Source organism: Fretibacterium sp. (assembly GCF_057312375.1).
This window is the reverse complement of record NZ_DBHLDX010000003.1, coordinates 1-57,671: the sequence shown is the minus strand read 5'-3', so window position 1 is coordinate 57,671 and position 57,671 is coordinate 1. Positions and strand designations below refer to the sequence as shown.

General features: G+C 65.0%; 44 protein-coding genes and 1 tRNA gene (1 of these 45 running past the window's edge). 11 read left to right on the top strand and 34 right to left on the bottom strand.

The genetic code is table 11. The annotated features are described in order from the left end of the window. Nucleotides 1–200, bottom strand: partial view of a phosphatidylserine decarboxylase family protein gene (locus ACO41U_RS01245; protein ID WP_485941149.1) — the 5' portion only. The gene continues 421 nt to the left of window position 1, outside the view; 200 of the gene's 621 nt are visible here — the first part of the coding sequence; it begins with the start codon at nucleotides 198–200; its stop codon lies off the left edge, out of view. Between the two features lie 10 nt (nucleotides 201–210). Continuing rightward, on the bottom strand, nucleotides 211–2,736 hold the full coding sequence (gene gyrA, locus ACO41U_RS01240) for a DNA gyrase subunit A (protein WP_298779767.1): 2,526 nt from the start codon (nucleotides 2,734–2,736) through the stop codon (nucleotides 211–213). 364 nt (nucleotides 2,737–3,100) lie between these two features. On the opposite strand from gyrA, the gene ACO41U_RS01235 reads away from it, so the two are divergent. Then, nucleotides 3,101–4,135 carry a serine hydrolase domain-containing protein gene (locus ACO41U_RS01235; RefSeq protein WP_485941148.1) on the top strand — a complete coding sequence of 345 codons (1,035 nt, stop codon included), beginning with the start codon at nucleotides 3,101–3,103 and terminating at the stop codon, nucleotides 4,133–4,135. Nucleotides 4,136–4,187: 52 nt separating this feature from the next. On the opposite strand, the gene ACO41U_RS01230 is transcribed toward ACO41U_RS01235, so the two are convergent. From ACO41U_RS01230 to ACO41U_RS01220, 3 genes are all read right to left on the bottom strand, one after another. Continuing rightward, nucleotides 4,188–4,553 carry a response regulator transcription factor gene (locus ACO41U_RS01230; RefSeq protein WP_485941147.1) on the bottom strand — a complete coding sequence of 122 codons (366 nt, stop codon included), beginning with the start codon at nucleotides 4,551–4,553 and terminating at the stop codon, nucleotides 4,188–4,190. A 292-nt stretch (nucleotides 4,554–4,845) separates the two neighbouring features. Continuing rightward, complete coding sequence (locus tag ACO41U_RS01225) at nucleotides 4,846–6,432, bottom strand: helix-turn-helix transcriptional regulator (RefSeq protein WP_485941146.1); 1,587 nt, start codon at nucleotides 6,430–6,432, stop codon at nucleotides 4,846–4,848. Then, entirely contained in the window at nucleotides 6,404–7,801 is a 1,398-nt protein-coding gene (locus ACO41U_RS01220) for an ABC transporter substrate-binding protein (RefSeq protein WP_485941145.1), read from the bottom strand. Before ACO41U_RS01220 ends, ACO41U_RS01225 begins: the two co-directional genes overlap by 29 nt. A gap of 133 nt (nucleotides 7,802–7,934) precedes the next feature. Here ACO41U_RS01220 and ACO41U_RS01215 point away from each other — a divergent pair, with 133 nt between their 5' ends. Continuing rightward, nucleotides 7,935–8,948 carry a cache domain-containing protein gene (locus ACO41U_RS01215; protein ID WP_485941144.1) on the top strand — a complete coding sequence of 338 codons (1,014 nt, stop codon included), beginning with the start codon at nucleotides 7,935–7,937 and terminating at the stop codon, nucleotides 8,946–8,948. 78 nt (nucleotides 8,949–9,026) lie between these two features. On the opposite strand, the gene ACO41U_RS01210 is transcribed toward ACO41U_RS01215, so the two are convergent. Next, nucleotides 9,027–9,272 (bottom strand): hypothetical protein, encoded by a 246-nt coding sequence (locus tag ACO41U_RS01210; protein ID WP_485941143.1) that lies wholly within the window; start codon nucleotides 9,270–9,272, stop codon nucleotides 9,027–9,029. A 304-nt stretch (nucleotides 9,273–9,576) separates the two neighbouring features. Between ACO41U_RS01210 and ACO41U_RS01205 the strand changes: the two genes are divergently transcribed. The 3 genes from ACO41U_RS01205 to amrB all read left to right on the top strand — a co-directional run bounded on the left by ACO41U_RS01205 (nucleotide 9,577) and on the right by amrB (nucleotide 15,488). Further along, on the top strand, nucleotides 9,577–12,006 hold the full coding sequence (locus tag ACO41U_RS01205; RefSeq protein ID WP_485941142.1) for a DUF3160 domain-containing protein: 2,430 nt from the start codon (nucleotides 9,577–9,579) through the stop codon (nucleotides 12,004–12,006). A gap of 118 nt (nucleotides 12,007–12,124) precedes the next feature. Next, nucleotides 12,125–14,701: a DUF3160 domain-containing protein gene (locus ACO41U_RS01200; protein WP_485941141.1), complete on the top strand. Its 2,577-nt coding sequence runs from the start codon at nucleotides 12,125–12,127 to the stop codon at nucleotides 14,699–14,701. Next, entirely contained in the window at nucleotides 14,694–15,488 is a 795-nt protein-coding gene (gene amrB, locus ACO41U_RS01195; RefSeq protein ID WP_298779746.1) for an AmmeMemoRadiSam system protein B, read from the top strand. The genes ACO41U_RS01200 and amrB overlap by 8 nt, the downstream gene beginning before the upstream one ends. On the opposite strand, the gene citX is transcribed toward amrB, so the two are convergent. Next, complete coding sequence (citX, locus tag ACO41U_RS01190) at nucleotides 15,466–16,743, bottom strand: citrate lyase holo-[acyl-carrier protein] synthase (RefSeq protein ID WP_485941140.1); 1,278 nt, start codon at nucleotides 16,741–16,743, stop codon at nucleotides 15,466–15,468. The two genes, amrB and citX, sit on opposite strands and share 23 nt — an antisense overlap. Nucleotides 16,744–16,969: 226 nt before the next feature. On the opposite strand from citX, the gene citC reads away from it, so the two are divergent. Beyond that, entirely contained in the window at nucleotides 16,970–17,965 is a 996-nt protein-coding gene (gene citC, locus ACO41U_RS01185; RefSeq protein ID WP_485941139.1) for a [citrate (pro-3S)-lyase] ligase, read from the top strand. Between the two features lie 79 nt (nucleotides 17,966–18,044). On the opposite strand, the gene ACO41U_RS01180 is transcribed toward citC, so the two are convergent. The 5 genes from ACO41U_RS01180 to ACO41U_RS01160 form a co-directional block, all read right to left on the bottom strand. Then, nucleotides 18,045–19,352, bottom strand: coding sequence for a Na+/H+ antiporter family protein (locus tag ACO41U_RS01180; protein WP_485941138.1), 1,308 nt, complete (start codon nucleotides 19,350–19,352; stop codon nucleotides 18,045–18,047). A 128-nt stretch (nucleotides 19,353–19,480) separates the two neighbouring features. Beyond that, nucleotides 19,481–20,308 carry a histidine racemase CntK family protein gene (locus tag ACO41U_RS01175; RefSeq protein WP_485941137.1) on the bottom strand — a complete coding sequence of 276 codons (828 nt, stop codon included), beginning with the start codon at nucleotides 20,306–20,308 and terminating at the stop codon, nucleotides 19,481–19,483. 5 nt (nucleotides 20,309–20,313) lie between these two features. Next, nucleotides 20,314–21,882, bottom strand: a complete 1,569-nt coding sequence (gene hutH / locus ACO41U_RS01170; RefSeq protein ID WP_485941136.1) for a histidine ammonia-lyase — start codon at nucleotides 21,880–21,882, stop codon at nucleotides 20,314–20,316. A gap of 314 nt (nucleotides 21,883–22,196) precedes the next feature. Next, nucleotides 22,197–23,567 carry a tRNA uridine-5-carboxymethylaminomethyl(34) synthesis GTPase MnmE gene (gene mnmE / locus ACO41U_RS01165; protein ID WP_485941135.1) on the bottom strand — a complete coding sequence of 457 codons (1,371 nt, stop codon included), beginning with the start codon at nucleotides 23,565–23,567 and terminating at the stop codon, nucleotides 22,197–22,199. Beyond that, nucleotides 23,551–24,888 (bottom strand): tRNA nucleotidyltransferase/poly(A) polymerase family protein, encoded by a 1,338-nt coding sequence (locus ACO41U_RS01160; RefSeq protein WP_298779728.1) that lies wholly within the window; start codon nucleotides 24,886–24,888, stop codon nucleotides 23,551–23,553. The genes mnmE and ACO41U_RS01160 overlap by 17 nt, the downstream gene beginning before the upstream one ends. A gap of 245 nt (nucleotides 24,889–25,133) precedes the next feature. Between ACO41U_RS01160 and ACO41U_RS01155 the strand changes: the two genes are divergently transcribed. After that, a complete protein-coding gene (locus tag ACO41U_RS01155) occupies nucleotides 25,134–25,739 on the top strand; it encodes a M20/M25/M40 family metallo-hydrolase (protein WP_485941134.1) in 606 nt (201 codons plus the stop codon). 106 nt (nucleotides 25,740–25,845) lie between these two features. Further along, complete coding sequence (locus ACO41U_RS01150) at nucleotides 25,846–26,571, top strand: B3/B4 domain-containing protein (RefSeq protein ID WP_485941133.1); 726 nt, start codon at nucleotides 25,846–25,848, stop codon at nucleotides 26,569–26,571. A gap of 69 nt (nucleotides 26,572–26,640) precedes the next feature. On the opposite strand, the gene ACO41U_RS01145 is transcribed toward ACO41U_RS01150, so the two are convergent. The 13 genes from ACO41U_RS01145 to ACO41U_RS01085 form a co-directional block, all read right to left on the bottom strand. Further along, the gene (locus ACO41U_RS01145) at nucleotides 26,641–27,723 is read right to left on the bottom strand and encodes a M24 family metallopeptidase (protein WP_485941132.1); all 1,083 of its coding nucleotides are present in this window, start codon (nucleotides 27,721–27,723) and stop codon (nucleotides 26,641–26,643) included. 62 nt (nucleotides 27,724–27,785) lie between these two features. Beyond that, on the bottom strand, nucleotides 27,786–28,469 hold the full coding sequence (locus ACO41U_RS01140) for an ABC transporter ATP-binding protein (protein ID WP_485941131.1): 684 nt from the start codon (nucleotides 28,467–28,469) through the stop codon (nucleotides 27,786–27,788). A gap of 2 nt (nucleotides 28,470–28,471) precedes the next feature. Beyond that, entirely contained in the window at nucleotides 28,472–29,692 is a 1,221-nt protein-coding gene (locus tag ACO41U_RS01135) for an ABC transporter permease (protein WP_485941130.1), read from the bottom strand. Nucleotide 29,693: 1 nt separating this feature from the next. After that, nucleotides 29,694–30,101, bottom strand: a complete 408-nt coding sequence (locus ACO41U_RS01130; protein ID WP_485941129.1) for a DUF4418 family protein — start codon at nucleotides 30,099–30,101, stop codon at nucleotides 29,694–29,696. Next, nucleotides 30,098–30,511: an FMN-binding protein gene (locus tag ACO41U_RS01125; protein WP_485941128.1), complete on the bottom strand. Its 414-nt coding sequence runs from the start codon at nucleotides 30,509–30,511 to the stop codon at nucleotides 30,098–30,100. Before ACO41U_RS01125 ends, ACO41U_RS01130 begins: the two co-directional genes overlap by 4 nt. Before the next feature lie 55 nt (nucleotides 30,512–30,566). Continuing rightward, the gene (locus ACO41U_RS01120) at nucleotides 30,567–31,283 is read right to left on the bottom strand and encodes an ABC transporter ATP-binding protein (RefSeq protein ID WP_485941127.1); all 717 of its coding nucleotides are present in this window, start codon (nucleotides 31,281–31,283) and stop codon (nucleotides 30,567–30,569) included. Between the two features lies 1 nt (nucleotide 31,284). Then, complete coding sequence (locus ACO41U_RS01115; RefSeq protein ID WP_485941126.1) at nucleotides 31,285–32,526, bottom strand: ABC transporter permease; 1,242 nt, start codon at nucleotides 32,524–32,526, stop codon at nucleotides 31,285–31,287. Between the two features lie 50 nt (nucleotides 32,527–32,576). Beyond that, entirely contained in the window at nucleotides 32,577–33,863 is a 1,287-nt protein-coding gene (locus ACO41U_RS01110) for an ABC transporter permease (RefSeq protein ID WP_298778143.1), read from the bottom strand. Nucleotides 33,864–33,968: 105 nt separating this feature from the next. Further along, a complete protein-coding gene (locus tag ACO41U_RS01105; RefSeq protein ID WP_298778140.1) occupies nucleotides 33,969–35,210 on the bottom strand; it encodes a Fe-S-containing protein in 1,242 nt (413 codons plus the stop codon). A 170-nt stretch (nucleotides 35,211–35,380) separates the two neighbouring features. Next, entirely contained in the window at nucleotides 35,381–35,974 is a 594-nt protein-coding gene (locus tag ACO41U_RS01100) for an iron transporter (protein WP_298778138.1), read from the bottom strand. Between the two features lie 85 nt (nucleotides 35,975–36,059). Next, nucleotides 36,060–37,481, bottom strand: coding sequence for an FTR1 family iron permease (locus ACO41U_RS01095; protein WP_485941125.1), 1,422 nt, complete (start codon nucleotides 37,479–37,481; stop codon nucleotides 36,060–36,062). Between the two features lie 514 nt (nucleotides 37,482–37,995). Further along, entirely contained in the window at nucleotides 37,996–39,048 is a 1,053-nt protein-coding gene (locus tag ACO41U_RS01090; protein WP_485941124.1) for a YeiH family protein, read from the bottom strand. 69 nt (nucleotides 39,049–39,117) lie between these two features. Next, nucleotides 39,118–40,284 carry a glycoside hydrolase family 3 protein gene (locus ACO41U_RS01085; RefSeq protein WP_485941123.1) on the bottom strand — a complete coding sequence of 389 codons (1,167 nt, stop codon included), beginning with the start codon at nucleotides 40,282–40,284 and terminating at the stop codon, nucleotides 39,118–39,120. 460 nt (nucleotides 40,285–40,744) lie between these two features. Between ACO41U_RS01085 and ACO41U_RS01080 the strand changes: the two genes are divergently transcribed. Both ACO41U_RS01080 and ACO41U_RS01075 read left to right on the top strand, forming a co-directional pair. Beyond that, complete coding sequence (locus ACO41U_RS01080; protein WP_485941122.1) at nucleotides 40,745–42,469, top strand: site-specific DNA-methyltransferase; 1,725 nt, start codon at nucleotides 40,745–40,747, stop codon at nucleotides 42,467–42,469. Between the two features lie 15 nt (nucleotides 42,470–42,484). Next, the gene (locus ACO41U_RS01075) at nucleotides 42,485–45,205 is read left to right on the top strand and encodes a DEAD/DEAH box helicase (RefSeq protein WP_485941121.1); all 2,721 of its coding nucleotides are present in this window, start codon (nucleotides 42,485–42,487) and stop codon (nucleotides 45,203–45,205) included. Between the two features lie 61 nt (nucleotides 45,206–45,266). Here ACO41U_RS01075 and ACO41U_RS01070 read toward each other — a convergent pair whose 3' ends face one another. Continuing rightward, on the bottom strand, nucleotides 45,267–46,373 hold the full coding sequence (locus ACO41U_RS01070; protein ID WP_485941120.1) for a slipin family protein: 1,107 nt from the start codon (nucleotides 46,371–46,373) through the stop codon (nucleotides 45,267–45,269). A gap of 307 nt (nucleotides 46,374–46,680) precedes the next feature. Then, nucleotides 46,681–46,743 (bottom strand) — tRNA-OTHER (locus tag ACO41U_RS01065). A 256-nt stretch (nucleotides 46,744–46,999) separates the two neighbouring features. Between ACO41U_RS01065 and ACO41U_RS01060 the strand changes: the two genes are divergently transcribed. Beyond that, a complete protein-coding gene (locus tag ACO41U_RS01060) occupies nucleotides 47,000–49,312 on the top strand; it encodes a WYL domain-containing transcriptional factor (protein WP_485941119.1) in 2,313 nt (770 codons plus the stop codon). Between the two features lie 93 nt (nucleotides 49,313–49,405). Here the strand turns inward: ACO41U_RS01060 and ACO41U_RS01055 are convergent, their stop codons facing one another. From ACO41U_RS01055 to ACO41U_RS01025, 7 genes are all read right to left on the bottom strand, one after another. Then, nucleotides 49,406–49,774 carry a DUF1667 domain-containing protein gene (locus ACO41U_RS01055; RefSeq protein WP_485941118.1) on the bottom strand — a complete coding sequence of 123 codons (369 nt, stop codon included), beginning with the start codon at nucleotides 49,772–49,774 and terminating at the stop codon, nucleotides 49,406–49,408. Between the two features lie 42 nt (nucleotides 49,775–49,816). Continuing rightward, nucleotides 49,817–51,067: an NAD(P)/FAD-dependent oxidoreductase gene (locus ACO41U_RS01050; RefSeq protein WP_485941117.1), complete on the bottom strand. Its 1,251-nt coding sequence runs from the start codon at nucleotides 51,065–51,067 to the stop codon at nucleotides 49,817–49,819. Then, a complete protein-coding gene (locus ACO41U_RS01045; RefSeq protein WP_485941116.1) occupies nucleotides 51,064–52,557 on the bottom strand; it encodes an NAD(P)/FAD-dependent oxidoreductase in 1,494 nt (497 codons plus the stop codon). Before ACO41U_RS01045 ends, ACO41U_RS01050 begins: the two co-directional genes overlap by 4 nt. A gap of 133 nt (nucleotides 52,558–52,690) precedes the next feature. After that, nucleotides 52,691–54,223 carry a glycerol kinase GlpK gene (gene glpK / locus ACO41U_RS01040; RefSeq protein WP_485941115.1) on the bottom strand — a complete coding sequence of 511 codons (1,533 nt, stop codon included), beginning with the start codon at nucleotides 54,221–54,223 and terminating at the stop codon, nucleotides 52,691–52,693. 112 nt (nucleotides 54,224–54,335) lie between these two features. Continuing rightward, the gene (locus tag ACO41U_RS01035; RefSeq protein ID WP_485941114.1) at nucleotides 54,336–55,070 is read right to left on the bottom strand and encodes an MIP/aquaporin family protein; all 735 of its coding nucleotides are present in this window, start codon (nucleotides 55,068–55,070) and stop codon (nucleotides 54,336–54,338) included. Between the two features lie 403 nt (nucleotides 55,071–55,473). After that, the gene (gene glpK / locus ACO41U_RS01030) at nucleotides 55,474–56,970 is read right to left on the bottom strand and encodes a glycerol kinase GlpK (RefSeq protein WP_485941113.1); all 1,497 of its coding nucleotides are present in this window, start codon (nucleotides 56,968–56,970) and stop codon (nucleotides 55,474–55,476) included. Nucleotides 56,971–57,102: 132 nt separating this feature from the next. Continuing rightward, nucleotides 57,103–57,671: amino acid permease (locus ACO41U_RS01025; protein WP_485941112.1), on the bottom strand; the 569-nt coding region annotated here is incomplete at its 5' end.

Below are 57,671 nucleotides of genomic sequence, written 5' to 3'. Positions count from 1 at the left end.
TCCACGACGCGCCCGTCCGCCGGGGAGAAAAAGGCGTTTCCCTGGTCTGGCGTGCTGCGGTCCGGGTCCCGGAAGAACCAAAGGACGAAGAGCGCAAACGCCCCCATCACCGCCCCCAGGGCGAAGGAGAAAGGGGCGGCAAGCGCCGTCAGCAGAACGGAGGCCGCGATCGTGAAGAACCCATCTTTGGCAAACCTCATGGCAAACTCCTTACGCCAGGTCAGGGGCTTCAAAGGGCAGGCTGCCCGCCTCGCTGCCGTCCGGCTCGTCGGACCGGAGCGCGTCCGCGCGCACGATGCTGCAGTCCGCCACCAGGTCCCCCTCGTCGAGGCGAACCGTAATGTCCCCCGTAGCGGCACGGCTGAGCAGCCGTATCTCCTGAACCGCTACCCGGATCATGCGTCCGCGGACGGTGACGGCGAGCATCTCGTCCTGCTCGTGCACCGCGTGGCAGGCCACGAGGCGCCCCGTCTTCTCCGATATCTTCATCGCCAGCATCCCACCCGTGGCCCGGTGGTGCGGCGTGAACTCGTCAAAGCGCGTGCGCTTCCCCACTCCCCGCTCGCTCAACAGCATGACGTCCTCATCGTCACCCACCACGTCGCAGCTGATGATGTGGTCGTCCCCCGCAAGGTTCATGGCGCGGACGCCTCTTGCGCTGCGGCCCATGGGCCGGAACTCCTCCTCCGGGACGCGCAGGGCCTTCGCCCCCGCCGTCATCAGCAGGAGGTCGTCCTTGCCACGGGTCAGGCGCACCTGGGCGATCTCATCCCCCTCGTCCAGGGTGATGACGCGGCGGGGCCGGTTGGAGTCCATGAGCTCGGCAAAGGGGACGCGTTTCGCGATGGCGCACCGCGTGAGGAAGAAGGCGTACCGCCACTTCTCCCCTCCCGTTTCCTCGCTGGCCAGCGTCACCACCGTTTCCCCGTCCTCCAGGGGCAGGAGGGAGGCGATCTGCCGGCCCTTCCCTCCCGATCGGGTTTCCGGAATGGCGAAGCCCCTTAGCGACATGACCCTGCCCCGGTTCGTAAAGAAGTAGATGTCGCGGTGGGTGTGGGTGACGCAGACCAGGGCGGCGCTGTCGTCCTCTCGCACCGCTGCTCCCTTACGCCCCTTGCCGCCGCGCCCCTGCAGCGCGTAGGACTCCAGGTCTTGACGCCTCAGCAGGCCGTCCTTCGAGAGGACCACGACGATGTCGCTCTCCGGGATCAATTGCTCATCCGGCGTCTCCAGGTAGCTGTCCAGGATCTCCGTCCTCCGCTCGTCCCCGAAGCGCTTCCCCAGGTCCGCCAGCTCGTCCCGGATCACCCCGTCCAACGTCCGGGGGTCCCCCAGAATCCTCTCGTAGGACGCGATGTCCGCCTGAAGCTGGCGCATCTCCTCCTCCAGCTTCTCGCGCTGCAAGCCCGTGAGGCGGCGCAGGCGCATGTCCAAAATCGCCTGAGCCTGGAGCTGGGAGAAGCCGAACCGGTCGATCAGTCCCTGCTCCGCCACGTCGTCGTTCGCGGCCTCCCGGATGAGGCGGATCACCTCGTCGATCCGGTCCACCGCCCTCAAGAGCCCCTCGACGATGTGGGCCCGCGCCGAGGCCTTGTTCAGCCGGAACTGGGTCCTGCGGCGCACCACGTCGCGCCGGTAGCTCAGGAAGAGCCCCAGGATGCTCGCCAGGGGCAGGAGCCTGGGGGTCTGTCGGTCCAGGGCCAGATTGATGACGCCGAACGTCGTCTGGAGCTGCGTGCGCTTGTAGAGCTGGCGCATCACGAGGTCCGGGTTGGCGTCCCGGTTCAGCTCCAGGACGATCCGCATCCCCTCCCGGTTCGACTCGTCGCGGATGTCCTGAATCCCGTCGACGACCTTGTCCTGGGCCGCCTTCACCATCGTTTCGATCAGCGTGGTCTTGTTCACTGCGTAGGGGATCTCGGTGACGATGACGTTCACCTTGCCGCGCCTGCCGTCCTCCACGTGCATCCGGCCGCGGACGATGACCTTGCCGCGACCCGTCCTGTAGGCGTCGTAGATGCCCTGCCGTCCCAATATCTGGCCTCCCGTGGGGAAGTCTGGCCCCGGCAGCCGCTCCATGAGGTCCGCCAAGCTGGCCTCCTCCGGATTGATCCCCTCCTTGAGGAGCCAACAGAGGACATCCGTCACCTCCCGCAGGTTGTGAGGCGGGATGTTCGTCGCCATGCCGACGGCGATGCCCGTGCTCCCGTTTACCAGAAGGTTGGGCAGGACGGAGGGAAGGGAGAGGGGCTCCTTGAGGGACTCGTCGAAGTTCGGCCCCCACTCCACGGTGTCCTCGTCGATGTCCGCCAGCATCAGCTCGCCCAGCTCGTGAAGCCGGGCCTCCGTGTAGCGCATGGCTGCGGCCCGGTCCCCGTCCACGGACCCGAAGTTGCCCTGTCCGTCCACCAGGCAGTACCGCAGGCTCCAGTCCTGCGCCAGGCGCACCATGGTGTCGTAGATGGAGCTGTCGCCATGGGGATGGTACTTACCCATCGTTTCTCCGACGATGCGGGCGGACTTTTTATAGGCGGAATTGTGGCGGAGCCCCAACTCGGACATCGCGTAGAGCACCCTGCGCTGCACCGGCTTCAGCCCGTCGCGCACGTCCGGCAGGGCCCGGCCGACGATGACGCTCATCGCGTAGTTGAGGTAGCTGTCCTTGATCTCCCCCACCAATGGCAGGGGAAGGATCCGTTCCCCTGCCAGCGGCCCCTCGATCTTCTCTTCCGACATAAAATCAATGACCTCCCAAAAGCTCTCCAGCACAGCCCGGAACGTCGGGCCGACGCACGTTCGCTCATACGTTCACGATAGCCTTACGGTCTATTTTAACACGAGGAACGGATAAAAAACGGCATTGGACGCCATTCATGCCATTCTTGCACAGAAACGCCGCACCGCTTCTGCTAAAATACAGAACGTGGCCGATGGCGTCAACGAAGGGCCCTGACGGGCGTCGAGGGGCCTCTCGACGCTGCAGGGAGGGTGCGCCCAAGGGTTCTGCACATGGCCTGTCGGGTCCGCCTGAGCGCAGGCGGACCGCTACCAAAGGGCTTGTTCGCGTCAAATTCGTATGAAATGGGGGTTTCTCTCAAAAATGAAGGATATGAAGCAGGACGTTCGCGCTCTTCTCGAGTCTTACAGGGCGCGCGGAAGCTTCACCAAGGCCGTCTGCGCCGTTTCGAAAAACGGCAAAACGGTCCTTGAGCTCTCCATGGGCTGTGGCCTGGAAACGTTCTTTGACCTGGGCTCCGTCACCGAGCTCTACACCACGACGGCCATCCTGCACCAGGAAGCGCTGGCCCGCCTTGCCCTGGAGGAGCGGCTCGATAAGCTTCTGCCCTTCGCCCCCCTGGGCCCCGCCACGCGCTCGCGCTTTGAGCGGCTCACCGTCCGGGACCTTCTCGCCCACGCTTCGGGCATCCCGGCCTGGTACCCCTTCTACGCCCGGCAGGGAAGCTTCTGGGACGTCCTGGAGCACGTCCTGTCCGTGGAGCCCGCCGCCCAGGGGCCCCTCCACAGCGACATCAACTTTATGATCCTGGGGGAGGTCGTCCGCGCTAAATGTGCGGGCCTCAAGGAGTCCTTGACGGACCTCAACGCGGCGATCGGCGCCTCATCGACCTATGGACCGGTGGATGCGGGCATCTGCGCCGAAACGGAGAATGGGAACCGGGCTGAGGCGCAGCGGTGTGCCGACATGGGGCTCCCCTTCGAGGGCTTCCGCCCCACGGACCGCCCCATCGTCGGCACGGCCAATGACGGCAACGCCTTCTACTTCTTCAAGGGCGTGGCAGGGCACGCCGGCATCTTCGCCTCCGCCCGTGCCCTGCTGAAGCTGGGACGCATCTACCTGGACGGCGGCTCCGCCGGCGACAAGGAGTGGCTTCGGCACAAGGCCGTGGAGGAGTCCTTCAGAGACCACGGCGGCGGCTGGGGCCTGGGCTGGAGCCTATCCGACGTCTTTCCGAAGGGCGTGGGGAACGCGAGCCTCTCCGGCCCCTCCCTCTGGCTCGTCCCGGACCTGGGGATCGCAGCGGCGCTGCTCGTCAACCCTCTGACGGCGGACCCCATTCCGGACCTGTCGGACCTGCGCCGCGAGCTGCACGCCATGCTGCTGCAGTCCCTGTAGCGGGGCGTGCGACCCAAGTGTGTGGGGGTTCAGCGCATCCTCACACAGAATATCAAATCAGGGCCGCCGGCTGAAGGCCCCGCCTGGCGCGGAACTCCGCCAGGCTGACGACCTTTGCGGGCCGCCGGAGCCATCCCTTGCGCTCCGCTTCCGAGGTCAGAGCCGCAAGGAGGCCGGGGATCTCCCGGCGGGTCCTGATCCCCAGCTTGCGGTTTATGTTGCGGATGTGGTATTTCAGCGTGTTTTCCGTGATGAAGATCGTCGAACAGATCTCTTTGGCGCTCCTCGACTCCGCCAGCATGACCGCCACGCGACGCTCCTGCCGCGTCAGGTCCATCCCCTCGAAGTACGCCGTCAACGCCATCAGAAGAAGGTCGTCACGGCTCCAGCTCATCAGATCCCTCTTGAACGCCGTCATGTAGAAACAGCCTCCTCTCGATCTTCCGGCCGCCCCTTCCGCAGGGACCGCCCATCCGAGGACGCCGGGCCCCCGCGCCCTCAAAACTTCAGCATGACAGAAGGATACCGCGAAGTCAGGGCACGCGTCATCACCCCCCCGCAGGATTTGCGGCGAGAGCTCCAAAGAGGACAGCAGGTCAATAATTGAACGAAAATTCAGTGTTAAAGAGGGTTGATCTTCGACTCACCCCAAAGGATGAGCCGAAAAATCTAGGTCTCAAGGCTCTGCCGCAGTGCACCTCAAGGCTGGGTCAGGCGGTTGGGGTCGGCGGTCCGGTCCGCCGGCGCGCCTTCAGGATGCCGATGTACAGGGTAAGGAGTTCGCGTTGGGAGGAAACGCCCATCTTGGCGAAGATGTTTCGGTTGTGGGTCTTCACCGTGTTGGGGCTGATGTTGAGGGCGGACGCCACGTCCCCCGCGGAACAGCCCTGAAGGCAGAGGTCGAAGACGGCGCGCTCCGCGGGGGAAAGGGTCGCCGCGCGCTCGTTGAAGGTTCGTTCCTCTGCACCCATCACTCCGGCCGTCCTCCGGGCGTCGTCCGGATGGGCGTTCAAGAGCTCGGCGAGTTCGTCCAGCTCCTGAGGGTTCGCCGTCATCAAGCCGTCTGAGGCCCAACCCGACAGGACGGGGCGCAGGTACAGCCGGCTGAGGCAGAGCGAGAGGAGGACCCCCACCCCCGCCGCGATGGCGAAGGGCAGGGCCAGCCGGAGGGCTCGGGCGCGGCTCGCCGCATCGTAGCTCTCCTTCGGCACCAGGAGGGCAAAGGCAAAGTCCCTGGCGCCCTCCGGCAGGTTCGTAGGCTGCACCCTCAAGATCCGATGGGCCCCCACCAGGCCGCTGCCGTCCTCGGCCTGATACACCGTCAGCCCCTCCCGGCTCGCCGTGCGGAGGATATTTCCCACCCCCGCGCCACCCGGCCCCTCATCGACGAAGTAACGCCACGACACGAGGCCTCCGGACAGGTCCAGCCCCGTCTCGTCTATAGGGACCAGTGCACAAAAGGCGCCCTCGTAGATGTTGGAGGCGGGGACGTTGGTCCTTTTGAAGTACAGGTCCGTGAGGTCGAAGCCGCAGACGCCGAACGCGTTCCCCTGGGAATCGACGAGGGGCGCTGCACACAGCATGGCACGCCGCGCCGTGCCCCGGACGGGCGCCGCCGGGAACCACAGGCAGACGTGTTCCGCTTCCTCCGGGGTTTCCTCCGCCCGCGATTGGGGAAGGGAGAAGTAGTCCGCGCCCTGGACGTCGAACTCCATGCCCCACTCCTTCTCCATGGCGAATCCGCGGTCCAGGGCGATCCCCGCGGGGCCCCGCAGCAGCTGGTATTGAAGGGCGGACCCGTTGACGAAGTCCGGGGCCCAGTTGACGAGGTAGAGCCCCGATCGGGAGGTCACGGCCTCCTGAAGGCGCAGGCTGGCCGTGGCGTTCAGGATCATGAAGGCCCCCGTGGCGCGGGAGCGCTGCAGCGAGAGCATCAGGAGGTCGAACTGCGACGCCAGAAGCGGTTCCAACAGCTCCGGCCGGCGCATCAGCCCATCCGGAGAGAGGTCCCGCGCAGATAGGAACTGCTCCGCACCCCGCGAGATCATCCGGCTGAGCTGCAGGGCCATGGCCGAGAGCTCCCCCAGCCGGCGCTCCGTTCCGGCGGCCAGGCGGTTCAGCTCGTTGTCGAAGGCCAGGCGTCCCCGCCGGTCCCCCAGGCTGACGCCCCCCGTCAGGAGGAGGGCCATAAAGACGACGGCGGCCACCGTCAACGCGATCGCGGCGAAGAAGGCGTAGAGCTTCAGCCGCAGCGCGCGCCTGAGGGCGTCACCGGGTTCGGTCGAGGAACTGTTCATAGGCCCCTCTCGACGCCATGTTCCAGGCGTCCTCATCGCTCATCCCGGCGTCCAGGGCGTCCCGATAGCGTTGGCGGGACTCCGACGCGACGTCCCACAGGGCCCGCTCGTAGCGGATCTCGAGCTCCCCGTAGTTCGGCAGGGGGATCTGGGGGACGAAGGCGTACTCGCGCTGCATGACCCCGATCGTTTCGATGTAGCTCTTCCAGATACCGCGGGCTCCTTCGCGCCACTCCGCCTCGGCCCGCTCCGCCGCCTCCCGCGTCACGGGGAGGTAGCCCGTGCCGTAGACGTAGCGGAGGTTCTCGTCCGGGGACGTCAGCCACTTCAGGAAGAGGACGGCCGCAGCCTCCCGCGCGGGCGTGCTGCGCAGGAGCGTGAAGCCTCCAGATCGGAGGATGGCGGCCTTCTTCCCCCCCTCCAGCACGGGGAAGGGCAGGATGTCGAAGCTCACGGGCTCCGAGGTGTTGTCCCGGTAGATCACCCGGTCGGGCACGAAGGTGATGCCCGCCGTAGCGCTGGTCCAACACAGGAGCAGCCCCGTCTTGGCCAGGTCCGTTCCGTAGCCCTTGTAGATGGCCGCGTAGCCCCGCGCCCTCGGCTCAAAGAGCAGCTGAAACACGCGCTGATAGGTCGGCGACTCGGTGTTGAGTCCGTCGTCCACGAAGGGGTTCTCCCCCATTTGAGCGAAGGCGGCCTGAAGCAGGTTGAAGGGGTTGTCCACCATGAAGAACATCGCCCCGTCGTGCCGGACGTTCGGCGTCTTGTCGTCCGTCCAACGGTAGTAGCGCTCGGCCGCGTGGAACAGCCCTTCGAGGGTCCCCAGCTCCGACAACTGCGCGCCCGTGTCCTGCGCGAAGCGGTTCCATAGCGTGCGATTCAGGATCAGGCCCTCCGACCCGCGGCCGATGGGAAAGGAGTAGAGCTTCCCGCCGTGGATGCGCCCCGCTTCGATGAAGGAGGGGACGTATCGGGCCAGCTCCTCCTGGGAGAAGTAGTCGTCAAAGGGGACCACCCGTCCCTTCTCGATCAGGGGCAGGACGGACTTGGGATAGGCCACGACGATGTCCGGAGGCTCCGGGGCTCCCGGCGCGTCCTCTGCGATGGACGTCAGGTTCTCGTGGATGATCTCGGCCTTGGCGATGTTCGTGACGAGGATGGCGACGCCGTGCTTCCGCCCCGTCGATCGGTTGAAGCGGTCCACGGCCACGGTCAGCGCGTCCTCCACGTGTCCCGTTGGGTTGTGCCATATCGTGAGCACGATGGGGTCGCGTCCAGTGCTCCGCCAGCACAGGAAGCCCAGAGCCAGAGCCGCCGCAGCGCAAAGGGCCGCTATAGCCAGGCCGCCGCGAGAACGAAACAGGACCACGAGCAAACACCTCCCTCTGCGTCCGCCGACAGGAGGACGATGGTTTATTATACAACGTCCGGCAGCGGTGCATCGGGTGTAGAATTAAAAGAGGTTCGTGCCCGTCAGGCACGGGGAAGGGAGATTCGCACCGATGGAGAAACGCAGCTTTTTCGTCCGCAGAGTCCTTTGTCTTCTCTGTCTTGCAGCCGCGGCGGGGGTCCTGGGCTACCGCGCGGTCCTGCGCTTCGCCCCGGACAAGCTGCGCGAGGAGGTCCGCTCCGAGATCGCGACCCTCCTGAACTCCATCCAGATGGAAACGCTGAGGACGGGCGTCCTGCTCAAAAAGGCGGCGCTTGAGGCGGGACGATGCGGCGCTGCCGGCGATGCCCTCGCCTGCAAGTCCCTTCCGGCCCGCTACCTCGCGTCCTACGACGTGGCGGGCAGCCTGGGCCTCCGCCTGCCGGCCGAGGCCTTTGCGGACGGAAGGCCCCTCGCGGAGTACGCCCTTCGGGAGGCGGGGGAAGTTTCGACGATCGACGGCTTCCCGGACGACGCCGAGGCCGTTCCGGAGGACGCGGAGGCGGTCCTGTGGCGGCCGTTCCGGATTCATCCCCTGACGCGGACCCCCTCGGTCTCCGCCGTCTACCCCGTGTGGGCGAGGGGTCAAACGTGGCGGGGCTTCGTGACCTGCGACATGGACGTGTTCGAGCTCCAGAAGCTCGTCGTGGCCCGGGCCCTCCCCGACTCCCTGACGGCCGACGTCCTGGACTCGCAGGGCGTCGTGCTGGCGAGCTCCCGGCCATCGGCCCTGATGCGCCCCGCGGTCCGTGACGCCGGGCCGGACTTCGTCCGAACGATCCGGACCGTCCTCTCGACGGCCTCCGGGGACCTCGACTACGAGGACGGGGGAGAGCGGTGCCGCCTCCTCTTCGACACCATGCCCGAAACGGGCTGGAAGGTCTGCATCAGGTCGCGGACCCGCGACGTCTACAAGAACGTAACGTGGTTCCTGGAGAACAACGTTCGGGTCTACTCCTGCTGCGGCTCCCACACCCTGAGGCGCACTCCGCAGCAGCCGGTGGCCAATTCCCCCTCCCCCGAACAAAAGGCGTCGGGGGACAAGCCACGACGCCTCCGGCGCTTCGACCTGAAGCTTTCCCGGTGAGCGCGGCGGCCGCGGGGACAAAAAAATTTGACCGGTTGCCGATGGCCCTGCAGGCCGCTTTAGTCCTCATCGCTACAGCTACTCGGAAAACCTCTCGAAGAGATCGTCCAGCTCCGGGCAGTGGTCCATGTCTACGCAGCCGGAAACCCCGTCCGCGCTGACGAACCTCTCGACCTCCACGGACCCGTCCTCCATGAATTCGACCTCCCAGCGCTCCCCGGGAACGGCGATCTCCACCATCACCGCCTCCTCCTGAACCTTGTTGAGCCGGTAATAAATTTTTTCCTCCTCAAGCCGGTTGAGGAACCTCAAAAACTGTTCCATCGCCTATTGCCCCTCCTGTCCCTTCCAGAAATTTAAAAGCCCCGGCACGGGACCACCCCGGTCCGTGCCCCGTGTGCCTCATGGAAGCACGGAGCCGGCTGTCCGGAGAAGGGCCATCCCACCGATTTTTTTCAAAGGGGCCGCTCGCTTGGATCGCGCCCCTGCCGCGCCCTGGCAAAACCTTCAAGTTTACGAAAGTTTACGATAGAATAAGGGACAAAAGGCCGTAACTCGAAGGATCGGTCTTCCGAAAGGGCAACCGTTCCACAAAGCTTCCGGCGGATAAAACCGAGGTGTTGAAACGGTGAAACATCCTAATTTGTGTCTGAACCTTGCGATCGGCGCGGCCCTCGCGGTCCTGACGGCCCTCCCCCCTGCCCCCGCGGAGGGGGCCCGGCGCTACGTCGCCTCGGGGCGCATCGTCCCCGTCTTCGAGCGGCTGGAGGGCGCGGTCCCGGCGCCCGACGCAGGCTGGGCGGAGGTCCGCGGCAACGCGGGCGCTCTGGTCATGGCCTACGGCGACGTCGTTGACGCGGACCCGTCGGAGCGCGCGGACTGGCTGGCCCTCCGACGGGGACCGGACGGACGGGAAACGTCGGGCTTCGTGGAGCGGAGGCTCATGGTCCCCATGCCGGACTACGAGCCTTTTCCCGCCCAGTCCTGGCAGGCCCGTCGGGACGTGTCCGACCTCTTCCTCCTGCCTGGGGCCCTCCCCCTCTCCGCCTACGACGGGCTTCGGATGCCCCGCGGAACCGTGGCCTCGGTCTCCGGCCGCGCGGTGGACTCGGAGGGCCGGGCCTGGCTGCTCTGCGTCTTTGAAACGGACCGGTCCGGAGCGGGGCCGGTCGCGGGGTCGGACCGCCGCTGCGCTTGGGCACCGGAGGAGGCCCTGACCTCCCTGGCCGCCACATCCCCCGACCTGACGCAGGTGGCCCCTGAGGCCCTTCCTCCGGGCCTCAGCCGCGACGAGCGCAAGTTCCTGACCCACAGCGGCTTCTACGTCGATCCCGACCCGATCCTGGGGCCCGACGGAGGCGGGGCCGCAGCCCCCCGGAGGGCGCGCTTCATCACGGCCGACATGGCACTCTGTGCCTTCCGCCTCTCCGCAGGCCGCGCGGTGCAGAGGGTCGAGGAGCGGGCGCTCCTGCCCCTGCTCCACGACTTCCTGAGGTCCCTCGCGGACGCCGCCCGGCGCCTGCCCGATGACCTCTCCGCCTCGGAGCCGGGCCGGACGGCCGCAGCCAACGTCAAGGACTTCATCGCCCTGGCCGCGTACCTCGCCACGGGCGGCGTGACGGAGGTCCCGCCGGAGGTCACGGACCTGGCCTGGGGCACGATGCTGGGCACGGGGGGCCTCGACCGCAACCCCTTCACGGAGCTTTCCCAGGACTTCGCCGCCTTCGCCCCGCGGGGGCGCTACCTGCTGAACAACCAGATGAAGGCCTGGTTCCGCACCCCGCGTCTGCTGGAAACGGCCTGGCCCACCGACACGGAGACGGGAGCCGCCGCCATCCTCATCCTGAACCGCCTCATGAGGACGAGGGACGTGCAGGCGCGCTGGCGCGCCCTCGTCGCGCCCCTCCAATACCTGCGGGGGACCTTGGCTCCAGCGGACGGCGTCGCCACGGTCCTGGAGCCCTTCACACTGGCGGACCTCAAGGCCCCGGACCGCGTGAAGGCCCTGATGTCGGCCCTCGCGGAGCTCGACCAGGGGAGCGGCGGCCCAGGACGCAGGTTCGCCCTCCTGTCCGTTCGCCCCTCCTTCGAGGCGCGGGCGTTCGGGCTCCCCGTCGCGCCCCAGGAGGCCGCAGCCGAGGAGCCAACTCCGCTGCCGGACCCGCTTGAGGTCATGGCAGCGCTGGGGTCCCAGCCGGCGCGGGATGAGCTCTCGCTGTTCGCGGGGAGCCGGGGCAGCGACCAGGCACTGCGGGCTGCAGCGGACCTGTGGGCGGGGTACGCGGCGGGCAGGGAGGAGGACAGCCTCCGAACGGACGCCCTGAGGTGCCTCAGCACCTACCTAGCGCCCGCTCCGGCGGGGAAGGGCCCGGCTCAGTACTTCGCGACGCAGCCGGCCTGGGGTTACAAGAGGCTCGTCACGGCGGAGGCCGCGCTGACGGAGCTGGGGAGCTCGGCGGAGGCGCCCGCAGGCGGGGGCGTTTCCACAGGACGCGACCTCGAAGGGACCTGGCGTCCGGGCCCCTTCGCCCAGCCCCTCCCCAGGGGATACGTCGAGCCCACGCCGGCCCTCTACAGCGCCCTGGCGGAGGCCGCGGACCGGCTGGCGGCCTTCGCGGCCCCCCTTCTGGGCGGCAATCCGGACCCTGGCGTCCGGGGCCTGACGGACTTCGCCAGCGAGATACGCCACCTTGCCGGCATCGCGCAGCGCGCCATTGATGACGCCATGACCTACGACGACTTCTACCGCATCCAGCACCTTCGCCTGCCCGCAGAGGGGGCCCCCACGGTCGTCCTGGCGGAGGCCGCCGCGTCTCCTGCAGCCGGACAGGCCCTCTACGTCGGCACGGGCGCGCCGCGCAGGCTCCTCGTCTACGTCAACGACCGATCGGGGGGAAGCCGCGTCACGGAGGGGCGTACGCTCTCCTTCTACACCTTCACGCGCCCCCTGGGAGCCGAGATGACCGAGGGAAAGTGGCAGGCCCTGGTTCGGGACGGCGGACGGCAGGACGAGCTGAAGCAGTGCCTCCCCTACTGGGCGGGCCGGCTGTACGAATGACCGCCTTAAAGCGGTGAAATTGACGGCGGCGGAACGGCCCGCCTCAGGTTATAATCGGAGCCGGGCCGGAGGGTTCCGGCCACATTCGACCATTTGTATTTTTGGAGGGATGTACGAGATGAAAGGAAAATGGCTAAGACGTTCGGCAATTTGCCCCTTGTTTGCGCTGCTCCTGGCGGCGCTCTTGACGGGCGCCGCCGAGGCTGCTCAGCGCTGGGTGGTCACAAGCCCCGTAGCTCCGGTCTTCGAGGATCTGAAGGACGTAAAGGCCGCCCCCAACGGCCGATGGGAGGCCTACCAGCCGAAGGAAGAGGAGAACACCTTCTGCATCGCCTACGGCGACACCCTTGAGGCGGAGCCCTCGAAGCAGGAGGGCTGGCTCTCCATCAAAGCCGGACCCGACGGGACGGAGCTGCTGGGCTTCGTGGAGCAAAAGCTCCTGGTCCCCATGCCGGAGCACGAGGGCTTCGCCCCGCGTCCCTGGCAGGTCCTGAAGGACGGCGCCATGCCGTACCTCCTGCCGGGGAGCCTGCCCCTCTCGGACTATTCGAAGTTCACGCTTCCCCGGGGCGCCGTGGTGACGGCGCTGGGCCAGAAGCAGGGGGAGGATGGCGCCCTGTGGGTCCTCTGCACCTTCTACACGAACTATGATGAGGGAGCCGATCGCGAGGCCCTCTCGGTACTCCAGGAAAAAGCGGGGGCCTCGAACCCGGCGTTTTCGGGCTCCGACAACCGCCAGGCCTGGCTGCGCGCGGAGGACCTCAGGGACCTGTCCGCGTCGTCGCCCGACCTGACCCGCGTCGAGGAGGAGAACCTGCCAGCCTCCCTGGAGGAGGAAGCCCGCGCCGCCCTTCTGAAGAACGGCTTCTACCTCGACCCGGCCCCTCAGCTTCGAGATTTCATCAACGAGGACGACCTGGTGGACTGCTATTCGGACATGGACGAGCTGACGGCCAAGTTCATCACGGCGGACCTGCCCATGCACGCCTTCCACCTCTACTTCGACCGTTCCCTTCAGAAGCTGGAGGAGAAGGCCCTGGCTCCCCGCGTCACGGGGCTGCTCAACGCCATGAGGGACGCCGCCGCGAAGCTGCCGAAGCAGCTCTCCGCCTCCGAGCCGGGACGGACGGCCGCGGCCAACGTCAAGGACTTCATCGCCCTCGGCCTCTACCTGGCGTCGAACGGCAAGGGGAACGTTCCGGCGGAGGTCCGGGAGTTTGCGGAGGGTGCGATGCGCGGCTCCGGCATCCTGGAGACCAACCCCTTCACGGAGCTGCCGCAGGACCTCTCCCTCTTCGGCCCCAGGGGCCACTACACGATGAACGACGGGCTCAAGGCCTACTTCCGGACCACCTACCTCCTGGGCACCGCCTGGCCACTGGACAGCGAGAACGGCGCGGCGGCAACGCTCATCCTGAACCACATCCTGAGCACCCCGGAGGTCCAGAAGCGCTGGCGCGCCCTGGCCGACCCAATCTCCTACCTGGTGGGCAGCTCCAACGTCAACTCGTGGGACGACCTGTCCGCGGCCCTCAAGCCCTTCAAGCTGGGGGACCTCGCCAAGCCGGACCGCGTCAAGGCGCTCGTGGAGGCGCTCGATGCGGCGGGGAAGAAGAGCGTCATCCAGAAGCTCGATGGCAAGAAGTTCGCCGTCCTGCCCCGGCGCGTCACCTTCGACGCGATGGTCTTCGACGCGCTGACCTTCCCCGCCACGAGCACGCGTGAGGACATGCGGCCGCTCCCGGACCCGCTGGACGTCATGGCGGTGCTAGGCTCCCCGACCGCTCAGGCCGAGATGAAGCCGAACGGGAAGTTCAAGGACTACGAGAAAAATCAGCGGGCCATGGCCGACCTCTGGGAGGCTTACTCGACCGGTAAGGACGGCGACAACGTCTACACGGACGTCCTGAAGTTCGTCCGGGCGTACCTCGCCGAGGCGGGATCGAAGCAGTTCTTCGCCAACCGTCCGGCCTGGGGCTACAAGAAGCTCATCACGGCCGAGGCCGCGATGACGGAGCTGAAGCACGACACGATCCTCTACGCGGAGCAGAGCGGCGCGGAGATGGGGGACGGAGGCGGAGACCTCTGGATCCCCGGCCCCTTCAAGCTGCCCATCCCCCGCAGCTACGTCGAGCCCGTTCCGGCGCTCTACAGCGCCCTGGCAGAGGCCGCGGACCGCCTTGTGGAAACCCTGACGAAGCTCCTGCCCAAGGAGAACGAGAAATGGCGGGAGTACTACGCGGCGAACCTGATGTCCTTCGCCAAGGACATGCGTGGGCTGACGGCGATCGCCGAACGCGCCCTGGACGACTCCATGACCTGGGAGGACTTCGAGCAGCTGCTGAGCTTCAGGCTGGCCTCCGTCCTGCCCGAGGACATCGGTGAGATCGTGGGCGAGGAGGCGCAGCGACAGCTTCGCATGGCCCTCGTGGCGGACGTCGCCACCTCCGTTCCGACGGGCGAGGTCCTCTTCACGGGCACGGGAACGCCCAGGAAGCTCCGGGTCTACGTCAACGACAAGTCGGGCGGATTCCGCGTCACGGAGGGCTACATGTTCTCCTACTACACCTTCACGACCCCGATGGGGGAAAAGCGGATGGACGACGATGAGTGGAAGGCCCTCGTCTACGACGAGAAGCGTCAGGACGAGCTGAAGACGGCCCTCCCCTACTGGCAGAACAAGGTCAATGACTAGCTTATCGAATCGACTCAGACGGATTGCGGCGGCCCTGGCGGCCGCCGCCTGTCTTGTTTCCGCGGCGGAGGCCGCTCCCCGCGTCGTCGGGGCCCTAGCCCCACACCACAGCGTGGCCGGAGCGATGATCGACCACCTCTACGAGCGGCTAGCCTCGGAGGACGCAACCCCGGCCCGCGTCGTGATCATCGGCCCGGACCACTTCGGCCGGGCCCGCGCGGGCGTCGTCCTGGGCGCGCCGGACTGGAGGACCCCCGCAGGGGACCTGCTGCTGTCCGGCGACGCGGCGGCTGCGCGCGCCCTCTCCTGGGCCATGCCCCGCCAGGACGACGCCGTGCAGCGGGACCACTGCGTCACGGAACACATCCCGCGCGTCCAGCGCTTTTTTCCCGGCGCGGAGGTGTTGTGCCTCCTGGTGCGGACCGGCGCCAGCGACATGGAGCTCCTGCGCGCGCACCGCGTGCTGACGCGCCTGCTGCGCCAGGAGGGGGGCGTGGTGCTCCTGAGCATGGACCTGTCCCACTACAAGCCGCGGGCCGAGTCCGACGCGGAGGACGACCGGACCCTGGCGGTCCTGAGGGGCTTTCGCACGGGCGAGATCGGTGGGCTGGACGTGGACTGCCGGCGCGGCGCACGGCTCTTCCTCGCCTTGATGCAGACCCTGGGAAACGGGGAAGCCGTCCTGCTGGAGCGCAGCAACTCCGACGACTACGCCTCGCGCCCTTCGCCGCGCACCACGGGACACGCGACCTGCCTCTACCTCCCTACAGCCCCGCCCGCTCCATAAAGAGGGCCAGGGCCAGGAGGTCCGCGGACCCTCCGGGGCTGAGGTTCCGGCGGATCATCACGCGGTCCATGCCCCGCGCTGCCCAGGGGTGCATCCCCTGCGGCAGGCAGAGGGCGGCCCGCGCCATCGCCCGGACCAGGAGGAGCCCTTTCCGTCCGCCGCGATACAGGAGGTTAGTGTCCGTGCAGCGCGCAAGGAGCCCCAGGAGCGCCGTCAGCGGCCCCTTCGCCTCCAGAGCGGCCCGCGCCCGGAAGGCCGTCGGGAACCCGGCCATGGCCTCCTTCACCGCCCCGCCTGCGCCGTAGCGGGCGCGCACCGACGCGCCGTGGGACCCCTCGCCTCCCTCCCGCCTCTGCTTCGCCAGGGCCGCCACGCGCTGAAGGACGTCCCGCCCGTCAAGGAGCGACGCCCCAAGCGCCCCCAGCAGCAGCCCCAGGGCGAAGATCGCCCCGCGGTGCGCATTGACGCCCCCCGTGGCCTCCATCATCGCGGCCTCCGCCTCCACGCCGATCCCCCGCAGCGGGAGGAACCGGTCCGGCTCATCCATTCCCGCCCTGAAGAATCGCTCGAAGTACGGGCGAAGCGCCCTGGCGCTCCTCTCCAGCATGGGGAGGTCCATGTCGCGGTGGGCGCCGTTGTTCGACCGGTCCACCAGGCCGGGCTTCGGCGTGAGGCGCGCCTCCTCCAACAGCGCGGCTTCCGCCGCCTCCGCAAAGCGCGGCGCAGCCCAGCCCATCAGGAGCGCCCGCGCTGCCGCCTCGACGGCAGCCAACCCGTGGGCCCGGCTGCGGGCGCAGTCAAAGGCCGGCCCGCCGCACACAATGCAGGTGCGGGGCACGGCCCTGGAGAGCTTGTGTCCCTCCCCGTCCAACACGTCCACGTCGAGGAGCCGCCCCACGGGCGCCTCCGCCTCGACCGCCTCCCCTAGGACCTTGAGCGCCGGCGCCTCCATCCGGAACGCGAGGAGGGCCTCCGGCCCAGCCGCATCCCGCCTCACCTCCATGGCCAGGGGCGGGGGCAGACGCGCCTCGAGCTCGTCAAGTCCATGACGGAAGGCCAGTTCGATCAGGGGCGTATCCTTGACGGGGCCGGGGACGTTCATACAAAGGCTGACGAGGGGCGTTCCCCACCGCGCCAGCAGAGCCCGCTGCGCCGCCTGGCGCCGCTCCCGTGCCTGCAACACCTCTTCTAGCCCCACGGCCCTCGGCGCAAAAAACTCGATCCTCCGTCCGCCCCTTCGCTCTCCGCCCGTCATCCCAATGTCCCCTCTCAAAGTGCCGCCCTGCTCCGGGAAGGCGCGCCCCGCTTTCGGTACGGCTCAAATGATATAATAAAATTTGTGTTTTATGAGAGTAAAACCCTGCGACTAACGGTTTTAAAATAGAATGAAAAGCGCGGATTTTCGAAACGGACTTACAGGGCCTGTGCCGTTGCAGAGGCAGCGGAGCAACGGAATCCGTGTTGTGCGGGAGGTGGTCGTCATGGGAGAGGTCAGCGTGGACGCGATCTATCGGCCGGAGAGGGACCCGGAACTGGCGGCGCTCCTGAAGGCGAACGACCTCACGCTGCCGGAGGAGGCGGACGAGGGCGTAGGGCTCTACGAGGACGGGCGCCTCGTGGGGTGTGGCTTCCTGAAGGGGAACCTGTTGCAGGGGGTCGCCGTCGACGCGGCGCACCGCGGCGAAGGGCTCTCCGCCACGCTCATCACGGCCCTGATCCAGAGGGCCGTCCAGCGCGGCATCACCTATTGGCAGGTGATCACCAAGCCCGACATGGAGCGTTTTTTTGCAGGCCTTGGATTTCGCAGGGTGGCGGACGCACGGCCCTACGCCGTCCTCCTGGAGGCCGGAAGCGGCAGCGCCTCGGCCTACGCGGAGGACCTTCGGCGTCAGGCGGAGGGCCGGCCCACGCCCCGCGCCTGCGTCGTGATGAACGCCAACCCCTTCACGCTGGGCCATCGGCACCTCGTGGAGCGGGCCGCCTCGGAAAACCCCTGGGTGTGGGTGCTGGCCGTGCGCGAGGACCGGTCGGAGTTCCCCTTCGACGTCCGCTTCCGGCTGATGCGCGAGGGTACGGCGGACCTGGCCAACGTCGAGGTCCTTTCGGGCGGCGAGTACGTCATCTCCGCGCGCACCTTTCCCGCCTACTTCACGCGGCAGGAGTCGCTGGCCGCGGCGCAGGGCGCGCTGGACGCGGCCGTCTTCTGCGACCTCGTGGCCCCCGCCCTCGGTGTCGCGAGGCGCTACGTGGGGACGGAGCCCTTCAGCCCATCCACGGCGCGCTACAACGAGGCGCTCCTCGAGCGGCTGCCGAAGTGCGGCATCCAGGTCGTGGTGGTGGAGCGGGCCTCCGCAGGGGGAGAGGCCGTCAGCGCGTCGCGGGTGCGGGCTGCGCTGGCCGCCCAAGACTGGGGCACCGTTCGGGCCATGACGCCGGACAGCACGTACCGATACCTCCGGGAGCGGCGTCCAGGCTGACCCAGGGGCAAAAAAAGGGGCGGGGCGATGTTTTCGCCCCGCCGGCCGAGGGTCAGGCCCGGAAGCCTGCGGCGCCGCGCTACAGGTACTGCGACAGGATGATCGCCGCGACCATCAGCGGGATGTTGAAGTGCAGGAACGTGGGAACGCAGGTGTCCCAGATGTGGTCGTGCTGGCCGTCCGCGTTCAGGCCCGCCGTGGGGCCGAGGGTCGTGTCGGAGGCCGGGGAGCCCGCGTCGCCGAGGGCCGCCGCTGCCGCGATCAGGAGGCACGTCGCCGGCGTGGAGAAGCCCATGTGCTTGCAGAGCGGGACGTAGAGCACCGCCAGCACGGGGATCGTGCCGAAGGAGGTGCCGATGCCCATCGTCACCAGGAGGCCGATGAGGGTGATCATCGTCGCCGCCATGACCTTGCTGCCGCTCATGGCGTTGGCCGCCGCGTGAACCAGTTCGTCGACGCCGCCCGTCTGCTTCATGACGCCGGCATAGCCGCCCGCGATCAGCATCACGAAGGCGATCATGCCCATGAGTTTGATGCCGCCCGCAAACTGGTCGTCGATCCTGCTCCAGGGGACGGCTCTCAGGGCGAACATCACCACGAGGCCGCTCAGGGCGGAGAGGGGCAGGGATTCGGTCCAAATCTGCACCGCGACCACAACGAAGATGGCCAGGACCGTGATCCAGTGAGCCGGCTTCAGTTCCTCGGAGATGGCGTCCGTGGCCGACGTGTCCACGTCCAGCGTCTTGTACTCGCGGGGCGCGGCGTAGGAGATGAAGATGGCGACCAGCAGGCCGAGGAACATCGCCACGCCGAGGTGCCACGTGTAGTGCCAGACCACGGCCGTTTCGATGGGCATGCCGTTCTCGGTCATGTTCTTTGCGATGATGCCGTGGAAGATCGTGCCGAAGCCGAAGGGGATGGCGATGTAGGGCGCCTTGAGTCCGAAGGCCAGGGAGCAGGCCGCGCCGCGGCGGTCCAGCTTCATGCGGTTGAACATGGCCAACATCGGCGGGATCATGATGGGGATGAAGGCGATGTGGATGGGGATGAGGTTCTGGGACAAGCAGCTGACGCCCGCCAGGATCAGCAGCAGCACCGCCCGCCGGTCCCCCATCAGGCGGGACATCTTCTTGCCCATGATGTCCGCAAGGCCCGTGGTGGCGATGGCCGTGGCGAAGGTGCCCAGCAGCAGGTAAGCCAGGGCCGTTTCGGCGTTGCTGCTGAACCCCTCCGTGATGATGCCCATCACGTCGCGGAACGGGATACCGCCCACCAAGGCACCGGCGTAGCAGGCCACCAGCATGGCCGCCAGGATGTTGAGCTTGAAAAGGCACAGCACGCACAGCACGATGACGGAAACCGTTACCGGGTTGGTCAGAATAGACAATCTAAACCCTCCTTCTGTCTGATAAAGTCCGCAAGGTCAAAGATATGGCTCAAAAATGCGCCTCGGCCTGGGGGCGGCCCGTCCAAAGGCCACTCCCGCCCCTCTTAAAAAATTATAGCATCACGGCATCACCTCACCGCATATAGGTCAAGCTCGACCTCGACCGGCTCGTCCAGGGAAACCGGCCCCTCGATGAAGGCGCCCCGCACCTCCCCGCCCCGCCGGACGACCGAGGCGGTCAGGGCTCCGGCGGGCTGCACGTATCGCCTGCGGAATTCGCCGTCTCGGACCTCCACGCTCTCCGCCACCGCCGCGGCCAGGCTGCCAGACCCGCAGCTCCCCTCCTGGAACAGCGTCCCCACGGAGGGGACCTTGACGAACGGCGTTAGCCGCGCCTCTCCCGCCGCGTCGAGACGGTTCAGGAAGATGACGCCATAGGCCTCAAGCCCGGCCATCCCCTTAAAGGCCGGCTCCGCGCGGTGGAAGAACTCGCGGCTCGGAGCCTCGTCCCAAACCACGAGGTGAGCGATGCTGCCCAGGTGGACCAACGTCCCCCCGAACTCCGGGACGGGGCGAACCGCAAGGGGCAGGGGCATCTCCGTCCGCGCCGTGCCCTCCGCCCAGTCCACGTCCACCGCGATGGGGTGGTTGCATCCGCTGACCTCGATCCGCACCCTCTCAGGCCGAGGGACGCGCCCTGCTTCCCGTGCGGTCCACATGCCCCAGGCACGGGCCGCGTTGCCGCAGAACTCGCCCCCGGCCATCTCAAGCCGGGCGGCGGTGCCCATGAGGGGGACGGAGGCAAAGCCCACCTGCTCGACCTTCATCTCCGGCAGGGCGGCGATCAGCTTTCCCGCGGCGTCGGCGCGCAGCGCGCGGTCGACGGGCGTCAGCACGAAGAGCGTGACGTTGCCCGCCGGGTCCGCGCGGACCACCTTCAGCCTCACGAGGCTCACGACGGCTACTCCAGGTCCGGGACGTGCGCCCTCACGATCTCCAGAAGCTCGCCGCTGCGGACCATCCTCTCGACCTCCGCGATGTCGGGCCAGATCTCCCGGTCCACCTCGTAGAAGGGCACCTTCTCGCGCACGTGCTTCAAGAGCGCCTCGTGCAGCGGCGTGATCCCCTGGCCGTGGGTGTCGAGGCGACGGCGGACGTCGATGGCCTGGCAGGCCGTCAAGAGCTCGTCCGCCAGCACGGAGAGGGTGTTCTGCACGATCCAGCCCGCCTTGCGCGCGGCGGTGGTGCCCATGGAAACGATGTCCTCCTGGTTTGCGGAGGAGGGGATGGAGTCCACGGAGGCCGGATGCGCCAGCACCTTGTTCTCCGACACCATGGAGGCTGCGGCGTACTGGACGATCATGAAGCCGGAGTTCACGCCGGCCTTCGTCGTCAGGAACGGGGTGAGGCCGTTGGAGAGCGCCGCGTTGACCATGCGCTCCGTGCGCCGCTCGGAGATGTTGGCAAGCTCGGAGCAGGCGATGCCCAGGGTGTCGAAGGGGATGGCCATGGGCTCGCCGTGGAAGTTGCCCCCCGAGATGACGGCCTCGTCCTCCAGGAACAGCAGGGGGTTGTCCGTGACGGCGTTCAGCTCGATCTCCACCTTGTCCAGCACGTAGTCCAGCGCGTCGCGCACCGCGCCGTGGTACTGGGGCACGCAGCGCAGAGCGTAGGCGTCCTGCACCCGATCCCCCTGGCAGCGGTCCAGTATCTCGGACCCCTCCATCAGGCGGCGCATGTTGGCGGCCACCCGGATCTGCCCCCTCTGGCCGCGGGCCTGATGGACGCGCGGGTCAAAGGCGTCCTTCAGAGCGGTCAGCCCCTCGAAGGACAGGGAGGCGATGACGTCCGCCAGCTGGGCCGCGCAAATCGTGTCGTAGAGGGCCAGGGCCCCGACCGACGTCATGGCGCAGGTGCCGTTCGTCATGCCCAGGCCCTCCTTGCAGGCCAGCGTGCTCAACGTCGCGATCCCCGCCTTCTCCATCGCCTCCGCTCCGCTCATCTCCACGCCCTGATACAGCGCCCGCCCGCGCCCCAGGAGGGGCAGCGTCATGTGGGCCAGCGGCGCCAGGTCGCCGGAGGACCCAAGGGACCCCTTCTGGGGGACGACGGGCGTCACTCCCCGGTTCAGCATCTCGACGAGCGTCTGCACCAGGACGGGCCGCACTCCGGAAACCCCCTCGCACAGGGCGTTGGCCCGCAGGAGCATCATGCCGCGCACCACCTCGGCGGCGTAAGGGTCCCCCGTGCCCGTGCAGTGGCTCAGGATCAGGTTCGTGGAGAGCTGGTTCGACATCTCCTCCGGCACCGCCACCTTCTGAAAGTCCCCGAAGCCTGTGGTGATGCCGTAGGCCGCGCGCTTCTCCCCCACGATCTTCTCCGCCAGCGTCCGGGATCGCTCCATGGCGCGGAGGGCGGACTCGGCCAGCTCCACGGAGGCGCCAAACCGCGCAACGGCGACGAAGCCCTCAAGGGAGAGGCTCTTTCCATCCATCACAACGCGCTTCACTGCAGAAGGGTTCATGATCATCGGCCTAACCTCGCTTTGTTTTTACATACCCACCGGCACAGGCTTCTCCGGGGGCTGGAACGAACGGAGCTTAAAACAAGCTCAAGAGAATCATGCAGCCAACGGCAATCAAGGTGGATACGGCGCCCCCTTACTGCGCCCTGTTAAACTGGTGTTTTTTCAGATCAGTAAATTTTAAATAGTGGCATTTGTTTATTTAATTGTAGTTTACTATGGCGCGGACGAAATGTAAAGGCAGGGAACAAAAAAACGGCGGGTCAAGGCCCGCCGTTTTTTGTCGTTGCGCTCTCTTAAAGGTCTGCCTCGCTGCCGGCCTACTTGCCGACGCAGAAGCGGCTGAAGATGGAGTCCAGGAGGTCGTCGTCCGCTGCGATTCCCAGCGTGCGTTCCAGGGCTTTCCTGGCCGTGCCCAGGAGGGACGCCGTCACGTCCTGTTCCATGTCGGCCTCCAGGACCCTCTGAGCCTCCGCGATGGCCTCCGCGCAGGCGCGAAGCTCCGACAGTTGCCGTGCCGTGACGTTCAGCCCCGCGTCCAGCGCGCCGCCCGCCGTAGCGATGGCGACGATGGCCTCCTTGAGGGCGTCCAGGCCCTCCCCCGTCTTGGCGGAGATGGCGAGCGTCCTCCCTTCCGGGACGATGGCCCGCAGGTCGTCCTCCGTCACTGCAAGGGCCTTGTCCGCCTTGTTCAGGACGATGATCGACTCCCTCGTCCCCAGGCTGCGGATGTAATCCCGGTCCGCGTCCTCCAGGGGGGCGGAGCCGTCCAGGAGCCACAGGCAGATGTCCGCCTGCTTCAGGGCCGCCCGCGCCCGTTCGATGCCGCTGGCCTCGATCTCGTCGGAGGGGACGCGCAACCCCGCGGTGTCCACCAGCCGGATGGGGATGCCCCGATAGGTGACGGTTTCCTCGATGATGTCCCGCGTCGTGCCCGGCACGGCCGTCACGATGGCGCGGGACTGCTTCAGCAGGGCGTTCAGGAGGGACGACTTGCCCACGTTGGGGCGGCCGGAGATGACCACTCGGATGCCCTCCCGGAGCAGCAGGCCCAAGGAGCAGCGGTCCTCCAGGTCCCGCAGGCTGATGCGCAGCGTTTCCAGCGCGTCGTGCAGGCCCGTCGGGTCCAGGGCCAGCGCCTCGTCCTCCGGGAAGTCCAATCCCACCTCAAGGTCCCCCTGCAGGGTCAGGAGCTCGTCGCGGATCTGGCGCACGAACTCGGAGAACTCCCCCGACAGGGTCCGCGCCGCGGCCCGCAGGGCCTCCTCGCTGCGGGAGCGGATGATGCCGAGCACGCTCTCGGCCTGGGACAGGTCCATGCGCCCGTTCAGAAAGGCCCTGCGGGTGAACTCCCCCGGCTCCGCCATGCGGGCCCCCCGCCGCAGCAGTCCCTCAAGGCACAGCTGGGCCACCAACGTTCCCCCGTGCGTGTGGACCTCCACCACGTCCTCGCCCGTGAAGCTGTGAGGCCCTGGAAAGTGGACCGCCAGGACCTGATCGATGGCGTTGTCCGCGCCGTCCAGGAGGGCGGCCAGGCACATCGTCCGGGGCGGGGGGAAGCCCTTCGGCCCAAAGCGCAGGACCGACCGGGCCAGCGGCACGGCACAGGGGCCGGACGCCCGCACGACGGCGATGCCCGCCTCGCCCCAAGCCGTCGATATCGCGGCGATCGTGTCAGACGGAGCGTGCATGGCTGACGACCCACTCCTCGGCCTGAGCGCGGTTCGTCACCCGCCCCGTGCCGACGGCCACGTCAAGCCCGTCCAAAAGAGCGCCGATGATGCGCCCTGGAGCCAGCCGAAGGAGGCTCATCACCTCGTCCCCTCCGAGGAAGCGCGAGGCGCCCCCCGTCTGAAGCGCCACGGACTTGAAGCGGCGCAGCACCTGGGCCAGACGCCATCGATTGTCGGACAGCGTCTCCAGGTGCGGCAGGCCCTCCGCCCGCGCGATGCAGCCCGCGAAGTCAAGTCCCGCCGCCATCGCGTCGGCCCCGTGCTCCAGCACGGACCGGCACAGGTCCTCCTCCGTCCGCGGCTCGTAGAACCTGCGGTAGCCGTCGATGATGGCCTGCGCGGCGCGAATCGTTTCCGCCGGGATGTTCCACTGGCTCAGGAAGGAGGAGGTCAGCGCCTCGTTCTTCCTCCGCTCTCCTTCGTCCCCGGCGTCCAACGACCTGGTGCCGATGCGGCTGAAGAGCCCCGCCAGGATAAAGGCCTCGTCCTGCATGATCTTGTGGGTCGGCAGACGCCTCTCGATGACGGACAGGGTCGCCATGACGTGGCTGAAGAGCGTCCTTCCGCGCCCGTCCGGCACGGACTTCAGATCCTCCAGGTCCTTCAGGAAGAAGGGCAGCAGGTTGTAGTGGTCGCAGAGTCTGATGAAGCGCCAGGGGCGCTCCTTCATGCCCTTGATGATCTCCCGCCCCCAGCGTTCGGCGGGGATGGCGTTCATGCGGTCCGAGTGGCCCCTAAGGAAATCGCGCACGTCCATGTCGGTCCGCCAGAAGACGTCCATCCCCAGCTCCGCCGCAAAGCGCAGGATGCGCACGATGCGCAGCGGGTCCCTGTCGATCAGGTCCACGTCGTCGCCCGTCAGGCGGATGACGCGGTTTCGGATGTCGCGGCGCCCGCCGAAGGGGTCCACCACCCCGCCGTCGCTGCGCAGGGCGATGGCCTCGATGCTCAGGTCCCTGCGTGCCAGGTCGTCCGCGATCGTGTCGCCCTGGAGGCTGTAAGCCCGGAAGGGCGCGCCCAGAACCGTCCCCCGGAGGACGGGGAACGTCCCTTTGGCGTCAACCGTCGCGCTATCCAGCCTGTCGCTCAGAGAGCTCAGGTCCCTTGCGTCCACGGCCAGCGTCATGACCTTCGGATCGATGCCCATCTCGATCATGCGGGCGGAATCTCCGACCAGCCAGGCCTTCACGCCGGTCCTCTCCACCGTCTTGAGAACGCGCAGATGTTTCATCTCCACCACCTCCAGAAAACCGCACCCAGGAAGTGTGCCGCCGGTCATAGACTCCCCCTCCTACTCCTTAATATTTATTGAACTGCTTTCTACTGCAACATAAGTTTAACCCAAAAGCGTCTATATATCCAGAAGAATACTGCTTATATTAAAATTTAACAGCAGTGACTTTTGACGACGGGGGCGGAGGCGCAGCTCCTTCCCACGCCCATCAATTTATGCTATCATTTTTGAACACAGTCAAGTTTTTAACGTGGCAAAGCACCCCGGACACGACAGGAGGAAAGATCACTTTGAAGGAACGGATGAACCGCTTTATCGACTCCCTCAGGCCGGAGCTCTCCCGGATGTCCGACGACATCTACGACCATCCGGAGGTTGGCCTGACGGAGCGGCATGCGTCCCAGTTGCTCACCGCGTGGCTTGAGGAGCGGGGCTTTGCCGTGGAGCGCGGCGTGGGGGGGCTTGAAACGGCGTTTCGGGCCGTCTGGCGCCAGGGGGAGGGCGGCCCCCGTATCGGGCTGCTCTGCGAGTACGACGCGCTACCGGCCCAGGGGCACGCCTGCGGTCACCAGATGCAGGGGCCCTGCATCCTGGGAGCGGCCGCGGCTCTGAAGGACGGAGGCATCAAGGCGCCCTTCAGCGTCGTCGTCTACGGGACGCCGGCGGAGGAGACGGTGAGCGGAAAGGTCCTCATGCTGAAGCACGGGGACTGCTTCCACGACATCGACGTCGCCCTGATGATGCACGGCAGCGGCGAAACGACGACGGACGTCAAGTCCATGGCCCTGACCAGCTTCACGGTGACATACCACGGCCGGGCGGCTCACGCGGCCATCCGGCCCGAGGAGGGGCGCAGCTCGCTGGACGCCATGATCCTCGCCTTTCAGGCTGGATGAAGTACAGCTGGCGCGTGTTCTGCTGGTGGGTGGCGCTGGGCTGCATCCTGGTCGCCATCGCTCAGGCGATCCACCTGGGGCCCTTTTAAGCCTGGGAGGGGACGCGATGAAAAGACTGATCCTCGACGACGCCTTTCAAGCGCTCTTCCCCGATGCGGCTCTGGCGGTTCTCTGCGTGCATCTGGGGCCTGAGGCCCGCCGTCCTGCGGAAGCTCAGGCCGATGAGATTCGGGCCCTGCTGGCCCAGGCCAACCTGGAGGCGCGGAAGCACCTGACCTCGGACGTCATCTCGGAGAACGCCATCCCCGCAAGCTGGCGAGAGGCCTACCGAAGGTTCCCCACCAAGAAGGGAGCCCGCTGCTCCATCGAGAACCTGCTGAAGCGCGTCCTGCACGACAAGCCGCTGACCTCCATCGCCCCCACCGTGGACCTGACGAACGCGATCTCCCTCCGATACGGGTTCCCCATCGGGGCGGAGGACCTGGACGCCTTCGTTGGCGACCTGCACCTGGGGGCCATGAAGGGGACCGAGGACTTTCTGCCCCTGGGCGAAGATGCCCAGGACCCGCCGCTCCCCGGAGAAATCGGGTACTACGACGAAGCCGGTGCGGTGTGCCGCTGCTGGAACTGGCGCGACGGCCGCCGAACGGCGGTGACGGACGGCACCGTCAACGAGTTTATCGTCATGGAGTGCATCGAGCCCCACCGTAGGGAAGACTTGAGGGCGGCCCAGACGGAGCTGACGGACCTGCTGAAAAGATACGCCGGCGCAGAGGTCCTGGCCAGCGGGCTCGTCACCGCGCAGGCCCCTGAGATGGTCATCGCAGGCTGACTTCGCGCGAGGGCGGCCCCGGAAATATCCGGGGCCGCCCTCGCGTCCGTCGTCAAACAACCTTTGGGATTACTGGAGCACCTCAAGCTCCTTGCTGTAACGGTTCAGCCTCTCGCAGCCCTCCTCCGTCACCAGGACCAGGTCCTCGATCCGCACGCCAACGTCGTCCTTCAGGTAGATGCCCGGCTCGATGGAGAAGATCATCCCCGGCTCCGTCAGGCGATGGTCTGCCGGCGACACGTCGCCGTACTCGTGCGTTTCAAGCCCGATGAAATGTCCGAGACGGTGGGTGAAGTTTGGCCCGTACCCCGCCGCCGTGATGACGTCCCGCGCCAAGGCGTCGATGTCGCAGAGCCTCACTCCCGGCCTTACGCCGGCCTCCGCCGTTTCCTGAGCCCGCCGCACCGTTTCATAGACCTGGCGATGGTGCTCCGACGCCGAACGCCAGAAGAACGTCCGCGTCATGTCCGAGCAGTAACCGTCCTTTCGGCAGCCCACGTCGAACAGGACGCAGTCCCCTTCCTTGAGGACCGTCCCGTCCGGCGCGTGATGCGGGTCCGCAGCGTTGGCGCCGAAGGCCACCAGAGGGCTGAAGGAGAAGCCCTGCGCCCCCAGTTCGAGGTAGATGTCCATGAGCTGGCGGGCCACCTCCGCCTCCGTGACGCCCTCGTGAACAAGGCCTTTGAAGCGCTCCATGGCCTGATCGTTGACGCGGGAGGAGGCGGCCATCCTCTCCCGCTCCTCCGCGTCCTTCACGCCCCGGGCCAGGTCCACGGCCGGCGAGGCGACGATCAGGTCCTCCGGCGCCCAGCGCTCCAGGAGTGGCAGCAGGAAGCACGCCGGCATCCCCTTGTCGACGCCCAGCTTTCCAACGTTCCCGTGCCAGAGGCGCTCCGTCACGAGCGCCATCACCGGGTCCCCGTCCGAGTGGAGGACGACCTCCAGGTCCGGGTCCTCCTTCAGCCCGAACAGCCGGTTTGCGAAGAGGATGGGCCTTCCGTCCTCGCGCAGGCAGAGCGCGAAGAACCGCTCCATAGGGTGGACGTCCTGTCCCGTCAGGTAGAGGATGGACAGGGGGTCCATCAGAAGAAAATCCGTCACCCCAAGCTCCCGCATCCCGCACAGCACCCGCTTCACGCGATCTCCGTTCATCGTCAACGCTCCTCCTTCACATTCGAGAAAGGGCCCCGCGCCGTCGAGGCCAGGCCCTGTCGTTACGACAGCCCGTTCCCCTCCGTCAAGCGTCCGTCGGCCATGGTGTACACCCGGTCGGCGAAGTCCAGGGTGTCCAGGTCGTGCGACACGACGAGGAGCGTGGTCCCGTCATCCTGCAGGGCCGCAAGACACTCCATCACGCCGCGGCGGGAAACCGCGTCCAGGTCCGAGGTGGGCTCGTCCGCGATCACGATGGAGGGGCGGTTGACGAGGGCGCGGGCGATGAGGGCCCGGCGCAGCTCGCCCCCCGACAGGTCCTCCGGGTAGGTGTCCGCCAGCCCCTCGATGCCGAAGCGCGAGAGCAGGAGGCGCGCGGCCCCTTCCCCATCGCCTCCGTGGGGCCACAGGACGAAGGGCAGGAGCACGTTCTCCAGCACCGTCAGTCCCGGCAGCGCGGACGGCCCCTGAGGAATGAAGCCAATCGCGTCACAGCGCAGGCGCGAGAGCCGGGCGTCCCCCAGGTCCGCCAGGTTCTGCCCCAGCAGCTCGACGGAGCCGGCAGTCGGCGAGAGCATCCCCGCCGCCAGGTTCAGGAGCGTGGATTTGCCGCTTCCGGAGCGCCCGATGACGCTGACGCAGCTTCCGGCCTCAACGTCCAAGCTCACGTGGTCCACCGCCAGGAAGCGCCGGTCTCCCCGGCGGTACTCCCGGCAGAGGTCGTTCAGTCGAAGCACCGGAGCCATGGTCACGCCTCCCTCATCGCGGCGCTGATGTCGGTCCGCCCCGCCCTCAGGGCCGCCGAGAGCGCCGAAATAAGGCCCGTCAGCACCGCCGTCGCCAACGAGCCCGTCGTCAAAAGCAACAGCACCAGGGGGGACGGCAGCAAAAAGGGCATGCGGAGGGCTGAGGCCAGCCCGGAGGCCAGGGTCACCAGGGCCGCGATCGCCAGCAGCACCCCAAGGGATGCGCCCCACAGGCTCTCCAGCAACGCCTCTCCCAGAACGAGGCGCACCAGCTTTCCGCGGCTTGCGCCCAGCGCGCGAAGCACGCCCATCTCCCGCCGCCGCTCCGCCAGGGTCACGGCAAAGAGCAGCGCGATAACGCACGCGGCAAGCAGCCACACCATAGCCCCGACGCCCTTCAGGACCCAGGACACCGCAGCGAGGCCCGCGCCGATGTTGTTCACGAACTTCTTGCTGAAGAGGGCGTAGATGCCCCTGTCGTTGAAGCGCCGGTTGATCTCCTGAGCCGTCGCCACGGAATCGTGTCCTGACTCGAGTTTGATCATCACAGCAGAGATCAGGCTGTCGTCGCTGGTGAGGGGGTGCTTGAAGATGCGCTCCGCCTCGCGGGCCAGCGCCACGATGGTGGGACGGGTCACGAAGACCGCCGCGTCGAAGCCCATGCCCGTCTGGTGGAGCCGGCCGGCGATGCGGAGCTCCTTTCCGAAGAACTTGAGCGTTTCCCCCGGCTCTCCGACGACGCGGCAGCCCACGACGGCCTCTCCATCCGTCAGGGCGCGCCGGAGCTCCCCGTCGAGCCAGGGCTTGATGATGAAGTCCGTGTCGAAGTCCACGCCGATCAGCTGCAGGGGGTAGGAGCAGCAGGAAGCCCTGAGCGTCGCCAGAAAGACCTGTGGAGACATGCGGGCGATCCCCTCCACGCCCCGCAGGAGCTCCAGGACGTCCCCCGGCAGGTAGAAGCTTGAGGGTTCCCCAGACAACAGGACGCTGTCCACGTGTGGGTCGTAGCCCTCCGGCACCACCATGACGTCCGCGCCCAGACGGTTCGCCATGCTCTCCGCTCCGGACGAGAGGCCCATGAAGAGAGCGGACCCGGCGCAGAGGAAGAAGGAGAGCAGGAGCACTGCCGCGATGAGGCAGGCGCTGCGGCCGGGCTTGCGGCGGACGTTCCTCCGCGCGATGCCCAGAGTGGAGAGCGATCGGGTCAACGTGCCATACTGCACCTCAGCGTTTCCCCACGAAGCCCGACACGAGGCCTGCAATCCCGATGAGGACGATCGCCAGGACGATCCAGCCCACGGCGGGCATGGTCACGGCGCGGCAGGCGTGGTTCGCCATTCCGCAGAGCCCCACGGCCCAGCCCGCGCCGGCAATGTGGATGATGTCGTTGGGGGCCATCCAGGCCAGGAGAGCCGCAGCAGCCGCCAGAAGGAAGCTCCAGCTCTTCCACCAGGCCAGAATGGAGAACAGTACGACCAACACCCCAATGGCCGTGATCAGGATGCCGCTGTACCAGCAGAGCATGTGTCCGCCGTCCGGCTTGGGCATGGAACAGACCGGCCAGAGGACGAAGGGCGTCAGAGCCAGCAGGACGCCCAAGAGCGCTTCGAGGACCGCAAGACGCCGCGTCATCTCCGCGCCTCCTCGAGGGCCTGCTTCACCGCGTTCCGGAAGTCCAGAAGCGACACCGTGGCGCCCGACACAGCGTCGATCCCATCGACGTTCTGGGACTCGATCAGCTTTTTCGGGTACTCTCCGATGCCCTGAAGGGCCGTCTGGGCCATGCGAAAGTTCGCCTCCGAGCTCCCCTCACCGTAGTGGGCGTCCTTGACGTTTCCGTCGTCGTCCAGGGCCTCCAGGTCGCATTTCGTGATCCTGCCGTCCGCGATCGTCAGCGTAACCTTCGTCTCTCCGAAGGCTCCGGAGGCGCTTCCGCTGTAGACGCCGTCCCGATACCCAACTGGCCGCAGGCTCATGAAGCCTACAGTCCCCGCGACGACCAGGGCCGCCGCTCCAATACCCCACAACGCGCGTTTCTTCATCGTCTTGTCCTTCCTTATCAAACAAACAGATGGATATGCACTAAAAAGTGTCCCCTCACCGATCCGAACGGACGACCTTCAGCTCGAGCGCCTGCCCGAAGGTGCCGCTCTGGTCCACGTCGTCCACGATCTTGCCGTACTCCAGCACGATCTTGCGCTGAGCCACGTCCCCCACCTCCGGGTCGTGCGTCACCACGATGATGGTGACCCCCTCCTCGTGGAGCCTGCGGAAGATGTCCACCACGATGCCCTCGTTCTCCTCGTCCAGGTTGCCCGTGGGCTCGTCGCCCAACAGGATCATGGGGGAGTTGATGAGGGCGCGGGCGATGCAGACGCGCTGCTGCTCTCCGCCCGACAGCTGGCTTGGAAGGTGCCGGGCCCGCTCCGCAAGCCCCACCTTGGCCAGCGCCTCCATAGCCTCCTCCTCGTCGGGCATGCTGTGGTAGTACTGAGCCAGCATGACGTTCTCGACGGCGGTGAGGTAGCTGATGAGGTGAAACTGCTGGAAGATCAGGCCGATCTTGTCCCGCCGGATCCGCGTCAGGCTCGCAGCGTTCTCGCGGCTGATGTCCACCCCGTCCAGGATGACGCTGCCCTCCGACGGCGTGTCCATGCACCCGATGATGTTGATCATCGTGGTCTTCCCGCTGCCGGAAGGGCCCATGATGGACAGCCAGTCGCCCCTGTTCACGGACAGGTTGATGTCGGACAGGGCCCGCAGCGTTCCGTAGACCTTCGATACGTTCTTCAACTCCAAAATTGCTTGCGACACGTTATTCCCCCCTCAGCACGATGGCCGGATGGATGTCCATCACCCTGCGGACCGGCAGAATCGACGCCAGCACCGTGACGACAATAAAGACTGCAATGGTGATGGGGATGAGGGACCACTGGAAGTTGATGGCCCTGCCAAAGACGTTCAGGCTGACGCGCTGGGCGAACTCAAACCCCAGCCACACGCCAAGCGCCCCGCCGATGAAGCCCAGGAACACGCCCTCGCCCAGGAGCTCTCCCATCACGAGGCCGTTCTCCGCGCCCAGCGCCTTCTTCAGCGCGATCTCGCGGTAGCGCTCCGCCACCATGGCGGTCATCGTCGTGTAGACGGAGATCATGGTGATGATGAGCACCACGACGGTCACCAGCAGGACCAGCGCCTGCAGCTTGCCCAGCACGATGTCCTGCGACTGCGTCAGGCGGCGGACGGCCCGGGGCAGCGCGCCGGGGACCTCCGCCTCGAGCTTCGAGGAGAGGGACGCCAGCTGCGCCGCGTCGGCCACCACGCTGCACTCCACGACGTCGCACCGGAAGGTGTCACCCACCAGCTCATCCAGCATGTCGACGTCCGCGAAGATGAAGCCCTCCTCCGCACCGCCCGTAGTGACGATGCCGCACACCGAAAAGCGCCGGCTGAAGTTCTGGCTGGCCAGGTCCCGCTTCTGGTTCTCCTCCGCGGTCAGGTTCTGACCCGACGCCACGGCCTGGTGCCCGTACTTCACGCCCTGAACGGTGAAGGCGTCGCCCAGGCTCAGGTTCAGGGTGTCCGCGATCTCACGCCCCACCATCACGCGGTCCGGCTCCTCCGCGGAGGCCCACTGCCCCTCGACGTACCAGAAGGGGCTGTTCTTCTTCGCCTCGGGCAGGTCCGTCCCGGCGATGATGTAGGGCTGCTCGTTGATCTTCACCGTCTGGTAGCGGTAGGGCGCCATCCCCACGATGCGGTCCGGACCCAGGACGTCCCGGACCTTGACCAGCTCCTCCCGCGTGATTCGGGCGTCGCCCTTCGGCAGGATGATGAGGTTCGCCCCGTAGGATCGGAACTCCCGCCCCAGCTGACGGGGGATGTCGTAGTAGATCGTCACAAGGCCCGAAAGGATCGTGGCGCCAATGGCGATCGCCAGCACCGCGATGATGAGCCGCGAGGCGCGGCGGACCAGGGAGCTCGTCACCATCCGCAGGTACATTCGTCGGCGGCTGCCGTGCCGCACGCCGCTACGCATATTTTCGCTGTTTTCCATGAAGAACCTCCGTAGACTTCGCGGAAAAGCCGCTCGCTTTTCCCGAACGCTCACTTTCCATGAAGGACCTCCGTAGGCTTCAGGGCCATCAGGTAGCGGATGGCCGGGACGCTCCCCAGGAGGGTGACGAAGAACAGGATCACCGCCACGATCAGGATGACCATCCGGGCGATCTCGATGGTGGAGCCGAAGACCGTCTGCCCGATGAGCTGAGCGAAGCCGATGCCGACGAAGTAGCCCACGGCGCCGCCCAGAACTGAGGTCATCATGACCTCCGTCAGCACCAGGAGGGCGATCTGCCAGTTCTGCGCGCCCAGCGCCTTCATCAGCCCCAGCTCCTGGCTACGCTCGATCACGCTCGCCGTGATGAGGTTCGAGATGGCCAGAGCCGAGCCAATGGAGCTCAGGATCGTGATCAGGACCATCAGGAGCGTCGTCTTGTTCAGGATCGTCCCCTCGGACTCCGCGACCTGCCGCACGGGCCGCGCTACCCCGTCGCGCACCACCTCCTGGATCTGGTGACAGATGGCGCTGACGTAGGCCGTGCAGTACCACGTCTCATACTCGTCAGGGGAGAGGCTCTTGGGGTTTTGGGCCGCCTTGCGGGCCAGGTCGTTGTCCGGCGTCGTCAGGGCGGAAACCTCGATGGTGGACACGCAACCGGGCAGGTCCATGAGCTCCTGCACCATCCGCAGCGTACCGATGACCTCCGTGTCCGCGTTGCTCCCATCGGTGAAGACGCCCTTCACGGTCAACCGCTTCGTCCGCCCTCCGCTGCTCAGGGTCAGGACGTCGCCGGGGTTGATGCCGTTTTGGCCCGCCAGGAGGCTCCCCACCATCACGAAGTCGTCGTCGTCCTCGCCGATCCAGTCGCCCTTCAGGTCGCGCGCCCACCAGCTGCGCAGGTCGCGCAGGCCCGTGTCCACCGTTTCGCCCGTGTTCAACTCCGCGTGCTTCCGCATCCACGTGCCCACCACGGTCACGGGCCCCACGCCCTGAAGCTCCGCCCTGCCGTTCAGCATGGGGGCGAAGCCGATGATGTTGAAGCCCCAGAAGATGGACTTCAGCTTCATCACGTCTTCCTCCCGAAGGAACTTGTCCGTGACGCCCTGCCCCTCGTTGAGGCCGTAGAGGTCGCTCATGAGCGCGGCCTCCTTGTGGCGCACCGTGATGTTGGCGCCATAGACCTTCAGCTCGCGGTTGACCTTGTCGCCCACCCCCAGCATGACGTTCATCATGGCGGTGGAGAGCGACACGCCCAGCACCACGGTGAAGGCGATCATCAGCATCTTGCTCTTCTGGCGGACCAGCGTCCGCCCTATCATTCTCCAGAACAACGCACGAACCTCCCCCATGGGGCCCGTTCAACGCAGGCCCGGTCAAGGTTGAAAGCCAGAGGGGCCGCGCAGCCGGCGCCGCGGGACGGCCCCTCGGAAAACCCGTCACTTAAACCGCTTCTCATGGCGCTCCAGGTCCCGCACGTCGACGAATATCTTCGACTCTCGGATCTCGTAGGGGAAGGGGATGGGGTTGCACCCGCCGTGGAAGCCGATGGTGTTCTTGTTCATCACCACGTCGCACCGGCGACAAACGACCTCCTCCTCTCCCCGTTCGTAGTAGCCCGCGATGCCGCAGATCTCACAGGCGTCCAGCCCGACGCCGTAGGCTCCGCCCACGGGCTTCTTCACCACCAGGAAACGGACGTCGAAGCCGTTCGGCGTGTGGTAGGAGAACTTGTGCAAATGGCCGTCGTCCACCTGGGTCAGCGGGATCGTGATGACGCCGTCTTCCAGGGTGTACTCCTCCGGCTGGACCTCCGCAGGCGGGCGCGTATCGTAGTAGCGCAGCACCACGACGATGAAGACCGCAGTCGCACACCAGAGGAGCAGGCTCCAGGACCATCGGCGGCAGCTGCGAAGCCGCGCCTTCTCCTTGCGGAGCAGTGCCCGGTTGGGGTAGGTTCCCAGCGGGCGGCGGTGGGTCGCTACGACCCAGGTCAGCATCGCGACGGCCAGGGCCAACTGGAGGAACAGGAAGGCGTCGGGATGGGCGTCCCCGAAGATCATGACCTGGAACACCAGGTCCGTGAGGCGAATGACCTTGAGCCGCTGCAGGGCCGCCACAGCCATCGTGCCGTACCCCAGAAAGAAGACCCCGACGGAGAGGACCAGGAAGCCTTCGCCCACCCGGGGCGGAAGGGCGGAGTGGACCTCATTCGCGCTGAGGCACAGGAGCAGGCAGACGATGATGCCGAGCGAGAAGCCGAGGGCGCGCAACAGGGCATTGGTGCTGATGCCGCTCTCGCCGAAGTAGACGAATTCGCGGGTGAACTGCAGCACCGAGGGCGTGACGTGCGTCAGCGCCAGAAGCGCCAGGACGGACAACAGGAACGTCAGGGAGAGCGACGGACCGTCGTCCCGGCGCCGAAAGATCAGGGCAGGAAGAGCCAACAACGCGGAGAGCGCCGCCGCTGCGGCGATGGCGACCACGAGCCAGCGGTTGAAGCTGATCAGGATGAGGTTCGTGCCCTTCGGATCCCACAGGCGCACGCCGAAGACCACACAACCCAGGATCAATCCTGAAACGGCGCCGAACCGAACCATGCGGCGCCGGATTTGACCGCCCCCCGAGGCGAAGCTGAGGATGATGCCCAGCAACAAGGCCGGGGAGGCAAGGTGATCCACGACGGATACGAGATACTTTAATATGGGGCTGACCTCCAATCTCACTCAAGGGGGGCCGATCGAGGCCCGGTCAACACGAAAAATTAAAAGCCGCGATGCCGGGCGGCGTTCGGCATGATCCGCAACGCGCCCGGCAGGCGGCCTTTTGAGGAAAAAACGACGAACGTCAGTTACTTATTCTGAAGCTGCTCGCCAGTGTAATTCCAGTCGAACTCCACAACGTGGGTCTTGAAGTACTCCGACGCGCCCTCCTTGGCGGGAACGCCCGTCTCCGGGTCCGTGTGAAGGAGGTAGTCCGTCGGGGGCTCGATGGTGATGCGCAGCTTGTAAGCGCCCACCTTCAGACCCTTCGCGATGTTGGCGCCGTAGTGGGGGCCGTCATCGGCGTTCATGGGCATGAAGCTGCCCTCCATGGCGGTCTTGCCCGCCTTGTCGATGATCTCGTACTTGACGGTCAGGTAGGCCGGCCAGATGTTGTCGCCGTTGCCGAAACCGTACTTCACGGCATCCTCGGGCTTCAGATGGATATCCGCCTCAAGGTGCATGTCCGAATCCTCCTTCGAGGGGTTCTTGCCGGCGGGGTACATGTCCACAGCCTGGAAGTAGACGGCCGCGACGTTGTAAGGCCCAACCTGCTGCTCCTCCCCGATGGGGATCTCGGCAAAACCGCTCTCGCCGGGCTTCTCCGCCGCAGGGGCGGCGAAGGCCGCACCGGCCGCGAGGGCCATGCACAGGACCATCAACGCAACCAACAACTTCTTCATAGCAACTTCCTCCTTAAAAACATTAAGATGTGTGTGTCACCTATCACGTCCGCGCCACAGCGCGGTGATCAAGCTAACGAATCTTCTACTTGTCCTCCGCGGGCTTTCTCCGGGAGAACAGGTGCGGGATGGTGATCCACAGCGCCGCGATGACCAGCATGATCTGGGGGATCAGGGTTTCCGCTCGGTCGTAGATGCTCAGAACCTCGATGCTGAAGCCATTCATCGCAGGGATCACCGTGCGGCCCGTGATGACGTCCGCCTCCGTCAGCTCCTGGACGCCCTTGCCCATGAAGGAAACGCACATCACGAAGAGCAGGATGCTGGTGAAGAGGAAGAACGCCTTGAGGGGAAGCCGAACGCTGAAGTAGCGGAAGGCGACCCACACCGCCACCAGCACGGCCACGCCGGCCGCGATGCCGTAAACAATGTAGACAGGATCGCTCATGCCCCCTGTGAAGGAGGCCTGATAGAACAGGATGAGCTCCGCCCCCTCCCGCATGACGGCGATGAAGGCCGCAAAGATCAGTGTCCAGTGGCTCCTTCGGTCGATGGACTGCTGGACCTTGCCGCTGATGTACCGTTCCCAGGCGATGGTGTCCGCCTTGGACAGCATCCAGTTGCTAACGTAGAAGAGCACGGCCACGGCCAGGAACATCGTCCAGCCCTCCAGGAGCTCCCGTGCCACGCCGCTCTGCTCGCCCATCCACTCCTGCAGGACCCACGCCAGCGCGATGCTGGCCAGGATGGCGGCAAAGGAGCCCACGTAGACCCCCTTCAAGAGGTTCTTGTTGTCCGTCTTGATCAGGTAGGCCACGATGGCGACGATGACCAGAATGGCCTCCAGCCCCTCCCGCACCAAGAGCCCAAAGGCCGTGACGAAGGTGATCCAGTTCGGGTCCGTCCGTGGACGCTTCTGGGGTGCAGGCGTTACAGCCGCCTCCGAACCCGCCTCGCCCGAAGAAGCGCTCGCCACAGCCTCGGTCGCCGCGGGAGCCCCAAGGAAGTCCGGCCGCTTCAAGCTCGTGTTGGCGTAGATCGCCGCTCCGGCACTGTCCGGCTCCGACTCGTCGATGTCGCCATCCAACACCATGGCATCGCGATAGACCTTCAGCTTCAGGTCCTCCACCTGGGACAACAGGGCGTTCTTCTCCCCCTGAGTGTTGCCCAAAAGAGCGTGCTTGATGGCAGCGAACTGCCCCTCGATGTGACTGACCCGCGCGGCCGAGATGGCCACCATCACGTTCTTCTCAAACCCCTGGACCTCGTAATAACCGAAGTAGGCGTTGTTGACGTGCTTATGCGCGTCCTTCCACTGATCGGCCAGAATGTCCTTCTGGGCCTCCTCAAACTCAACGGCCATGTCCACCGCGACGGCCTTCCAGTTTTCGTAGCGTTTCTTGGCCGCAGCGGCTGCATCCCTCGTTCCAAGGGACAGCAGCAGGGCAACCAACAGAAGAGCCCCCGCCAGGGGCCGCACCCACGCTTTGCAAAACCTGAACTTCATCTCGTCCGCCCTCCAACCGCGCGTTCCCGCCTGAGCAGAACTCGACGGGGACAAGCAAAATCACTCACAGTACCTATATTCAGTCGCCATTATAACATTTTTTAAAAATAAATGTTAGTTAGACGACTAAAACCACGTGAAAAAGATTCTACTCCACCTCTCGGCCTTTGTCAACAACCTCAAAAAGCGGCGACTATGGTCACACCAGCCTCCGCACAGCAGGCAGGTCTTTTGGCCATACTCGAGTATGAAGCAGAGGCGAGTGATGGAAATGAATGGAAACAACGGTATTTGAGCAACTTCGAACAAGGCTCGAGGGAGTTTGCTACAGCCGGATATCCATTCTGACGCCTAAGTTCGGAGAAACACGTAGAAGGCCTGCGCAGAGATCGCGGACAAGGGTTATGATCCTAAGGAACGGATAATCAGTTTCCCGGGGAAGTCGAAGAAGAAAGCTGTGATTCCGTCCAAGAGCACTGCAAAAGAGCCGTGTCTATTCCGCGAATGACCGAGATCATAGTCCAAGGTAACGTTGAAGTACGATGCTGACCAATGCAATCATAACCCAGCATGTAAAGCCAAGAAAAATGGGTTTTCCCCCCTTTTTCAAAAGGTCAATGAGGTTTGCATTCAGACCTATCGCAGCCATAGACATAACTATAAAAAATTTACTGAGGCCTTTCAGCACTTCAAACGTCCTGTTGATATACTCGAGCGCCACACCAGAGCAGCTTTGCAACAGAACGGTAGTCACAACTGAAGCCAAGACAAAATAAACAACAAACATTGGAAGGACAGAGCTTAACTTGAAAGAATGTTCGGTTCCGTCAGCACGACTACGTTTTTTGAAATAAACAATGGAGAGCACAAGGGTTATTGGGATGATCGCCAGTGTTCTCGTTAATTTAACCACCGTGGCATACTCCAATACACTGCCACCCGTCTTATGCAATGTGTCCCAGGTGGAAGCCACAGCGGTAACAGAAGAAGTATCATTAACCGCCGTACCGGCAAAAAGCCCAAAACTTTCATTGGACATTCCCAGCTTAGCGCCAATGCTGGGAAAGATCAATGCAGCAATGACATTAAACAAGAAGATAACAGAAACGGCCTGAGCAATTTCACCGTCATCGGCATCAATAACCGGAGCAGTGGCCGCGATAGCAGAGCCCCCGCAAATCGAGGACCCCACGCCAATAAGCGTCGCTGTTTTGACGGGAATCTTCATAGCCCTTTGTAGAATAAACGCAACAATCAGTGACGTCATAATTGTAAATACGATCACCGGTAAGGAGGCTACACCAATTTTTCCAAGAGTTGACAGATTAAGGCCAAACCCCAACAGTATCACTGCAAATTGAAGCAACTTTTTAGAAGTAAACGCAACGCCATATTGCAAGCCAGCCCCAAGCGGGAACCATAGAACCAAAATCATGCTCATAAGAATCGCCAGGACAGGTGCCCCCATAAGCGCAAAAACATCCGTTTGCTTTACAATAAAACAAGCCACCACTGCTATTACCAGGCATAAGGTGATGCCCGGGATCGTTTTTTTGATATCCTTCATCAAGGTACTCCTATTCGCATCTTGAGTGTCAAATCAAACGCAACGGGCGGATTGATCCCGACAGCGCACTTATCTCCCGGTGAAGCCGTTGCACCCTGTGGTTTCAGGGCTCCGTTTCCGCTTTATCGCCGCGATCCGATCCCACGACCTGCGCAGCCGTTCCTCCGGGATCCGGCCCTCCCTGACCAGACGCACCAGAGTTTCGTGGGCCTTCTTTGGGAAGTCGGGATCGAAGTCCATGCCTTTCATGTTCTGGGCGAAGATCAGCAGGTCCGACCCTGCGGAAACGGCCAGAAGGATGCGCTCCTCCAGACTGTAGCGCTGCGTCAACGCCCCCATGTCCAGATCGTCCGTGATGACGATCCCGTCCCAGCCCAGGGTCTCGCGCAGCAGGCCGGTCACGATCCTCCGGGACAGCGAGGCGGGCAGGTCGGGATCCAGCGCGGCGTTGAAAATATGGCTCGTCATGATCATGCCGCGCCATCCGGATGCGATGGCCCGGCGGTAGGGGATCAGTTCCTCCTCCCTCCAGGTCTGCGTCACGTCCGCTGCGCCGATATGGGTGTCCGCGTCGGCGCTGCCGTGTCCCGGAAAGTGCTTCAGGCAGGGGATGACGCCTGCGGCCCGCAGCCCCTCGGAGAACGCGGCCGCGTGCAGGGCGACCGTCTCGGGATCGGCGCTGAAGCTGCGTCCGAGCGCGCCGATGGCCGGGCTTTCGGGGTTGACGTCCACGTCGGCCACCGGTGCGAAATCCACGTCTATACCCAGCTCCGCCAGCTCGCGCCCCATCCGCTTCGCCGTGCCTCGGGTCAGGGCGATGTCATCGCTGCCCCCCAGTGTCCGGGCGGAGGGGTAGTCCTCGGCGAACCCCATGCCGGGACGCAGGCGCTGAACCCTGCCCCCCTCCTGATCCAGGCCGACCCAGACGGGCATGTCCGCAGGGGCCGCGGCCTTGAGCGCCGCCGTCAGGGCCCTGAGCTGTTTGGGCGAGCGGATGTTCCTGTCCGATTCCGCTCCGTTCGTCTGGTCGCGCGAGAACAGGATGACGCTGCCGACTCTTCCCGCCTTGATGTGGCGCACGATGGGAGAGTCCGGCCCCGCCTCCGTGCCCCGGAACCCGACCATCAGCATCTGGGCAGCCATCGCCTCCACCGTCGGCTCCGCTCCGGCGGGCGGAAGCGCAGCCAGGAGGAGACAGAAGACCGCAGTTCCAAACTTCGCAGCCCATGACGTCATCACGCATCACTCCTCTTGAAAAATTGAAAGCTCGACAACTTGAAAGATCGAAAAATTTCTGTCGGGCCATGCCGTCGCAGTTTTTCCAATCCACGGACAGAATTTTAACACACGGTTGAAACAGGTTTTATACTTCTCCCCAGAAGTGCAACAGAGTTTTGGGAGGAGAAGCGAATATGGCACTTCATATTATCAAGCAACAGGTAAATTGAAAAAAGGCCGTTGCATTCGGCTTGACGGTCTAGCTTCCCCAATACGGCGTCGCCTCCCCGGAAGGGGGAGGTGACTTGCGCCAGCAATCGGGGCGGTTACACAGCAAAGGTTGGTGATAAAATCGAGTTTACCCCTTACGAGGGAGGCATCCGACTGAAGGGGCCGTCGCATGGTCACGGCCACGGACAGAGCAGGTCGCACGGCGCGTATCGGGAGCGAAACGAACGAACCAACGGAGGTACAGCTCATGCCAACGCTTGAATGGATCGGGAAGGACAAGGTGATCAACCACCACCAGGAGGTCCCCTTCCGCGTGCTGGAGAAGAAATACACCGTGGGGGCCGATGAGAGCGACAACCTCATCATACGCGGGGACAACATGGAGGCCCTCAAGGCCCTTCTGCCGCGCTACGAAGGCCGCGTCAAGTGCGTGTACATCGACCCGCCATACAACACCGGCAACGAGGGCTGGGTGTACAACGACAACGTGAACGACCCGAGGATCCGCCGCTGGCTGGGGGCGGTGGTGGGAAAAGAGGGCGAGGACCTGAGCCGACACGACAAATGGCTCTGCATGATGTACCCGCGCCTTCGGTTGCTGCACCGCCTGTTGAGCCCTGCCGGCGCGATCTTCATCAGCATTGATGACGCAGAGTACTCCAACCTGAAGGCCGTGTGTGATGAGATATTCGGCCCGGACTGCTTCGTGTCCAATATTTCGTGGCAACGCACCTACTCCACCCGAAACGACTCCAAGGGCATCGTCAACGAGGTGGAACACATCCTGACCTACAGCCGGCATCCCGGCTGGAACCCAAACAAGCTCCCAAGGACAGAGGAGATGGACGCCCTATACAAGAACCCTGACAATGATATGGAGCCATGGGCGAGTGATAACCCTTTTGCGCCCGGCGCGGCCACGCATCAGGGCATGGTGTACGCCATCCAGCACCCCTTTACCGGCGAGATGATTTACCCAACAAATGGACGTTGTTGGACCTTTGGACAGGGCCAGATGCTGGAGATCATGAGTGGGTGGACGACCTATGAGCTGCGAGATCTCCACGACGAGGAGGCGCGGGCGATAGTGTGCGGCATTTCGGCGGCGGAGGTGCGCCCTGGAGTGCAAGCCATCGTGTTGGCGCTTCCTCTGAAGGAGGCCGCCGCCGCGGCGCGAAAGGTGTACAAACGGGGCCAGTGGCCCCGGTTCTACTTCACGAAGGGCGGCAAAGGCGGCATACGACGCAAGACATACCTCAACAGCGTGGGCGGCAAACCGCCGACGAATCTGTGGACCTACGCGGAGACGGGGCACACCGACGAGGCGAAGAAGGAGATGCTGGACATCTTCGACGGCCGCGCCACCTTCGACACGCCGAAGCCCCGGCGGCTGGTAGAGTTCGTGTTGAAGATAGCGGGCGACCCCGACTCCATCATCCTGGACTCCTTCGCCGGGTCTGGCACCACGGCCCACGCCGTGCTGAACATGAACAAGGCCGACGGCGGGCGGCGGCGTTTCATCCTCGTCGAGATGATGGACTACGCCGAGAGCATCACGGCGGAGCGCGTGCGCCGGGTCATCAACGGCTACGGCAGCACGGAAGGTACGGGTGGAAACTTCACGTTCTGTGAGCTGGGTCCGACGGTGATGACGGCGGAGGGCCTGATCAACCCTGAAACGCCGACGGAGCACCTGATGGAGTACGTGTGGTACACGGAAACGCGCCAGCCCTGGGCCGGCTCGCCGACAGACGCCACCCCCTGGCTCCTTGGGATGTGGAACGGGACGGAGTACTATTTCTACTACGAGCCATGCCGCCCCACGGCCCTGGACGAAACCTTTTTGCAGACGCTCCCGACAGGGCCTGCTGCCAGAGTCATCTACGCGGACATCTGCACCTTATCGGCGGCCAAGCTGAAAAAATACGGGGTTTTATTTAAGAAAATCCCGCGGGACATAACGAAGATATAAGGGAGGGCGCGAAAGATGGAGTTGAAATCGTATCAGCAGGATGTCCTCGCCGATCTGTCGCGTTTCCTTGACTTGTTGAACGAAACGCAGAACAGCAAGGAGGCCTACCGCAGATTGTGGGAGGAGCGGGGCGTACCTGTGGCCGATGGCGGAAAAAACGGCATGGCGGCTTACCGCATCGAGCTGGAGGGCGTGCCGGAAGTGTGCCTGAAGGTGCCCACTGGCGGCGGCAAAACCTTCATCGCTGCCAACGCGGTGCGCCGAGTCTTCAATTCCATGCCTGCCCGTCGCGTGCGGGCCGTAGCGTGGCTTGTGCCATCGGACGCTATCCTGACGCAGACGCATCAGGCGCTCTCCACCGCCAGCCACCCCTACCGCCAGCAGTTGAACCTGGACTTCAGCGGCCGCGTTGAGGTCTATACGAAACAGGAGCTTCTGAACGGCCAGAACTTCAATCCCGTGGCCGTGACGGAGCAGCTCTCCGTCTTCGTGCTGTCCTATGATTCCTTCCGGACAAAAAACAAGGAGGGCCGAAAGGCCTATCAGGAGAACGGGAACCTGGCTCCCTTCGCCAGATTTTACAGCGGGCAGGAGGCTGAAAGCGACGGTACATCGATGGAGGCGGACGCTACGGCACTGATACAGGTCATCCGCCGCATGAATCCAATGGTGATCGTGGACGAGAGCCATCACGCCCAAAGCGAGTTGAGCCGTGAAATGCTGGCGAACTTCAACCCCTGCTTCGTGCTGGAGCTGACAGCCACACCGAAGGAAAAGAGCAACGTGATCTCCTTCGTGGACGCCGTGCAACTGAAACGGGAGCACATGGTGAAGTTGCCGGTCATCGTCTATAACCGCCGAACTCAGGGCGACGTGTACGCCGACGCCATCAGCATCCGGGAGAAGCTGGAGCGGGCCGCCGCCTCGGAGAAGTCCGGGGCGTACATCCGCCCCATCGCCCTGTTTCAGGCCCAGCCGAAGAACAGCACGGATAGCGCGACATACCAGAAGATCAGGGACACGCTGGTGGACGCAGGCATCCCGGAGGCGCAGATCGCCATCAAGACTGCCGACTGGGACGAGCTGCGGGGCGTGGACCTGCTCTCGCAGAACTGCCCGGTGCGCTTTATCATTACGGTCAACGCGCTGAAGGAGGGCTGGGACTGCCCCTTTGCCTACGTGCTGGCCACGGTGGCAAACCGTTCCTCGCCGGTGGACGTGGAGCAGATACTGGGGCGCGTTCTGCGCCTTCCGCACGCGCGAAAAAACAAGAGCGAGGTGTTGAACCTCTCCTACGTCATCACGTCATCGGCTGATTTCTACGACACGCTGGAGCGCGTGGTGGCGGGGTTGAACAATGCGGGCTTCAGCAGCCGGGACTACCGTGCGGAGGACTCCGCGCCCGCCGCCGAGGCGGACACGCAACCTGCCGCCGTACAGCTCCACATCTCTCCCAAAGTGGATTCAGTAAACCCCTTGACCGCCCATGAGATTCGAGAGGCAAACGAAGATCAAGAGGTGGACGTTGCCGCGCTGAAAGCCAGGGTAGCGGAGGCGATGAAAGCGGACGAGGAGCACTCGTCGGAACCTGAAATATCCGACAAAACTCCCGGTCATGACCTCTTAGCCCAGGCGCTGGTGCAGAATGCGGAATACGAGGCGGAAATGGAGAAGGAAGAAAGCGGGGACGATAACCACGACGGCGGCCTGTCGCGCGTTCCGGTGGAGGTGCGTGAGAAGATGGAGTATTTTGCGATGCGGGAGGAGTATCGGGAAACAGCGCAGAAGCTGATCCTTCCGCAGTTCATGATCCAGAAGGAGATGCTCCTGCTCCCCCTGGACGCGGGGGACTACGCCAACTATGAGATCGTGGAGCCGGAGGACCTGACGACGGACTTCACCTTGAGAAATAAAGACACGATGATCGACTTCAGCACGATGAACGCCCAGATCGGCGGCGTGGACGTGGGGGCGAAGGGCGAGGCCCCCAGGGCGTGGAAGCTTTCCGAAGCGGACAGCCTCCAGTTCAAAAAGTGGTTCGGCTCCCAGCCCTCCGCCGTGCGGATGGCCACGTGTCGGCAGGAAATCTTTAAGCAGCTTTCGTTAAAGAACAACTGTATCAGCGACGGCGACCTGAGAAAGTATGTCGAGCGCGTCGTAGAAGACATGGACGCGGATCAGCTTGAAGACATGGAGCAATCGCCCTTCCCATACTTCAGAAAGATCCAGGAGAAGATTAACGCGCTGCTGACGGAACACCGAAGGAAGCGTTTTGAGCTTTTGCTGAACCAGGGAAAGATCATCTGTCGCCCCTCCTTCCGTCTGCGGGATGACATCTCTCCGGTCCGTCACACCGCGGCCATCGCAAAGTCCCTCTACGCCGCTGAGGAGGACATGAACGGCTACGAGCGGGACATGGTGATGGAGCTTTCCGGCATGGATAACCTGCTCTGGTGGCACAGGAACATCGCCAAGCGGGAGTTTCAGATCAACGGGCCTCTGCATGCCTACCCGGACTTCATCGCAATGACCCAAAGCGGCAAAGTTTTGATGATCGAGGCGAAGGGCGACCACCTGGACAACGCGGACTCACGGGAGAAGGCCTGGACCGGGGACAAATGGGCCAGCGCGGCGGGGGGAGATTACCGCTACTACATGGTGTTTCAGCAAAGACAACCGGGCTGGCCGGGAACGTATAATATGGAAAAATTCAAAGCCATCGCTCGCGGGTTGTAAGGAGGGAGACCCCGGTAGGGGGGACAATCTCCCTATCCCTGGCGTTACCTTAAAAATCCAGTTACCTGCCGTCGGGCTTCATTCCGCCGAGGGCGGTCATGGTCCTCAACTGCTCCAGGATCCCGGAGGCGTTGTCCAGCGAGATGGACCCCACCTTCTCGCAGATGCGTTCCAGGTACTCCAGCTCCTTCAGTTTGAAGAGCGTGGCGTTCTCCTCCATGAGCTTTGCGGTGTTCAGCAGGCTGCGGGTGGAGGCCACCTCCTCGCGTCGGGTGATGACGCTGGCCTGGGCCTTCTTCTCCGCGACCAGCACCGTGTTCATGATCTCCCGGATCTCGCCGGGCAGGACGACATCCCGAAGCCCCGCGGAGACGAACTCCACGATTCCGTCATGGGGCAGGGCCTCCAACACCATGGACCCCAGGTCGTTCCTGCGCTCCAGGAGCTCGTCGAACCTCAGGTGCCCCACCACCTCGCGCAGGGCCAGCTGAAGGGCCGCGTAGAGCTGGCGCTCCGGGGCCTCCTGTTCCCGATACAGGCGCACCGGGTCCAGGACGCGGTACGTGCAGACGAAATTGATACGAAGGGCCACCTTGTCCAGGGTCAAAATCTCCTGCCCCGCGACGTCCATCTGGCGGATGCGCAGGTCGCAGGGCGTCCAGTCGATGTCCCTGCCATTCCGCCAGAAGAAGTACCGTCCCGGCTCCAGCAGGCGCTCAAAGCGTCCGTCCACGTACAGCAGGGCGACCTCGTGGGCATCGACCTCCACCCGCTCACAGAGCGGGTTCGGGATGACCTCCTGGATTTGCGGAGGCAGGGTGACGGTCTCGTCCTCCGTATCCACCAGCTTGAAGTCGTGGCTCCGAAACACCTTCCAGTAGGTGTGCTCCCCCGGCTCCAGCACGCCCGTAAAGCGCCCGTCCGTGAAGTGCAGGGCCACGTGCCCGTCGGGGACCCGAACCGTCTCCACCTCCCGCGCGAAGTTCTCGTCCCGAAGGTAGACAGGCAGCGGGATGTCGGCGTTCAGGGGCTCGTCGTCCACGTCCAGCCGGCGGACTTCCTCTCCCAGAAAGCGGAACAGCCGGTGCCTGCCCGTTCCCAGCATCCTCACGAAACGACCGTTGCGAAAGAGAAACGCGCGCTCGTTCTCACCGACCGTGATCTTCATCTTTTCCTCCTTGAAATTCATTCCGGGACGCGCTTTTCGTCAATCGGCGCCCTTGAATAGTGATGGAATACGGCGTTGCCCCTCTGTCCCCGTGGGGCTCCGTTCCGTCCGGGACTCGCCGGGCCGGAGCCATCCCCATCGGGGAGGCCTGGGCCGCGGCAGGTCCGGGACGGGGCCTCGGACGCCTCAAGACGGCTTCAGGGGCGTCCGGCCCAAACTCCAGCCGAACCGGCAAGCGCCGTATCCCATCGTTCCGACTTCGTCGTTTTGTTCCTGCGCAACTCTACCATTGAGTTATCCGACCTCCCGGCCGGAGCGGGATTCGAACCCGCAACCTTGGCCCTGCGCTCTGCCTTTGAGCTATCCGGCCTCCCGACCGGAGCGGGATTCGAACCCGCAACCCCAGGATTTCCCCGCGACGGCTCAACGGAACGCCCAGGGGCAGTGCCCGGGGGCGCCGCCGGACTTTTTTGAGGTCCCCCGACGCGCTGAATACAGGATAACCGATCGGGTCAAAAAGTTCATTCAAAAAAACTTGCGAACTTAGGGTATGCGAGGGGACGCGGCATGGTATGCTGAAAGGAAGGACATAAAGGTCCCATTTCAGGACGAAAGGAGGGAAAGGGATGCGCTTTTCGGAGCTCGTCAAGAGCCTGGACCGGGCGCGCTGCTATCTTCGAGATTTCTACCTGTTCGGCTACCGGACCCGCGAGGAGTACGAGGCGGGGCGAAGCTACGACAACGAGCGTCGGCGCATCGAGAGCTGGCTCGGCGACTCGATGCGCCGCACCCCAGCGCCGGGCGGCCGCGCTGTCTCCCTCTGTCTGGACGCCGCGGACGAGCCACGCAACCCGCTCTACGCCCTGTGGGCGACCAAGAGCTTCACCCGAAACGACATTCTGCTCCACTTCCTGCTGCTGGACCTCCTGAGTGGCGGCGGCCCCCTCGCGGCGGACGAGGCGGCTGACGCCCTGGCGGAGCGTTGGGGCGAGGTCTTCGGGGCCGCGACGGTGCGCCTGAAGCTGAAGGAGTACGCGGAGCTGGGGCTTGTGGAGGAGGTCGATTCGGGACGCCGCCGGCGGTACCGCCTCGCATCCCAGTGCGCGGAGGACCTGGACGAGGACCTGCTGGAGGCCGTCGATTTCTTCACGGAGGCGGCTCCCTTCGGGCAGCTCGGCGCCCGCATCCAGGACGAGTTGGGGCGGGTCAACGCCCTCTTTCGCTTCAAGCACGACTTCCTGGTCCACACGCTGGACGACGCGGTCCTCCTCACCCTGCTCACGGCCGCGACCGAGGGCAGGGGGGTCGTCCTGAAGCTCCGCGGTCGCACCGTCTCAGGGACGCCGGTCAAGGCCCTGTTCGGACTTCAGAGCGGGCGGCGCTACGGCGTCCTGCATCGGGGCGAGCGTTTCACCCTGATCCGACTGGACCGCGTGGATTCGGCGCGGTTGGGGGAGCTGGACCCCGCTTTCGAGGCCAAGCGGCAGGCCTTCGACGCCCTCCTCCCCCGCCTGTGGGGAGCCAGCCTTCCCTACCCGCTTCGAGAGGAGCGGGTGCGCATGGTCCTGACCACGGAGGGACGGAGGGAGCGCTACGTGGCAGAGCGCCTGAAACGAGAGGGGCGCGGGGGGAGTGTGACGGAGCGGCCCGACGGGACGATCGTCTACGAGCGCAGGGCGTCGGACTCCATGGAGATGCTTCCCTTTCTGCGGACCTTCACGGGACGGATCCTGAGCCTAAGGGGTGACAACCGGCGGATGCTGCGGCGCTTCCACGACGACCTCCGCCGCATGGAGGCGCTCTACTCCCTCCCCGGCAGCGGGGCTGCCCTCTGCAGCCCGATGCCGAAGGAGGGGCCGGTGGTGAAGGCAGCAACGACTCGCAGCAGCCCGAAAGGGGATGCCACAAGCGACGACGGCACGCGATGCGGGGCAGCGGACGCGCTCTTTCACGAGGCCTTCGGGCGCTACTACGTCATCGCGGCCCGGCTGCTGGAGCGGGCCGACCGGGAGGGCCCCCTGACCCCGGAGGCAATCCGACGGGACGTCGCCCGGTGGGGGTTCGCCGAAACCTCCACCCTGCTTCTCCCTCCCCTGGCGGAGGGGGAATGGCCGCTCTTTCGACGGGGGACCGGCCGCTCCTTCATCCCCCGTCTTCGCTCCGTCCGCCGCCCGCTCTCCACGCTGGAGCGACGGTGGCTCGCCGCGCTGCTGGAGGACGAACGGATGGGGCTCTTCCTGGAACCGGAGGCCCTGCGCCGCGCGAGGGACCAGTTGGCTGGGGCAAAGCCGCTCTTCCAGGCCGCAGACCTCTGCGCCTTCGACCGCTCCCGCGACCCCGACCCCTTCCGGGACGAGGGGTACCGCAGCGTCTTTCGCACGGTCCTGACGGCCCTCCGGGAGGGGCGGCTCCTGTGGGCGCACTTCACGTCGGGACACGGGCGCGAGGTCCGCGGGAACTTCCTGCCCCGAAGGCTTCAATACTCCCTGAAGGACGACCGGTTTCGTCTCCTGGCCCGGCGCGCCGACCCGGGGCGGCCGGCCTGGGAAGAGACGATCAACCTGGCGCGCATCCGGTGCGCCGTCCTCGGCACGAGGTACGCCGCAGCCGAGGCCGCAGTCCGTCCTTCGGCGCGGACGGAGCCGGTCGTGCTGCTGCTGACGGAGGAACGGCAGGCCATGGAGCGGGCACTCCTGCACTTCGCCAGCTTCCCCTGCCGCCCCCAAACCGGGCCCGATGGGGCGCGCCTGCTCCACATCCTCTACAACGCCCAGGACGAGAAGGAGCTCCTGATCCGCGTCCTGGCGTTCGGCCCCCTCGTCCGGGTGCTGGGGCCGGAGCGCTTCGTCGAGATGGTGCGCCGGAGGGTCCGGGAGCAGGCGCGCCTCTTTGGCCATGCGGCCCCGCAGGGAGAGCCGGACGCAGAAGGCGTGGTTTAGCGCCCCGGTCCCGCCGGCGCTATCCTTTCAAACAGCTCAAACGGTTCAAACAGCCATCACGCGGGGCGCACTTCCCCTGGCTCGCGGACCGGCCTACAGGGCGGACAGGTCGCGGCTCGCGACGATGTCCACGTCCGTGCCGCAGGCGCCCTTCAGGATCGTCTGCCCGATTGCGATGGGCGCCGGGACCTCCAGCTCCCCCACGGCCCGCGCGATGTCCAGGAGCTTCCCCTTGGGCGCCGGGGTCCGGCTCCGCACGGGACAGACGGGCAGCCGGCCGCCCTTCACCCGCACCGTGGAGGCGAACACCCGGCAGGGGTTCTTCACCTCGGACTCGGCATAGGTCTTGCCCCGCGGGCAACTGTTGCCGCTCACGCTCACGATCGCGTCCCCGTCCAACGCCACGGTCAACCCACAGCCCAGAGGGCAGGAGACGCAGATAAATTTCTGTTCCTTCGTCATTTCAGCATCACCGCTCCCTTCCGATCCTGTCAACGCGCCGGCTCAGACCGGCTGGACGTCCACCACGATCTCTTCGGGGTTCGCCGCGCGGACCCGTTGCGCCTCAATGTGCGCCTCGCACATCTCTCCGGGCCGGGCGTAGCGCAGGCGCCGGGAGAACAGCCCCGGCTCCGCCGTCACCCGACACGCTCCCTCGATGGGGTGGGTGACGCGCATGTAGATCGTGACGTCCGTCTCCCCCGTCACGCACTGGGGCAGGAAGAGGCGGACGTTTTCGCCGCCGCGCACTGGAATGGCCCGCGTCGCGGACAGCTCGCCACGGGCGTAGCGCGCCGCGTTCTCCCCGGCCCTCAGCCCCTCGTCGCTTACGTTGTCCACGAGGTCGTAGACGATCGACACGTTGCCCGCCGCAAAGACGGAGGGGCGGCTGGTCTGCAGCAGGTCGTTCACCACGGGGCCGCCCGTGACGGGATGGATCGCGAGGCCCGCCATACGGGAGAGCTCGTTCTCCGGGATGAGCCCCACGGCCAGAAGGAGCGTGTCGCAGGGGACGAATCGTTCGGTGTCGGGGATGGGCGCGCGGCGTTCGTCCACCTTCGCCACCGTCACCCCCTCCAGGCGGTCGCGGCCGTGCACACGGGTCACCGTCGTCTCCAGGTGGAAGGGGATGTCGTAGTCGTCAAGACACTGCGCGATGTTGCGCCTCAGGCCGCCCGCCCAGGACATGACCTCGTAGACCCCCTCGACGGACGCGCCCTCCCACACCATGCGGCGGGCCATGATCAGGCCGATATCCCCCGACCCCAGGATGACCGCCCGCCTGCCCGGCATCCCCCCCTCCATGTTGACGAAGCGTTGCGCCGTTCCGGCGGTGTAGATCCCGGCGGGTCGGGTGCCCGGAACGCGGATGGCCCCCAGCGGGCGCTCGCGGCATCCCATGGCCAGCACCACCGCGCCCGCCGTCAGGCGCTCGATCCCGCGCTCCCGGTTCATCGTCCAGAGCCCTCCGTCCGGGTCCATCCGAAAGACCATCGTGTTGCTGAGGAACTCCACCCCCGCCTCCCGCGCCTGCTGCACGAAGCGGTGCATGTACTCCGGCCCCGTCAGCTCCTCCTTGAACGTGCGCAGCCCGAAGCCCGGGTGGATGCACTGCTGGAGGATGCCGCCAAGGTCCCAGTCCCGTTCGGCCACGACGACGCGCTCCGCGCCGGCTCGGCGCGCCCCGATCCCCGCCGCGACACCGGCCGGCCCCGCCCCCACGATCAGGACGTCGATCCTGTCCCTGCCGCTCATGACCGCGCCTCCTCTCCTCGCCTTTCGTCGAGAAGGAACTCCTTCGCCCCGCCCAGCAGGAGCTGGGACTTCCCGCCGTGCCGCGTGACCTCGGTGAGGGGGACTCGAAGCTCCCGCGCCAGTATCTCCGCCACCCGCGGGCAGCAGAAGCCGCCCTGGCAGCGGCCCGCCCCCGCGCGGGTCCATATCTTGACGGCCGCGACGGTCCGCGCGCCGCGCCGGATGGCCTCCAGCACCTGAGCCTCCGTCACCGTTTCGCAGCGGCAGACGATCTGCCCCCAGGCGGGGTCCTCCCGCGCCAGGCGCGCGCGCTCCTCCATCGGGAGCTCCGCAAACCGGGGGATACCGCGCCGCTCCGGAACGAAATGGGGGTTGGGCTCAAACGACGCTCGATCCCCCAGCTCCGCGCGGACCATCCCCGCCACGTGGACGGCGATGGCTGGGGCCGACGTCAAACCCGGCGACTTGATCCCCGCCACGTTCACGAAGCCGCGGGGCGCCTTCAGCGCCTCGATGACGAAGTCCCCCGTGTCCGTGTTGGCCCGGACGCCGGCGAAGGTGGTGATGTTCAGGTTCACGGGGAAGTTGGGCACGAGGCGCCGCGCCCCCTCCAGCACCTGGGCCAGTCCCTCCGGGGTCGTCGCGGTGTCGTCCCCGTCCTTCTGGACCGTGGCGGTGGGCCCCGCCAGCAGGTTGCCCTCGGCCGTTCGGGCCACGGTGACGCCCTTGCCCCGTTCCGACGGGCAGGCGAAGAGGAAGCTCGTGACGAAGTCCCCCGCCGTGCGGTCCAGCAGGAAGTACTCGCCGCGGGTCGGTGTGATGTGGAAGTCCGGCTCGCCCGCCCAGGAGGCGACTTCCTCGGAGTGGACCCCGGCGGCGTTGACCACGATCGGGGCGTACACGGGGCCGCGGTCCGTTTCAACGCCCCGCACCTCCCCCCGATCGTCCAGCATCAGGCCCGTAACCCGCGTTTCGAGCCGAAGGACGGCGCCGTTGATCTTCGCGCTCTCCATAAAGGCCACGACCGCCTCAAAGTTGTTGACGATGGCCGCCGTCGGCGACCACAGAGCCGCCTTGATGTCGGGCGAAACGTTGGGTTCGTTCCCGCGCAGCCTCTCCCCCGTCACGATCTCCAGTCCGGGGACCCCGTTCGCCCTGCCCTGCGCCAGGAGCTTCTCCAGGTGCGCCATGTCCTTGTCGTCGAAGGCGCAGACGTAGGAGCCGCACTCGTCCAGGTGGAAGTCCAGCTCGTCCTTCAGCGCGTGGTACATGCGGTTCCCCTCCGGGCAGAAGCGCGCCTTCAGGGTGTTCGGCAAATCGTCAAAGCCGCCGTGGATCATGGAGCTGTTGGCGCGGCTGGCCCCCGACGGCAGCTCCGCCGCCTTGTCCAGGACGACGACGCGCACCCTCCAGCGGGTGAGCTCGCGCGCCAGGCTCGCCCCTACGACGCCCCCGCCTATGATGGCGACGTCAAACTCTTCACGGGACATTGTGTTACCCCCTCCCCACATTGCCTGTGCTAAGAGAACGGGCAGCCCAGGGTTGAGCGGGCTGCCCGTTCGTTGACCTTCATTCGCCGCGCGGGAAGCGGCCGGCGGCGCGGGACAGTCGGAGAAAGCCGGCCTACTCCGTCCAGCCGCGGGACTTCTCCACGGCCTTCTTCCAGCCGGCGTACATCTTCTCGCGCTTCTCCGGCAGCGACAGCGAGGCGAACTTACGATCGACGGCCCAGTTGGCCCGGATCTCGTTCTCGTCCTTCCAGAAGCCCACGGCAAGGCCTGCGGCATAGGCGGCGCCGAGGGCCGTCGTCTCGTTCACGACGGGGCGCACCACTTCGACGCCCAAAATGTCCGCCTGCATCTGCATCAGGAGGTCGTTCTTCACGGCGCCCCCGTCCACCTTCAGGCTGGTGAGGTTGACGCCCGAATCCTTCTGCATGGCGTCGATGACGTCGCGGGTCTGGTAGCAGATGCTCTCAAGCGTCGCGCGGATGATGTGCGACTTCTGGACGTAGCGCGTGAGTCCCACGATGGCGCCCCGCGCGGTCATGTCCCAATGGGGCGCGAAGAGGCCGGAGAAGGCCGGGACGAAGTAGACGCCGCCCGAATCCTCCACCTTGGAGGCGAAGAACTCCGTGTCCGGTGCGGCATCGACGAGCCTCATGTTGTCGCGCAGCCACTGGACGGCCGCCCCGGCAATGGCGATGGACCCCTCAAGGGCGTAGACGCACTTGCCCTGCTCCCGGCTGTAGAACGCCGTGGTCAGGAGACCGTTCATGGACTGGATGGGCTTCTCTCCGATGTTCATCAGCATGAAGCAGCCCGTGCCATAGGTGTTCTTCGCCTCGCCCTTTTTGAGGCACGCCTGCCCGAAGAGCGCTGCCTGCTGGTCGCCCAGGTCCCCCGCCACGGGGATCTCTGCCCTGAAGGGCCCGTTCTTCGCCGTCATGCCGAACACGCCGCTCGACGGCATGATCTTCGGCAGCATGGCCTCCGGGACGTCCAGGAAGTCCAGCATGGCCTTGTCCCACTGGAGCGTTTCGATGTTCATCAGAAGGGTTCGGGAGGCGTTCGACACGTCCGTGACGTGCACGCCGCCATTGGGACCGCCCGTGAGGTTCCAGATCAGCCAGCAGTCCGTGTTGCCGAACAGCAGTTCGCCGCGCTCCGCGCGCTCCCGCGCGCCGGGCACGTTGTCCAGGATCCACTTGATCTTGGTCCCAGAGAAGTAGGGGTTGATCAGGAGCCCCGTGTGGTCCTTCACCTTGCCCTCGCCCGTGACGGTCTGCTCCCAGCCGGGCATCTTCTGCCACTGGGCACAGAAGTCCTGCGTCCTCACGCACTGCCACACGATGGCGTTATAGATGGGACGGCCCGTCGCCTTGTCCCACACGACCGTCGTTTCGCGCTGGTTGGTGATGCCGATGGCGGCGATCTCCTCCGGCGCGATGCCGCCACGCTCCAGCGCGTTGCGGATGACGTCCTGGGTGCGGGACCAGATTTCCATCGGATCGTGCTCGACCCAGCCCGGATGGGGGTAGATCTGCGCGTGCTCCATCTGATCCGAGCACACGGGCAGGCCCTTCTTGTTGAAGATCATGCATCGGGTGCTGGTCGTGCCCTGGTCGATCGCGGCCACGTACTTCTTCTCCGACATGACAAAACCTCCTTTACGCAAACGGACCGACCTCCCGCCCCGTTGAGCGCGGCAGCCGGCCTCCATGGACGAAAGGGGGCCGGAGGACAAAAGCCTCCGGCCCCGAAAAACGCTACATCAACCCAAAAGCGCGGCAGAAGAAGAACGCAACGGCGGCACCGGCCCAGGGGCCGATCGTGCCGACCCAGGCGTAGCCCCAATCGGAATCGCGCTTGCCGGCCATCGGGAGGACGAAGTGTGCCACGCGGGGACCAAAGTCGCGCGCGGGGTTCATGGAGTAGCCCGTGGGGCCGCCCAGCGCAGCGCCGAGGACGTAGATCAGGCCGCCCACCATGAAGGCGCCCATCCAGCCGCCCTGCCCACCGACGCCCTTCGAGAAGATGCACATGATGCCCGTCACCAGGAAGAACGTGGCGATGACCTCCGTCAGGAAGTTGCAGGGGTAATTCCTCTTGGCCGGCCCCGTGCAGAACACGGCGAGCTGTGCGTCCGGAGCCGTCCCCTCCCAGTGGTTCAGGTAGGCGAAGTAGACGATGACTGCCCCAAGGAAAGCGCCAAGGAACTGCGCGGCCATGATCATCAGGGCGTCGTTCGCCGCGTAGGTTCCGGCCATGAGCTTCGCCAGGGTGACGGCGGGGTTGATGTCCGCCTGGGGCGATCCCGTCGCCTGGGCGGCAAAGATGCCCATCACGACGGCCCACGCCCAGCCCCAGTTCACGTGGACCCAGCCTGCTCCCTCGCCCTTCGATCCCTTCAGCGCCGTCGCCGCGACGTCGCCGTCGCCGAACACGATAAGCACCAGCGTACCGAAAAACTCGCCAAAAACAGGACCCAACCAAGACTGCATCTCAATTTCCTCCTTATGATCTGCCGGTTCATGACGAACTCCGCCCAAAACTCGGGCTTCCCACAACACACAACAGCATAACGAAGAAAACACCTTCCAAGAGCAACGGCTTAAGTTTGAATCCACAGACAATTTTAGTGTAGGACACTTGGGGACTTCTGTCAATCGGCTTCGGCGTTTTACGTCAATAACATAAAGAAAAAGTCGCCATCGAGTCACTCTATGCTGAAGCGACGCTGCGGAGGCGTAGGGCGCAAGACAGAGGAGGCCTCACATGTTGATGGGCAGAGCCTTTATGTTGTTTAACCCCTCATCAAAGTTTGGGCCAAGGCCAAACCTGTTGCCCAGAATCTGATCGCTGCCGCCCAGCACGACGCTAACTGCCGCTAAGCCATATTTTGAATCATTCCTCCGCCCAGTTCCTGGCCCGCTCAACAGCTTTGTGCCATTTGTGCATAAGGGCCTGGCGCTGGTCCATGCTCATATTTGGCTCGTAGCTGCGCGCGAGTTTCCAGTTTGCCGATATCTCATCAAGCGACGTGAAATCACCGACGGCGAGAGCAGCAAGATATGCCGCACCAAGCGCCGTGGTTTCCGATATTTCTGGTATATCGATTGGAATACCAAGGATATCTGCCTGAAACTGCATGAGAAATTTATTGACCACACTGCCACCGTCAACGCGCAGGCGCTTGATGGGCATGTTTGCATCCTCGTTCATAGCATCGAGGATGTCCTTCACTTGATAGGCAGTGGCTTCGAGCGTTGCCCTCACGATATGTTCTCTGCTCGTTCCGCCAGTGACACCGATCATAACGCCTCTCGCATACGAATCCCAGTGTGGTGCCGCGAGTCCGAAGAAAGCAGGGACAAAGTACACCCCCCCGTTGTCCTTCGCCTCGAATGCCATGATCTCAGCCTCGGCTGCCGTCCCAATTATGCGCAGTTTGTCGCGCAGCCATTGGGTTGCGGCGCCGGTGACGTACACACCGCCGTCCAGCGCGTAACTTATCTTGCCCCCCAAGCGCCAGGCCACAGTTGGCAGTATGCCGTGAGAGGACTCCACGAGATTGCTCCCGGTATTCATCAGCATGAAGCACCCTGTGCCGTAGGTACACTTGGTCATGCCCGGTTCAAAACACGCCTGCCCGAACAGGGAACTCTGCTGATCGACGCACGCCCCGGCTATTGGAATGCGCGCGCCAAGGAACTCCAATGGGTCAGTGTAGCCGAAAATTGCGGAGCTGTCGCGTATCTCAGGCAGCATAGAACGCCTCACGCCGAACAGCTCCAGCAAGCCGTCATCCCATTGCCCCTTGTGGACGTCCATGAGCAATGTTCGGCTCGCCGTGCTTGCATCTGTGATGAACAGGCTGCCGTGTGTCATCTTCCAAAATATCCATCCGTCCAGCGTGCTGGCAAGGATGCGTCCTGCCGCAATTTTCTCTTTGACTCCTTCGACATTGTCGATAATCCATTTGATTTTTGTGGCGGAAAAATAGGAGTCGATCATCACGCCGGTGTGCTGTTTAACATATTCACCGTATTGCTCTTTGAGGGAGTCGCAATAACGTGCTGTGCGCCTGTCCTGCCACACGATCGCGTTGTAGACTGGAAGGCCGGTGAACTTGTCCCACAGGACGACGGTTTCGCCAGAGTTGTCAAGTCCGAGGCAGCTGATTTGTTCTGGAAGAATGCCAGCAGTCTCGCAGGCCACTGACGTCGAGTACAGAATGCTTTCCCAGATTTCCAGCGCGTCCTGCTCCACCCAACCGTCCTGGGGGTAATGTTGGGTCAGCTCTTTATATCCGCGTCCAACCTGCTTCCAGGTTTCGTCAAGCAGCAGCGCGGTCGTGCCGGTGGTCCCGTTGTCCAGACCCAGATAATATTTTTTTATCATGCTGATTCACCCCTTTGTCGCTCTGTGTACAAGGTGTTAAGACCAAGAGCCTGAGGCAAATGCCCCAGGCTCTGACGTTTTTGCCGTTTTTCGGTTGCCGGATTTTATGAAAGCAGACGATTACGAAAAATGTTACAGCACAAAGCCAACGGCAAACAAAAGGCATCCCACTGCCGCCGACGCGAAGGAAATAATCTTCCAGCGCCGGTACTGCCGGTCCAGCTGCATCTGTTCTTCATCCGTCGGCTTCCTCGTCTTCAGGGCCAGCAGTTCCACATCAACGGCCTCCTGAGGCGGCGTCTTCCTGGGCTTAATGATACCAAAATACAGGTAAATCACGCAGAGTATCGAGAGTCCTATGTTGTACCAGATGGCGTTCCAGTCGACGGCCAGAATGGAAAGCAGGACATAGGCGATAATACTCACCACAGCACCGAGTTTACCAGCCGGTACCTTATATGGACGCTCAAGGTCGGGTTCCTTTTTATACAGCATCAAATAAGAAAGATAGCCGATGATATAACAGAGCATCTGACTGAAGGCACACATGGCCGAAACGATGACAATGGAGTTGGTTAGTATAAAAGCTATTCCGACAACGCCCACGACGATGACTGAGACATACGGGCTTCTGTATTTGCGGTGCACCTTGGAAAATACCTCTGGGAAACAGCCGTCAAGCGCCATAATGTAGAGGTAGC

What these genes read in the sequence shown, in the direction of transcription:
- gyrA (WP_298779767.1), bottom strand. Translation starts at nt 2,736, where the DNA reads ATGTCGGAAGAGAAGATCGAGGGGCCGCTGGCAGGGGAACGGATCCTT.
- ACO41U_RS01235 (WP_485941148.1), top strand. Translation starts at nt 3,101, where the DNA reads ATGAAGGATATGAAGCAGGACGTTCGCGCTCTTCTCGAGTCTTACAGG.
- ACO41U_RS01230 (WP_485941147.1), bottom strand. Translation starts at nt 4,553, where the DNA reads ATGACGGCGTTCAAGAGGGATCTGATGAGCTGGAGCCGTGACGACCTT.
- ACO41U_RS01225 (WP_485941146.1), bottom strand. Translation starts at nt 6,432, where the DNA reads ATGAACAGTTCCTCGACCGAACCCGGTGACGCCCTCAGGCGCGCGCTG.
- ACO41U_RS01215 (WP_485941144.1), top strand. Translation starts at nt 7,935, where the DNA reads ATGGAGAAACGCAGCTTTTTCGTCCGCAGAGTCCTTTGTCTTCTCTGT.
- ACO41U_RS01210 (WP_485941143.1), bottom strand. Translation starts at nt 9,272, where the DNA reads ATGGAACAGTTTTTGAGGTTCCTCAACCGGCTTGAGGAGGAAAAAATT.
- ACO41U_RS01200 (WP_485941141.1), top strand. Translation starts at nt 12,125, where the DNA reads ATGAAAGGAAAATGGCTAAGACGTTCGGCAATTTGCCCCTTGTTTGCG.
- amrB (WP_298779746.1), top strand. Translation starts at nt 14,694, where the DNA reads ATGACTAGCTTATCGAATCGACTCAGACGGATTGCGGCGGCCCTGGCG.
- citX (WP_485941140.1), bottom strand. Translation starts at nt 16,743, where the DNA reads ATGACGGGCGGAGAGCGAAGGGGCGGACGGAGGATCGAGTTTTTTGCG.
- citC (WP_485941139.1), top strand. Translation starts at nt 16,970, where the DNA reads ATGGGAGAGGTCAGCGTGGACGCGATCTATCGGCCGGAGAGGGACCCG.
- hutH (WP_485941136.1), bottom strand. Translation starts at nt 21,882, where the DNA reads ATGATCATGAACCCTTCTGCAGTGAAGCGCGTTGTGATGGATGGAAAG.
- mnmE (WP_485941135.1), bottom strand. Translation starts at nt 23,567, where the DNA reads ATGCACGCTCCGTCTGACACGATCGCCGCGATATCGACGGCTTGGGGC.
- ACO41U_RS01160 (WP_298779728.1), bottom strand. Translation starts at nt 24,888, where the DNA reads ATGACCGGCGGCACACTTCCTGGGTGCGGTTTTCTGGAGGTGGTGGAG.
- ACO41U_RS01150 (WP_485941133.1), top strand. Translation starts at nt 25,846, where the DNA reads ATGAAAAGACTGATCCTCGACGACGCCTTTCAAGCGCTCTTCCCCGAT.
- ACO41U_RS01145 (WP_485941132.1), bottom strand. Translation starts at nt 27,723, where the DNA reads ATGAACGGAGATCGCGTGAAGCGGGTGCTGTGCGGGATGCGGGAGCTT.
- ACO41U_RS01140 (WP_485941131.1), bottom strand. Translation starts at nt 28,469, where the DNA reads ATGGCTCCGGTGCTTCGACTGAACGACCTCTGCCGGGAGTACCGCCGG.
- ACO41U_RS01130 (WP_485941129.1), bottom strand. Translation starts at nt 30,101, where the DNA reads ATGACGCGGCGTCTTGCGGTCCTCGAAGCGCTCTTGGGCGTCCTGCTG.
- ACO41U_RS01125 (WP_485941128.1), bottom strand. Translation starts at nt 30,511, where the DNA reads ATGAAGAAACGCGCGTTGTGGGGTATTGGAGCGGCGGCCCTGGTCGTC.
- ACO41U_RS01115 (WP_485941126.1), bottom strand. Translation starts at nt 32,526, where the DNA reads ATGGAAAACAGCGAAAATATGCGTAGCGGCGTGCGGCACGGCAGCCGC.
- ACO41U_RS01100 (WP_298778138.1), bottom strand. Translation starts at nt 35,974, where the DNA reads ATGAAGAAGTTGTTGGTTGCGTTGATGGTCCTGTGCATGGCCCTCGCG.
- ACO41U_RS01095 (WP_485941125.1), bottom strand. Translation starts at nt 37,481, where the DNA reads ATGAAGTTCAGGTTTTGCAAAGCGTGGGTGCGGCCCCTGGCGGGGGCT.
- ACO41U_RS01090 (WP_485941124.1), bottom strand. Translation starts at nt 39,048, where the DNA reads ATGAAGGATATCAAAAAAACGATCCCGGGCATCACCTTATGCCTGGTA.
- ACO41U_RS01085 (WP_485941123.1), bottom strand. Translation starts at nt 40,284, where the DNA reads ATGACGTCATGGGCTGCGAAGTTTGGAACTGCGGTCTTCTGTCTCCTC.
- ACO41U_RS01080 (WP_485941122.1), top strand. Translation starts at nt 40,745, where the DNA reads ATGCCAACGCTTGAATGGATCGGGAAGGACAAGGTGATCAACCACCAC.
- ACO41U_RS01075 (WP_485941121.1), top strand. Translation starts at nt 42,485, where the DNA reads ATGGAGTTGAAATCGTATCAGCAGGATGTCCTCGCCGATCTGTCGCGT.
- ACO41U_RS01070 (WP_485941120.1), bottom strand. Translation starts at nt 46,373, where the DNA reads ATGAAGATCACGGTCGGTGAGAACGAGCGCGCGTTTCTCTTTCGCAAC.
- ACO41U_RS01060 (WP_485941119.1), top strand. Translation starts at nt 47,000, where the DNA reads ATGCGCTTTTCGGAGCTCGTCAAGAGCCTGGACCGGGCGCGCTGCTAT.
- ACO41U_RS01055 (WP_485941118.1), bottom strand. Translation starts at nt 49,774, where the DNA reads ATGACGAAGGAACAGAAATTTATCTGCGTCTCCTGCCCTCTGGGCTGT.
- ACO41U_RS01050 (WP_485941117.1), bottom strand. Translation starts at nt 51,067, where the DNA reads ATGAGCGGCAGGGACAGGATCGACGTCCTGATCGTGGGGGCGGGGCCG.
- ACO41U_RS01045 (WP_485941116.1), bottom strand. Translation starts at nt 52,557, where the DNA reads ATGTCCCGTGAAGAGTTTGACGTCGCCATCATAGGCGGGGGCGTCGTA.
- glpK (WP_485941115.1), bottom strand. Translation starts at nt 54,223, where the DNA reads ATGTCGGAGAAGAAGTACGTGGCCGCGATCGACCAGGGCACGACCAGC.
- ACO41U_RS01035 (WP_485941114.1), bottom strand. Translation starts at nt 55,070, where the DNA reads ATGCAGTCTTGGTTGGGTCCTGTTTTTGGCGAGTTTTTCGGTACGCTG.
- glpK (WP_485941113.1), bottom strand. Translation starts at nt 56,970, where the DNA reads ATGATAAAAAAATATTATCTGGGTCTGGACAACGGGACCACCGGCACG.